We start from the raw sequence: 56,623 nt of genomic DNA, 5'->3' as shown, positions 1-56,623 counted from the left end.
CGCCGCCGGTGTCGGCGATGCGGATCTCGAAGCCGGCCGCGGCCCGCCCGCAGGTGTGCGCCACCGTCGGCACGTCGTCGCCGGGCCGGCACATGGTGGCCACCACCGCCTCGGTCAGCCCGTACGCGGTCAGCACCGTGGTCACCCCCAGCTCCTGCCGGATGCGTTCGACGAGCGCGGGCGCAACGCTCGCCGCGCCGGTCACCGCCAGGCGCAGCGTCGACAGGTCGTGACGCGGCCGTTCGGGGTGGTCGAGCAGGCTGGTGTAGAGGGTGGGCGGGCCGGGCAGCACGGTGATCCGCTCGCCGGCGATCAGCGCCATGGCCCGCTCCGGGTCGAAGACCGCCTGCGGCACCAGCGTGGCCCCGCTGACCAGGCAGGCGAGGATGCCGGCCTTGAGCCCGAAGCTGTGGAAGAACGGGTTGACCACCAGGTACCGGTCGTCGGGGGTCAGGCCGCCGATCCCGGCCCATGCGGCGGCCACTGCCAGGGACTGCCGGTGTGCGCTCATCGCGCCCTTGCTGCGACCGGTGGTGCCGGAGGTGAACAGGATGTCGCTCACGTCGTCGGGCGCCACCGCCGCGGCGCGCGCGTCGGCCTCGCGGGCCGGCACGTCGCCGGCCCGGCGCGCCAGGTCGGACCACTCCAGGACGCCGGGGTCCGCGCGTTGCGGCGCACCGGTCGGCGTCCGCAGCACGATGCGGGGGAGCGGCACGCCGTCCTTCCCGGCGGCGGTGCGCAGCGCGGCGAGGCGGTCGACGCCCAGGAACTCCCCGGCCACGACGAGCGCGCGGGCGTGGCTGCGACGGACCACGTCGAGCGCCTCCGGCCCGGTGAACCGGGTGTTGATCGGCACCAGGGTGGCGCCCGCGTAGCTCGCGCCGAGCGCCGCGAGCACCCAGTGCCGGGTGTTCGGCGCCCAGACCGCCAGCCGGTCTCCGGGGCGCAGGCCCTCGGCGATCAGCGCGCGGGCGACCGTGCGGACCTGCTCGTGAAGCTCCCCATAGGTCAGCCGGACGCCGTCCGGCTCGACCAGCGCGGGAGCCGTCGCGTGGTCCCGGGCCGCGCCCGCCACGACCGCCGGGATGGTCGATCCCACCGCGGCCTCCCGATAGTCAGCCAAGCAAGTGCTTGGTAGGGTGAGCGTACGCGCGGAGCGGGAGGTGGCGCCAGTGGACGGCGACGGGAAGTTCCGCATCGAGGTGCGCGACTGGCTGGCGGCGAACGTGACCGACGAGCTGCGCGGCGTCGGCGGTGCGGGCCGGGAGAACGAGGCCTATCCGCAGCGCCTCGCCTTCACCCGCAGGCTCGCCGCCGCGGGGTGGACCTGCCTCGCCTGGCCCGCCGAGCACGGCGGCCGGGGTGCGTCGCTCGCCCGCCAGGTGATCTTCCACGAGGAGTACGCGCGCTCCGGCGCGCCCGCCCGGGTCGACCACATCGGAACCACGATGGTCGGCCCGACCCTGATCGCGCTGGGCACGGCGCGGCAGCGCGAGCGCTTCCTGCCGCGCATCGCGTCGGTGGACGAGCTGTGGTGCCAGGGCTACTCCGAGCCGGGCGCCGGCTCGGACCTCGCCGCCGTATCGACCCGGGCCCGGCTGGACGGCGGCCGCTGGGTGCTCAACGGGCAGAAGGTGTGGACCTCGCTGGCGCACGTGGCGGACTGGTGTTTCGTGCTGGCCCGCACCGAGCCGGTGCCCGACGGCGGCTCCCGCCACGCCGGACTGTCCTACCTGCTGGTGCCGATGCGGCAGCCGGGCGTGACCGTGCGCCCGATCCGCCAGCTCACCGGCGACAGCGAGTTCAACGAGGTCTTCTTCGACGACGCGTACACCGACCGGGACCTGGTCGTCGGGGAGCCCGGACAGGGCTGGCGGGTGGCGATGGCCACCCTCGGCTTCGAGCGGGGCGCGGCGACCGTCGGCCAGCAGATCGGCTTCCAGCGCGACCTCGACGAGCTCGTGGCGCTGGCCCGGCGCACCGGCGCGGCGGACGATCCGGTCATCCGGCAGCGGCTGACCCGCGCCTGGATCGACCTGTCCGTGCTGCGCTCGCACACCCTGCGGACGCTCGCCGGCGCGGGCCAGGCGTCGGCGCCGTCCGTGGTCAAGCTGATGTGGTCGCGGTGGCGCCAGGGCCTCGGCGAGCTGGCCATGGAGGTGCTCGGCGCGGCCGGTGCCGCCGCCGACGCGGGCGACGAGGAGGTCGACCGCTGGCGGCGGCTGTTCCTGTTCAGCCGGGCCGACACGATCTACGGCGGATCCAACGAGATACAGCGGAGCATCGTCGCCGAGCGGGTGCTCGGGCTGCCCCGCGGGGACCGCCGGTGACCGCGGTCGACGGCGTGCCGGTCGGCGCCGCGGAACCGCTGCCGCCGCCCGGACGCGGCCTGCTCGACGGCAAGGCCGTCGTGGTCACCGCGGCCGCCGGCGCGGGCATCGGCTCCGCGGTGGCGCAGCGGTGCCTGGCGGAGGGCGCCCGGGTGGTGCTCAGCGACAGCCATCCGCGCCGCCTCGGCGAGACCCGGGAGCGGCTCGCCGATGCGTACCCGGAGCGGGTCTGGTCCCTGCCGTGCGACGTGACCGACGGCGCGGCCGTCGAGGCCCTGATCGCCGGCGCCGCCGACCGCTGCGGGCGGATCGACGTCGTGGTGAACAACGCGGGGCTGGGCGGGACCCGGCCGGTGACCGAGATGACCGACGACGAGTGGCTGCGCGTCCTCGACGTCACGCTGACCGGCACCTTCCGCTGCACCCGGGCGGCGCTGCGCCGGATGATCGCGCAGGGCGGCGGCGGCGCCGTGGTCAACAACGCCTCGGTGCTGGGCTGGCGGGCGCAGGCGGGTCAGGCGCACTACGCCGCGGCCAAGGCCGGGGTCATGGCGTTCACCCGGTGCGCCGCGCTGGACGTCGCGGCGCACGGCATCCGGGTGAACGCGGTCGCGCCCAGCCTCGCCGCGCATCCCTTCCTCGCCAAGGTCGTCGGCGAGCGGACCCTCGCCGACCTCACCGCGCGCGAGGTCTTCGGCCGGGCCGCGCAGCCCTGGGAGGTGGCCACGGTGGTGGCGTTCCTCGCCAGCGACTACGCCTCGTACCTGACCGGCGAGGTGATCTCCGTCAGCAGCCAGCACCCGTGAACCGAAGACATCGCGCTCCCGGGCTTTCGCGAAACGTTACAGGGCTGTAAATTGTAACGCGTTCTACTCATCAGGAGGACGCGATGAAGCGGCGGATCGCGGGTGCTGCACTCTTCGGTTTCGGTTGCCTCTGCCTGCTCGTCGCCGCGGCCCTCGTCTGGGTCATCGTGCCGACGCAGCGCATGGTGCCCTACGGCGTCCAGCCGCCCGATGTCGTGGTCGAGGCGCCGAATGCGACCTTCGTGGAGGCCGGGACGCTGCCCGGCGGAGGCCCGCGGCTGGCCGTCCAGCAGGCCGGGCTGCGCTCGCGGACCGGGATCCAGCCGGACGCCGCGGCGGCCGCGGCGCTGACCGGCGACCTACAGGAAAAGGCCTTGATCTGGAACGTGTATCAGGCCACCGACCGGGCCGACACCGGCGCGCCGGTCAACCGGGCCGAGAGCCGCATCGCGCTCGACCGGGTCTCCGGCGCCGCGCTGCCGTGGAGCGGCCAGTGCTACACCGACGTGCCGCCGGACCCGAGCCGCAACGTCGGCTGCGTCCCGGGCAACATCGCCTTCGCCGGCCAGCTCTATCTCTTCCCGTTCAGCACCCAGAAGCAGACGTATCAGTACTACGACTTCACCCTGCGCCAGGCGCTGCCGATCGAGTACCGCGGCGAGGGGACCTACAACGGCCTGCCGGCATACCGCTTCGAGCAGGTCATTCCGCGCCAGCAGGTGGCGACGGACGCCGAGACCCTGGACGGGATGCTCGGCCTCCTCGCGCCCGGCGCCACCACCGGCACGGTGTACTACCAGGCCAGCCGCACGCTGTGGGTGGAGCCGCTCACCGGCGCGATCGTGGGCTACGGCGATCAGCAGAGACGCGAGCTGGTGCCGGACGTCGGGTCGCCGGTCCCGCTGATCGACGCGACGTTCCGGTACGACCAGGCCACCCTGGAGACGGTGGGTGACGAGGCGTCACACGGCCGGTTCCTGCTGCTGCTCCTCGGCCGCTACCTGCCGATCGGCCTGGCGCTCGCCGGCCTCGTTGCCGTCGTGCTCGGACTGCTGGTCTCCCGCCGCCGCGCCGCGGCACGCGGAGCGCACGCCGCCGACGACGCCCCGGAGCGCGAGCCGATCGCCGCGCCGCGGGCCTGACCGCGCAGAGCCGTGCCCGCCGAGCCAGCTCGCCACATCCTCTTCCTCAACTGGCGGGACACCGCGAACCCGGAGGGCGGCGGCTCCGAGGTGTACACCGAGCGGATCGCGGCCGAGCTGGTCGCCGGCGGACACCGGGTGACGCTGCTCTGCGCGGCGCACGGCGGCGCGCCCGCCGAACAGACCCTGGTCACCGGCGTCCGGGTGCTGCGCCGGGGCGGACGCCACACGGTCTACCTGCGCGCCGCGCTGGCCTACCTGGCCGGCGGGGTGCGCCTCGGCCCGCTCGCGGCCGGCGCCCGCGGCCGCCCGGACGTCATCGTGGACGTCTGCAACGGCGTGCCGTTCCTCTCCCCGATCTACGCCCGGTGCCCCACCGTCGTGGTGGTGCACCACGTGCACCGCGAGCAGTGGCCGGTGGTCCTCGGCGGCTGGCGCGGCCGGCTCGGCTGGTGGCTGGAGTCCCGCCTCGCGCCGCGGGTCTACCGCCGCTGCCGGTACGTCACGGTGTCCGCGTCAACCCGGGACGAGCTGGCCACCCTCGGCGTGCCGGGCAGCCGGGTCACGATCATCCACAACGGCCTGGCCGGGGCCGGCGCCGGACACCTCGCCCGGGCCGCGCACCCGTGCCTGGTCGTCCTGGGCCGCCTGGTGCCGCACAAGCGGGTGGAGTACGCCCTGCACGCCCTGGCCGCGCTCGCCGCGGAGCTGCCCGGGCTGCGGCTGGTAGTCGCCGGGAGGGGGTGGTGGGAGCCGCGGCTGCGGGAGCACGCCGAGCGGCTCGGCGTCGCCGACCGGACGGACTTCGCGGGGCACGTCAGCGAGCGGGGCAAGCACGAGCTGCTCGCCGCCGGATGGGTCGCGCTGGTCCCCTCGCTGAAGGAGGGCTGGGGGCTGACCATCGTGGAGGCCGGTGCGCACGGCACGCCGGCGATCGCGTTCCGGGCCGCCGGCGGCGTGTGCGACGCGGTGCGCGACGGGCGCACCGGGCTGCTCGCCGAGGACCTCGACGACTTCGTCGCGAAGACGCGGTGGCTGCTCACCGACGACCTCACTCGGGCGCGGATGGGCGAGGCCGCGCGGGCGTACGCCGCCGGCTTCACCTGGGCGGCCGCCGGACGGCAGCTGGCCGCCCTGGTGGCCGAGGTGCTGGGCGCCGGGTCGCCGATCCGGCCGCCTCAGCGGCTGCCGTAGAACTCCGGCGGCGCGAGCGGATCCGCACCCGGCTCGGTCCCGCCGACGACCGCCGTCGCCACCTCTTCGGCGCTCAGGTCGAGCGCCCGCATCGTCACCGCGACGCCGGCGACGGCGAGCAGTACGCCGACGGCGGCGCCGACCAGCAGGGTCTTGATCGGGGTCATGGTGCATCCTCCTTCTCGGATGGACCGGTCGCCGGTCCGTTTCGCAGGCGCCATCCGGCGGCGCCGGCCACCACCAGCGCGGCGAGCAGGTGTCCGGCCTGCGGCCAGCGGCGTGCCGGGCCGGCCGGATCGTCCGCCCGGTACCGCGGGTTGCGGTACAGCGCCAGCGCCGGACCGCGGTGTACCTCCTCGAGGCCGGCCAGCGCCGTCGGCGGCACGGCCGGGCCGGCGGCGCGTTCCACCAGCACCCAGCGCACCCGCCCGTCGGCGGCCGGGCGGCCCGCGGCGATCCGGGCGCGTACCCGGGCGGCGGCCCGGCTCTCGCCGGCGATCACGGCAGGGCCCACCCGAAGCCGGTCGTCGGTCAGCACCGGCGACGCCAGGTAGCGGGGCGCCGGGTCGAGCACCACCGCCCGGTCGTTCCACGCGAAGGCCCGGTATGCCGACATCGGCAGCGCCACCACCGGTCCCGGCGCGGCGGCGACCGCACGGGCCACCGCGTCCCAGTCGGCCGGGTACGCGACCGGTTGCAGCCGCCCGCCGGCGCCCCAGGCCAGGTCGGGCATGGCCGCGACGGGCAGCAGCGCGAAGCCGAGCAGCACCAGGCGGCCTGAGCCGGCCGAGACCCGCGCCGACAGCCGATCGGCGAGCCGCTCCGCGCCGAGCGCCACGCAGAGGGCGAGCCCGAGCGCGTACGGGATGAGGAACTTCTGCCCGTCGCGGAGCAGGCCGGCGCCGGGCAGGTGCACGACGGCGACGCGCAGCGCGCCGGCCCCACCGGGCAGCGTGCCGGCGGCCGCCACCAGCACGCCACCGCCGGCGAGCACGGCCAGGCGGGTCGCGGCGCCCGCGGGCCAGCGCCGCCGCAGCCGGCCGCAGCCGAAGGCCGCGGCGGCGAGCAGGCCGAGGGTGAGCACCGGCACCAGCGGCGCGGCGCGGGTGGCCGGCACGGCCTGCGCATTCCAGATGCCGCCCGTGCCGGCCAGTGCCGCGAGGGTGCCGCCCCAGTTCTCCGAACGGGCCGCGAACGCGGCGACGCCGGCCGGGTCCGACCGAGCCGCCGCGGACGTGCCGGCGGCCGCCAGCAGCCACGGCGCGTTCAGCGCGGCGACGGCGGCCAGCAGGGCCGGTGTGCGGATGCGGTCGCGGGCCGAACCGGCCAGCATCGCGACGGCGGTGGCGAGCGCGATGATCCCGCCGGTCGGTGTCACCGACGCGCACGCCGCGGCCAGGATCAGCCGTGCCCCGGCGGCCGGCCGGTGCCGCCGGACGTCGAGGGCCGCCCGGACCAGCCACGGCAGTGCGGCGTAGCCGAGCAGCAGGCCCCACTGGCCGAGCAGCAGGCGTTCGGCCAGGAACGGCGTCCAGGCGTATGCGAGCGCCGCCACCAGCCGGGTCCCGGTGCGGCCGGCCGGCACCAGCCGGGCGGCACCCAGCGCCGCCCCGGCGAGGACGGCGGCCAGGGCGATCCGCTGCAGGAGCCAGCCCGGCGCGGCGAGGCCGGCCAGGCCCACCAGGGCGTCCAGCGGCACGGCCCGGGGCGGCGCGTCGCCCGGCGCGAGCAGGTCCCAGCGCAGCGGCTGCTGCGGTACGAAGACCATGTCGTACCGCAACACGTATCCGGCGCGGGCCAGCGGGGCCAGCACGGCGGCCACGACCAGCGCGGCGCAGCCGTAGAGCAGCAGGCGTTCCCGCCCGGAGCCGGCGCCGGTCACCACCACCACCGGCGGCGTCGCGGTGCCGTCCGGGGTCACAGCCGCTCGATGACGCTCGCGGTGGACATCGCGCCGCCCGCGCACATCGTGATCAGCGCGGTGGTCTGGCCCGAGCGCTCCAGCTCGTGCAAGGCGGTGGCGATGAGCCGGGATCCGGTGCTGCCGACCGGGTGACCGAGGGCGATCGCGCCGCCGTTGACGTTGACCCGGTCCGGGTCCGCGCCGTGCGCGGCCTGCCAGGAGAGCACCACGCTGGCGAAGGCCTCGTTCACCTCGAACAGGTCGATGTCGGTGATCTTCATGCCGGCCCGGGCCAGCACCCGCCCGGTGGCCGCGATCGGCCCGTCCAGGTGGTAGTAGGGCTCCGCGCCGACCAGGCACTGCGCGCGGATCCGGGCCCGCGGCCGCAGTCCGAGCTCGCGGGCCCGGTCGGCGCTGGTCAGCAGCACCGCCGCGGCGCCGTCGGAGATCTGCGACGCGGTGCCGGCGGTGTGCCGCCCGCCGTCCATGATCGGCCGCAGCCGGGCCAGCCCGTCCATCGTGGTGTCCCGCAGGCCCTGGTCGCGGGCGACGGCCCGGACCTCGCCGGTGTGCCGGCCGTCCGCGTCAAGCACCGGCGCGTCGACCGGCGCCACCTCCCGGGCGAAGCGCTCCTCGGCCCAGGCGCGGGCGGCGTTGCCCTGCGACCGCACGCCGAACCGGTCCAGGTCGGACCGGGTCAGGCCGCGCAGCTCGGCGATGCGCTCGGCGGCCACGTACTGGTTGGGCAGGTCGATGCTCCACGACGCCGGCCTCGGCAGGCCGGCGTCGGTGCCCAGGTTGGCCCGCAGCGGCACCCGGCTCATCGACTCGACGCCGCAGGCGATGCCGGCATCGATGCCGTCGGCCGCGATGAGCCCGGCGACGAGGTGCGCGGCGTGCTGCGCCGAGCCGCACTGTGCGTCGATCGTCAGGCAGCCGGTGGTGTACGGCAGCCCGGCGTGCAGCCACGCGGTGCGGGTGATGTTGTTGGACTGTTCGCCACCCTGCGTCACGCAGCCGCCGATGACCTGTTCCACGCACGCCGGGTCGAGGCCGGAGCGGCGGATCAGGGCGAGCTGGGCCGCGCCGAGCAGCTCGGCGGCGTGCAGCCCGGCCAGCCACCCGCCACGGCGGCCGATCGGGGTGCGGACGGCATCGACGATCACCGGAACGCCCACCGGGACCTCCTCGGTCGAACAGCCCTGCGGCAAAGTTAGAACGTGTTCCTATATCAAAGCACAAGAGGCATACCGCGGGGGATGCGGTACGTGCTTGAATCAGTAGAACCTGTTGCTGTAGGAGGAGCTGTGGCCGAGCCTCGCATCCCCAAGGGTTTCGACTTCACCGACCCCGAGATCTACGTGCACGGCATCCCGCACGCGGAGTTCGCCGAGCTGCGGCGCTCCGCACCGGTGTGGTGGGTGCCGCAGGAGCGCGGCAGCGCGGGGTTCGACGACGACGGCTACTGGGCGGTGACCCGCCACGCCGACGTGATGGCCGTGTCGCGGGACAGCGACACGTTCTCGAGCTGGGAGAACACCGCGATCGTCCGGTTCCAGCCGGACATGCCGCGGGACCGGATCGAGATGCAGCGCTACGTGCTGCTCAACATGGACCCGCCGCAGCACACCAAGCAGCGGGCCATCGTCTCCCGGGGCTTCACCCCGCGGGCGATCAACAGCCTGCGCGCGGCGCTGGCCGCCCGGGCGGAGCGGATCGTCGCCGGGGTGACCGACGACCCGTCCGGCGACTTCGTCACCCAGATCGCCTGCGAGCTGCCCCTTCAGGCGATCGCCGAGCTGCTCGGCGTGCCGCAGGACGACCGGCGCAACGTCTTCGACTGGTCGAACGCGATGATCGGCTACGACGACCCGGACTACGGCGGCGGCGGCGTCGACCCGCTGGCGCCCGCGATGGAGCTGCTCGCGTACGCGATGAAGATGGCCGAGGACCGGCAGACCTGCCCGATGAACGACATCGTCACCCAGCTGGTCAACGCGCAGATCGACGGGGAGAGCCTGTCCACCGACGAGTTCGGCTTCTTCGTGCTGATCCTGGCCGTCGCCGGCAACGAGACGACCCGCAACGCGATCTCACACGGCATGCTCGCGTTCCTCGAGCGGCCCGACCAGTGGGAACTGTTCAAGGCCGAGCGCCCGCGGACCGCGGTCGACGAGATCGTCCGGTGGGCTACGCCGGTGAACGTCTTCCAGCGCACCGCGCAGCACGACACGGTCCTCGGCGGCCGGCGCATCGAGGCCGGGCAGCGGGTGGCGCTGTTCTACGGCTCGGCGAACTTCGACGAGGAGGTCTTCGACGACCCGCAACGGTTCGACATCACCCGCAGCCCTAACCCGCACCTCGGGTTCGGCGGCAGCGGCGCGCACTTCTGCCTCGGCGCCAACCTGGCCCGGCTGGAGATCGACCTGATCTTCAACGCCATCGCCGACCACATGCCCGACATCAGCCTGGCCGGCCCGGCGCAGCGGCTGCGCTCCGGCTGGCTGAACAGCATCAAGCGCCTGCCGGTGCAGTACCGCTGAGCACGCCTCAGGCGTGCTCGGCGATGAACCGGTCCATGCAGCGCTCCGCGTTGGCGGCGATGGTCAGCGACGGGTTGGCCAGGCAGGTCGAGCCCGGCAGCAGCGAACCGTCCACGCAGAACAGGTTGGCGTAGCCGGCGACCCTGCCGCCGAAGTCGGTCGCCCGGCCCATCACCATGCCGCCCAGCGGGTGGTAGGTGTTGGCCGAACCCAGGCCCATGCCGGTGCCGCGGTCATAGGTGGGCAGGCCGTTGAACAGGTGGCCGGACCTGCCCTCGGTCTGCCACCACAGCCGGGTCACCAGGTCGCGGCCCGCCTTGTCCGCCGAGGTGTCCATCGCGCCGTACGGCCAGTAAACCTTCCCGGCGTCGGTCGCCGGGTCGTAGCGGATCTCGCCCCGCTCGGGTGCCAGGCTGGTCACCAGGTGTGCCGTGGTGGGCCCCAGCCAGCGGGGGATAGGCGCGGCCTCCCAGGCCATGGCGGCCGGTGCGTACGGGTTGGCGTCGTCGTAGAACTTCACGTTGCCCGGGCCGCCCTGGGCGTACCCGACGGCCTTGCGCAGGTTGAGGCGGGCGACCAGGAAGTCGCCGTTGTTCGCCCAGCCCTTGCCCACCTCGGTGCTCACCAGCCGGGGCAGCCTGCCGTGCGCCCGGGAGGTCAGCAGCAGCGACGTCGAGCCCAGCGAGCCCGCCGCCAGGAACAGGTAGTCGCAGCTGAGCACCTTGCCGGCCAGCACCGTCCCGTACTCGTCGATCTGCCGGCAGGCGACCTCGAACCGCTCCTGCCCGGACACCTCGCGGATCTCGGTCACCTCGTGCAGCGGCAGGGTCTGCACGTTGCCGGTCGCCTCGGCCCACTTCAGGTAGTTGTGGTCGACGCTGTTCTTCGCGCCGGAGTTGCTGCCGAACGGGCCCTCGCCGATCGTGTGGCAGGCCGTCACCCGCCCGGCCAGCTCGTTGCGGATCACGTCCCAGTTCACGCCGAACGGCACCGCAACGGGCGTCTTGCCGAACTCGGCGATGTACTGCAGCCAGGCCCGCGCGCCGGCGTACCCGGGTGCGCTCTGCACGTCGCCCGGTATGGTCGCCGCGCCGAGGTTCTGCCGGGCGCGCGGCCAGTAGACGTTGTTCATCTCGTCGTACGGGATGTCGGTCGGGTAGACCTTCTCCCAGTCGGCGCGGCGCGGCTGCGGCATGAACATCCCGATGACCAGCGAGCCCCCGCCCACCCCGACGCCGGACAGGACCGTGATGCCGTCGCCGGCGTGCTTGGCGATCAGGCCGGCCCGGCGCTCGATCGTCTTGCTCACGTCGAGTCCCAGCGGCGGATGGTTGCTGAACCAGGCGCAGCGCCAGTCCGGATTGCCGATCGTGCAGAACGTGGTGCCCGAGCCGTCCAGCACCCACCGCCGGCCCCGTTCCAGCACCGTGGTGACCACGCCGGCCTGTGCGAGGCGGTACGCGGCGACCGCGCCGCCGAAGCCGCTGCCCACCACCACGGCGGTCTTGCCGGCCAGGGCGGGCACCGCGCCGTACGCCGCCAGCGCGCCTTCGGCGCCCAGGACGCCCTGCGCCACCGCCGCTCCCGCGCCCAGCGCGCTGATCCGCAGCACCTGCCGCCGGCTGATCGTGCTGTCTGCCATGGCCTTCCTCATTTCGCCCGGTGGTCCGGCTCGGACCCGACCACCCACATGGAGAAGAACTGGGATCCCCCGCCGTACGCGTGGCCGACGGCCGTCCCGGCGCCGGGCACCTGGTGCTCGCCGGCGCGGCCCATCACCTGCATGGCCGACTCGGCGAAGCGGAGCAGTCCGGAGGCGCCGATCGGGTTGGAGCAGAGCACGCCGCCGGACGGGTTGACCGGCAGCCGCCCGCCGATGCGGGTCTCGCCGGACTCGGTGAGCTTCCAGCCGTGCCCGGGCTCGGCGAACCCGAGGTTCTCCAGCCACATCGGCTCGAACCAGGAGAACGGCACGTACAACTCGGCGACGTCGATCTCGTCGAGGGGGTCGGTGATGCCTGCCGCCCGCCACAGCGCCGCGGCGGCCTCCGCGCCGGCGCGCGGGTTGACGTGGTCCTTGCCGGCGAACGAGGTCGGCTCGGTGCGCATCGCCGTCGCGCGGATCCAGGCCACCGGGCGGTCGCTCGCCTCGGCCGCGGCCTGGTCCGCGATGACGACGGCGCAGGCGCCGTCGGACGACGGGCAGGTCTCGTCGTAGCGGACGGGGTCCCACAGCATCGGCGACTCGCGCACCGACTCCACGGTGATGCCGCTCTGGCGCAGGTGTGCGTACGGGTTGAGCGCCCCGTTGCGCCGGTCCTTGACCGCGACCAGCGCGCCGACGTGTGCGGGCACGTCGAAGCGGCGGATGTAGGCGCGGATGTGCGGCGCGAAGTATCCGCCGGCCCCGGCGCCGAGCTGCGCGGTGAACGGCGGCTGGATCGACAGCGCCCACATGGCGTTCGACTCGGACTGCTTCTCGAAGGCGACCGCCAGCACCCGCCGGTGCACGCCGGCGCGGACCAGGCTGGTCGCCACGATCGCGGTCGCGCCGCCCACCGAGCCGGCCGTGTGCACGCGCAGCAGCGGGCGGCCGGCGGCGCCGATCGACTGGGCGAGGAACAGCTCGGGCATCATCACGCCCTCGAACAGGTCGGGCGCCTTGCCCAGCACGACCGCGTCGATCTGCGACCAGTCGGTGGCCGCGTCGGCCAGCGCCCGGTCGATCGCCTCCCGGCACAACCCGGCCATCGACACGTCCGTGCGCCGCGTCCGGTGGTGTGTCTGCCCGGTACCCAGCACGGCTGCCCGTTTCACCGCTACGCCTCCATCACGCAAACCAGGTTCTGCTGCAGCGCCGGCCCGCTGGTGGCGTGTCCGGCCACCCGCCGCGCCCGGCCGGACATGACCCGCTCGGCCGCCGCCCCGATCCGGGACAGGCCCGCGGAGAACATCGGATTGCCGCACAGCACGCCGCCGGACGGGTTGATCCGGACCCCGCCGGGCAGCTCGAGGGCCGCGCGCAGCAGCAACTCCTGGTGGGTGAAGGGCGCGTGCAGCTCGACCGCGTCGAGGTCGCCGGCGAGGCCGGCCGCGGCGGCCGCGGCGGCCGCCGACGCGACCGCGGTCAGGTCGCGCTCGCCCAGGCCCGGCGGGTCGACCCGGTGTGCGATCCCGGTGATCCAGGCCGGCCGCTCGCGGTGCCGGCGGGCGCGGTCACCGGCGGCCAGGACGACCGCTGCGGCGCCGTCGGAGACCGGCGCGCAGTCGTGTACGCGCAGCGGGTCGGCGAGGTACGGCGCGGTCAGCAACTCGTCGGCGGTGGTCTCGCCGGAGAGCTGCGCGTACGGGTTGCCGGCCGCGTCGCGCCGGCTGCGCGCCGCCACCTCGGCCATGTCCCGCTCGCTGAACATGCCGGCCTCGACGCCGAGGCGGGCCTGCAGGGCGGCGACGCTCACCGAGTCGGGCCAGAGCGGCGCCGCAACGTACGGGTCGAGCTGAAGCGCCAGCACCCGGCGCAGCTCGCCGGCCGAGGACTTGCCGAAGCCGTACACCAGGGCGGTCTCCGCCTCGCCGGCCAGGATCTTGACGTATGCCTCGTAGAGCGCCCACGCCGCGTCCATCTCCACGTGCGACTCGCAGATGGGCGGGTACGCGCCGATCGCGTCGACCGCGTTGACGAACGAGAAGGCCCGCCCGGCCAGGTAGTCCGACGAGCCGGAGCACCAGAAGTCGACCTCCCGGCGGCTCAGGCCGGCGTCGGAGAGCGCCTGGGCGAAGACCGGCACCAGCGTCTCCACCCCGCTGGTGGTGCCCGCCTCGGGCCGTGACCGGGACTGCGCGAATCCGATGATCGCCACGTCGGTCATAGCTGGTCCGCATAGGACTCGTACGGCGCGTCCGGCTCGCCGGTCGGCCGGAAGTGCGCGATGTTGTCGGGCGTGGTGGACCACTGCTCGCGCGGGCGCCAGACCGCGGCCACCCGCATGCCCATCCGGACCTCGTCGGCGGGGCAACCGAGGATCAGGCTCTGCAGCGCGATGTCGGCCCCGTCCAGCAGGACCTGGCCGACGACGTAGGGCGGGTCCAGCCGCTGTCCGGCGAACGGCACGTTGACCACGCAGAACGTGGTGATCGTCCCCCGGTCGGCGAGCACCACCACCTCGTCGGTCGGCGGAACACCGTCGGCCGGGCACACCCGCGGCGGGACGTAGACCTTGCGGCAGACCGGGCAGCGCTGCCCGAGCAGCCGGCCCTCGGCCAGCGCCCGCAGGTAGCGGCTCTCCTCGGTCGAGGCGGTGTGCCGGTAGTTCAGCCGGATCGGGGTGGTCATCATGGTGACCTCACCGTCCGCCGTGGCCGGCGGGCCGGCCGCCGGTGCGGCGGACGCATCGCCGGACGGTTCGAAGCACTCGATGTCCCGGATGTGGCCGACCCGGTCGGCGGCCCACCGGACCCGCACCCGCAGCCCGGTGCGCATCCGCTCGGGGCCGCCGGCGTCCACCGCGTGCAGCAGGGTGGTGTCCGCCCCGTCGAGCCGGATCAGCGCCCACCCGAACGGGCGGCTCAGCGGCTGCCCGTCCAGCGGCCGGTACGACCAGGTCCAGCTGACGACCGTGCCGACCGGCCGGACCTCGACAAGCGTGGTCACCGGCGCGTGGGTCAGCGGGTCGTACTCCAGCGGTGGGACGTGGATCCGGCCGTCCGAGGACCGGCTGCCCAGGACGCGGCCGTCGCGCAGGCCGGACATGAACCGGCCCAGGACCGGACCCAGGGAGCGGGTGTAGTCGAAGCCGACGACCAGCGGGGCGCTCAGTGGGGTCGTGGCGGGCTCGGTGTGCACGCCTACAAGTGAAACACGTTACATATATTACGGACAAGGGGCGGGATAGATGCGGGCTGCTGCGCCTTCTCGGTCGATGGAACGCGTTATAGAATGATGCGATGACCGACATCGGACTGTGGACCATCGCGCGGGCGACACCGGACCGCGCCGCCGTCGTGGACGCGGACGGCCGGACGGTCACCTACGGCGAGCTGGCCGCCGAGGCCGACCGGATCGGGCGCGGACTCTCGGCGCTCGGCCTGCGCCGCGGAGACACCGTGGCGCTGATGCTGCCGAACGGCGCCGACATGATCACGGTCTACTTCGCGGCCCTGCAGACCGGGCTGTACGTCGTGCCCCTGAACTGGCACCTGGTGGCCCACGAGATCGGCTACATCCTGCGCGACTGCGGCGCGCGGGCGTTCGTCGCGCACGAGCGGTTCGCGGAAACGGCGGCCGCCGCGGCGCGGGAGGCCAAGGTGCCGGCCGACGGCCGCCTCGCCGTCGGGGACGTGCCCGGGTTCCGCCCGCTCGCCGGGCTCGGTGCCGGCGGGTCCGGGCGGCCGGAGCCGCGCACATGCGGCGCCCTGATGGTCTACACCTCGGGCACCTCGGGCCGCCCCAAGGGCGTGCGCCGCCCGCTGACCGGCGCCGACCCGGACGAGGTCCCGCCGGTCACGACGTGGTTCTTCGGCCTGTTCGGGCTCAAGCCTTTCGACGAGCACGTGCATCTGTGCTGCTCGCCGCTCTACCACACCGCGGTGATGAACTTCGCCGGCATCTCGATCCAGCTCGGGCACGCCGTCGTCGTGATGCGGCAGTGGGACGCGCAGGAGATGCTCCGGCTCGTGGAGCGCCACCGGGTCACGCACAGCCACATGGTGCCGACCCAGTTCGGGCGGCTGCTCGCCCTGCCCGAGGAGGTGCGCACGGCCTACGACCTGTCCTCGATGCGGGTGATGATCCACGGCGCCGCGCCCTGCCCGCCGCACGTGAAGCGCCGGATGCTGGACTGGTGGGGGCCGGTGGTGGTGGAGTACTACGCGGCCTCCGAGGGCGGCGGCACCCTGATCACCGCCGAGGAGTGGCTGCGCCGGCCGAGCTCGGTGGGCCGCGCGTGGCCCGGGTCGCGGGTGCGCGTGCTCGACGCCGCCGGCGACGAGGCGCCGGCGGGCCGGCCGGGCCAGGTCTACCTGCAGATGGGCGACGCGACCTTCGAGTATCACGGTGACGCGGAGAAGACCCGGAGATCCTGGCGCGGCCGCATGTTCACGGTCGGCGACATCGGATTCCTCGACGACGACGGCTATCTCCACCTGTGCGACCGGAAGAGCGACGTGATCATCACCGGCGGGGTCAACGTCTATCCGGCCGAGGTCGAGGGCGAGCTCGCCGCCCATCCGGCCGTCGCCGACGTCGCGGTCTTCGGCATACCGCACGACGAGTGGGGCGAGCAGATCAAGGCCGTGGTGCAGCCGGAGGCGGGCGTCGGCACCGGGCCGGAGCTCACCGCGGAGCTGCTGGAGTTCCTGGCCGGCCGGGTGGCGAGGTTCAAGCTGCCGCGCAGCGTCGACTACGTCGACGAGCTCCCGCGTGACCCGAACGGCAAGCTCTACAAGCGACTGCTGCGCGATCCCTACTGGGCGGGGCGCGAGCGGGCGATCTGAGCTCATCGGCCCTCGAACGTCGGCTTCCGTTTCTGCACGAAGGCCCGGGGACCCTCCTTGGCGTCCGCGCTCGCGAACACGGCCATGCCGATGCGGGACTCCACGGCGAACGCGTCGTTCTCGGCCATCCCCTCGGTCTCGCGCATGGTGCGCAGGATGGCCTGCACGGCGAGGGGGCCGTTCGCGGCGATCACGCCGGCGAGCTCCAGGGCCTTGCCGAGGGCCTGCCCGTCCGGCACCACGTGACCGATCAGCCCGATCCGCTGCGCCTCGGCGGCGGTCAGGTGGCGGCCGGTCAGCAGCAGCTCGGCGGCGAGCGTGTAGGGGAGCTGGCGCGGCAGCCGGACGGCGGACCCGCCCAGCGGGAAGAGCCCCCAGCAGGCCTCGGAGACGCCGAACCGCGCGCTCTCACCGGCCACCCGCACGTCGGTGGCCTGGAGGATCTCGGTGCCGCCGGCAACGGCCGGCCCCTCGACGGCGGCCACCAGCGGCTTGGTCAGCCGGCGCCCCTTGAGCAGCGGCTCGATCCGGGACAGGTCGGCACCCGCGAACCGGTCGCCGGGGTGTGCCCGGGTCATCGCCTTGAGGTCGGCGCCGGCGCAGAAGGCGCCGCCGGCCCCGGTCAGGACGGCCACCCGGATCTCCGGGTCGCCGTCCACCCGGTCCCACGCGTCGCGCAGGATGCCGAGCATCTCGGTGGAGAGTGCGTTGCGCACCCGCGGCCGGTTCATCGTCACGACCAGGATCGGCCCGCGCCGCTCCACGAGGGCGTGCGGTGCCTCCACTTCGGTCTCCACGAAGTCTCCTCTCCACAAGGGCTTGCGACTAACAATAACAGGTTCTACTTTCTGAGGATGGCGGCCAATATTGCGGACCTGTTCGAACACGCGGTCGACGCCTTCCCCGACCGTGTCGCGGTGGCCTGCGGGGAGCGCGCGGTCCGCTTCGCCGAGCTGGACGAGACGGCCAACCGGCTGGCCCATTTCCTGCGGAGTCGCGGAGTGGGCAAGGGCGACCACGTCGGCCTCTACGCGGGCAACTCGATCGAGGCGATGGTGGCCATGATCGCCGTGTACAAGCTGCGTGCGGTGGTCGTCAACGTCAACTACCGCTATGTCGAGAACGAGTTACAGTATCTCTTCGCCGACGCCGGGATCACCGCGCTGGTGCACGACCGCCGCTACGCGCCCCGGGTCGCCGCCGTGCTACCGGCCGCACCGGGCCTGCACACCGCGGTGGCGCTGCCGGACGACTCGGGCGCCGAGCTCGGCGGCTTCGGCGGCGTGCCGCTGGCGGACGCGCTCGCCGCCGGAGAACCCGGCCGCGACTTCGGGGACCGCTCGGGCGACGACGTCTACCTGCTGTACACCGGCGGCACCACCGGCTTCCCGAAGGGCGTCATCTGGCGCCACGAGGACGTGTGGCGGGTGCTCGGCGGCGGCATCGACTTCATGACCGGCATCCCGCTCGCCGACGAGTGGGAACAGACCAGGCGCGGCGCCGAGACGGGCGGCATGGTGCGGCTCTGCCTGGCTCCGCTGATACACGGCAACGCGCAGTGGGCGGCGCTCGCCGCCCTGTTCGCCGGCGACACCGTGGTGGTGCTGCCGCACTTCGACGCCGACGAGGTGTGGCGGACGATCGACCGGCGCGCGGTGAACGTCGTGGTGCTCGTCGGCGACGCGATGGCCCGCCCGATCATCGAGGCGTATCTGGCCGGCGGGTACGACGGCTCGTCGCTGGTGGCCGTCTCCAGCAGCGCGGCGCTGTTCTCGCCGGTGGTCAAGCGGCAGTACCTGGAGGCGCTGCCGAACGTGCTGATCACCGACTCGATCGGCTCCTCGGAGACCGGCTTCGCCGGCCTCGGCGTGGTGGCCGACACCCAGGGCGGCGCGATCGATTGCCCGCGGGTCATGCCCGGGCCCGGCACCATCGTGATCGACGAGAAGGACCGCCCGGCGCCGCCCGGCGTGATCGGCCGCCTGGCCCGGGCCGGGCATCTGCCGCTCGGCTACCACAACGACCCGGTGAAGACCGCCACGCTGCTGACCGAGGTGGACGGCGTGCGCTACGCCGTGCCGGGCGACTTCGCCCGGCTCGAACCCGACGGCACCATCACCCTGCTCGGCCGCGGCAACACCTGCGTCAACACCGGCGGCGAGAAGGTCTTTCCCGAGGAGGTCGAGGGCGCGCTCAAGGCGCACCCCGACGTCTTCGACGCGCTGGTCATCGGCGTGCCCGACGAGTTGCTCGGGCAGCGGGTGGCGGCGCTGGTCCAGCAACGGCCCGGCAGCCGGCTCGACCTCGCGGAGCTGGAGGAGCACCTGCGCCGGCGGATCGCCGGCTACAAGGTCCCCCGCCGGATCTGGGTGGTGGACGAGATCGCCCGCACCCTGAGCGGCAAGGCGGACTACCGCTGGGCGCACGGGTACGCCGAGGATCACCGGGCGGAGGTGGCCGGGCGTGCGGACCGATCTGTGTGAGCGGCTCGGCATCGAACACCCGGTGCTCGGCTTCAGCCCGTCCGAGCACGTGGTCGCGGCGATCAGCCGGGCCGGTGGCCTCGGCGTGCTGGGCTGCGTGCGCTTCAACGACGCGGACGAACTGGACGCCACGCTGTCCTGGCTGGACGAGCGGACCGCCGGCCGCCCGTACGGGGTGGACGTGGTGATGCCCAGCCAGGGCCCGGCCGAGGGCGCCCCCGCCGACCTGGACCGGCTGATCCCGCCGGGGCACCGGGACTTCGTCGAGCGGACGCTGCTGCACCTCGGCGTGCCACCGCTCTCCGGCGACGGGCCGGCCCGGGCCGGCGTGCTCGGCTGGCTGCACTCGGTGGCGCGCTCGCACGTCGAGGTGGCGCTTACCCACCCGGTCCGCCTCATCGCCAACGCGCTCGGCCCGCCGCCCGCCGACGTGATCGACCAGGCGCACGGCCACGGCCTCGCGGTGGCCGCCCTGGCCGGGCGCGCCGAGCACGCCCGCAGCCACGTGGCGAGCGGCGTCGACCTGGTCGTGGCGCAGGGGTACGAGGCCGGCGGGCACACCGGCGAGATCGCCAGCATGGTGCTCGTCCCGGAGGTCGTCGACGCGGTCGGCGATCGGGTGCCGGTGCTCGCGGCGGGCGGCATCGGCAGCGGCCGGCAGATCGCGGCGGCGCTGGCGCTCGGTGCGCGCGGGGTGTGGATGGGCTCGGTCTGGCTCGGCACCGCGGAGTACCGCAGCGCGCCCGCACTGCGCCAGGCGCTGCTGCGGGCCGGCTCCGCGGACACGGTCCGCAGCCGGATCTACTCCGGAAAGCCGGCGCGCCTGCTGCGCAACCGCTGGACCGACGCGTGGACCGGGCCGGACGCGCCCGGCCCGCTGCCGATGCCGCTGCAGAACCTGCTGGTTGCCGACGCGCACGCCCGGCTGATGGAGTCCGGAGATCCCACCGTCGTGCCGATGCCGGTCGGTCAGATCGTCGGCCGGATGAACCAGGTCCGCCCGGTCGCCGACGTGATGGCCGACCTCGTTGCGGAGGCGGACGAGACCCTGGCCCGCCTGGCCAAGCTCGTCTAACACCGCAACGGCAGTGAGGTGAGGGTGTAGCCGTGACTGTTGTGGCGGCTGAGGCGGGCTTGATGTCGGCGTCCGCGGCGCCGGCGTGACCCGTCCAGTTATGTGAGACACAGCGGCGCAGGCCTCAACACCGAGCCTCGCGCGGCCGATGGACAGGGCATGACTCACAGCCAAGCCATCGCTGCGGGACGACGCAGTCCGCTGGAGGATCGGTCCGTCTCCGGTAGGTTGCTGCCCCGACTGTTCCTGCCCGCCGGTCTGGCCGGGCTGGTCATCGCGCTGTCCAATGTCGAGGGCCACCGGGGGCTCCTGCTGATCCGGGCGCTGGCGGCCTTGGCGGTCGCGGCGGCCACCTGGCGGGTGAACTGGGACCGGGTACCGCCCCTGGCGTTGCGGACCATGGCCTACCTCGGCGTGGCGATGATCGGTATCGGAGCCGTCACCGTCCCCGAGACCTACTACGTGGGCCTGCTGTCCTCGGCCATCGGCCTGGTCTGGGCCGGGTTCGCCCTCGAGCGGCGTGATCTGGTGGCGCTGTCCGTTCTCATGGCCGTGCTGACCATGGCGGCGCAGTGGCAGTTGGCCCCACCGTCGGTCGCGGTCTGGCGTGCGTTGGCGATCTCGCTGATGCTGACCGGGATGGGCACCGCGACGCACTGGCTGCGCGGACTGCTCGACGACAAGTCCGCCCAGGTCGCCCGGGCTCAGGCTGAGGTCAGTGAGCTGCAGGTGCGTACGCTGACCGAGCAGCAGCAGGCCGAGGCGCACCGGGCCGAGCTGGCCGCCGCGCAGGTGGCCGAGCAGACCCGCCTGCAGCAGCAGGTCGCCGAGCAGGCGGCCGTGCTGGCCCAGTCCGCCGCCGAGGTCAGCCAGAACACGACCGTCGCGGCCACCGCGACCGAGCAGATGTCCTCCGCGCTCCAGGACCTCTCGCGCACGGCACAGTCCACCGAGCAGGTCACGGTCGCGGTGGTGCGGCAGGCGGACGACGCCGCCACGGTGATCAAGGCGCTGGCCGTGTCGAGCGAGCAGATCATGGCCGCCAGCGACATCATCCAGTCGATCGCCGAGCAGACGAACCTGCTGGCGCTGAACGCCACCATCGAGTCGGCCCGCGCCGGCGAGAGCGGCAAGGGCTTCGCGGTCGTCGCCAACGAGGTCAAGGAACTGGCCCGCCAGTCCGGCGCGAACGCCGACTCCATCAACCGGACCCTGACCGAGGTGCGGGCCCAGGTCGACGCCGCGGTCACCCAGGTGACGGAGATCGCCGGGAGCATGAACTCCCTGTCGGCGCACCACAGCACGCTAGCCGCCGCGATCGAGGAGCAGACCGCCGCCGTCGCGGAGGTGACCCGAACGGTCACCCAGACCGCCGGCGAGACGCAGACGATGGCCAGCGGTATCCGGACCCTGGAGCAGATCTCCCGAACCGGCGGGCGGTAGCGAGACCCTACCGTTCCAGGACCACGACGGCGCGGCCGGTGAGACCGCCGGCCGCGAGTCGGGTGTATGCCTCGTCGACGCCGTCGAAGCCGAACTCCTCGACCTCGTTGCGGATCAGCCCGGCCGCGGCCAGCGCGATCACCTCCTGGGCGTCCGCGATCGTGGAGCCCTGGAAGGTGTACACCTCGCCGTCCTTCGGCAGGGTGCCGAACCAGGGCGCCGTGAGCCGCCCGCCGGCCGAGCCGACCAGCCCGTACGCCCCGGCGGGCCGGACCGACGCGAGGCCGGCGGCGATTGTCGCGTCGGTGCCGACGAAGTCCAGCACCGCGTCCGCGCCCAGTCCGCCGGTGAGCGCCCGGAGCCGGTCGGCGGTGTTCTCGTCCACACCGGACAGCGCGTGGTGCGCGCCGACGGACTCCGCATACGCGCGGCGGTCCTGGCTGGGGTCGACGGCGACCACCCGGGCCGCGGTCAGCAGCCGCAGGAACTGCACCGCGAACGCGCCGAGCCCGCCCGCGCCGAGCACCACGGCGGTGCCGCCGGGCACGATCCGCGGCAGCGAGCGCCGCACCGCGTGGTATGCCGTCGCGCCCGCGTCGGTCAGCGGGCCGGCGTGCCGCGGATCGAGCCCGCCCAGCGGCAGCAGGCCCCGCCGCCCGGCCAGCACGTAGTCGGCGAGGCCGCCGTCGAGCCCGTACCCGCGCCCGGCGGACCCCCGCGGGCAGCTGTTGTCCAGGCCGCGGACGCAGAACCGGCAGGTGCCGCAGGAGCCGGTGGCGACCAGCGCCACCGGGTCGCCCTCGGCGAGGCCGTCGACGCCGGCGCCGAGCGCGGCGATCCGGCCCGCCGTCTCGTGGCCCAGGGTGAACGGCATCGCCCAGCCGAGCCTCTCGCCGATCGCCCGCGGCATCCGCCGCATGGTCAGATCGGAGCGGCACAGCCCGCAGCCGGCGACGCGCACCAGCACCTGCCCGGGCCCGGGGCGGGGCACCGGGACCGCCGTCGCACCCGGCGCGTCGCCCCAACCGCTCATCCGGTACGCCCGCATCGTCTCGGCCATGAGGTCAAGAGTGGAACAGGTTCTCGTTGATAGTCAACCGACGGGACAGTGGACGTTGACGCTGTATTAGAACCCGTTCTAGCATGAGTCGTGCTCACCCAGTCGTTCGCGGACGCGATCACCGAAGCCGAGAAGGTCATCACCGGGGCCCCGCACATCCGCGGCGAGCAGGACCTGGTCGAGGGCTACGACTACCTCGCCGGCAGCATCCGGGCGTCGGTGCAGATGGCCTGGGCGTACGAGCGTGACTTCCCGTACTTCGTCCGCTCGACCGGCCCGTACACCAAGATGGGCCTCGACAACCCGGACACCCTCTACTTCCACGCCTGGCTGCGCGACGACGCCGAATATGTGGTCACCGGCCGCCGCGGCACCACCGCCGACCTGAGCTTCCAGCTGCTCGACGGCGAGTACTCGCCGGTCAACGTGCCCGGCAGCCTGGCGGCCTTCGACGACCGTGAGATCGACATCGACGACGACGGCTCGTTCGAGGTCAGGTTCTCCCCGGGCGCGACAGGCCGCAACGCCTTCGCGCTCGGGCCGGGCTCGGCGATGCTTGTCGTCCGCGAGGTCTTCAACGACTGGGCCGCCGAGGAGCCCGGGATGCTGCGCATCCAGCGGGCCGACCGGATCGGCGCGGCACCCGCGCCGCCGGACCGGGCCACCATGGCCAAGCGGTACGGGGTGGCCGGCAAGATCCTGGTCAGCCGGCTGCGCACCTTCCTCGCCTTCGCCGAGCGGTTCTACCTCGGGCTGCCGGTGAACACCCTCACCCCGCCCCGCCCGACGCCCGGCGGCCTGGCCACGCAGTACTCGTCGGTCGGCCACTACGACCTCGACGACGACCAGGCCATGGTGGTCACCGTGCCCGCCGCGGGCGTGCCGTACCAGGGCATCCAGCTGGGCAGCATGTGGTACGTGTCGCTCGACTACATCCACCACCAGACCAGCCTCACCGCCGCACAGGCGCGGACCGACCCGGACGGCATGATCCGGTACGTGATCAGTGAGCGCGATCCGGGCGTGCCGAACTGGCTGGAGCGCACCGGCCACCGCCGCGGCTACGTGCAGCTGCGCTGGCAGCGGCTGTCCCGTCCGCTCGACGCGCGCGACGGGCCGCGGGTGGACGTCGTCGCCGTCGACGAACTGCCCAAGTGGCTGCCCTTCCACGAGCCGTCCGGCCCGAGTGCGTACCGGGACCGGATCGCCGCGCGGCAGGCCGCGGTCGCGGCCCGGATGCTGGGGTGAGACATGCTGCTGGCGGACAAGGTCGTGCTGGTCTCCGGGGTCGGGCCCGGGCTGGGCCAGGCCGTCGCCGTGCGGGCCGCGTCGGCCGGCGCCGACGTCGTGCTCGCCGCCCGCACCGGGTCCTATCTGGCCGAGGTGGCCGGGAAGGTGACCGCCGCGGGCCGGCGCGCCCTGGCCGTGCCGACCGACATCACCGACGACGCGGCCGTGCAACGGCTGGTCGGCGCGGCGCTGGACACCTTCGGCCGGGTTGACGCGTTGGTGAACAACGCGTTCGCCATGCCGCCCATGCGCAGCCTCGGCAAGGTCGACCTGGACGACCTGCGGAGCAGCTTCGACATCAACGTCCTCGCCGCGCTGCGGCTGACCCGGCTGCTGACGCCGGCGCTGGTTGCCTCCGGCGGCGCGGTCGTGATGGTCAATTCGGCGGTGCTGCGCCATTCGCGGCGCCCGTTCGGGCCGTACAAGCTGGCCAAAGCGGGCCTGCTTGCGCTGGCGCAGAATCTGGCGAGCGAACTCGGCCCCAAGGGCGTACGGGTCAACTCGGTGGCGCCGGGCTGGATCTGGGCGGACACCCTGCGCGCCTGGTTCGACTACCAGGCCGCCGAGCGGGGCGTGCCGGCACAGCAGATCTACGACGAGACCGCGGCCACCACCGACCTGCGCCGGCTGCCCGAGCCGGACGAGATCGCCGACGCCGTCCTGTTCCTCGCCTCCGATCTGGCCCGCGGCATCACCGGCCAGTGCCTCGACGTCAACTGCGGGGAGTTCCACCACTAGGGCGTGTCCTCCCGGACCGCGCCGCGAGGCGGAAGCTGGGCCCGGCGCAGGCCGGCAAGATCGGCAGGTCACGCCCTAGAGGAGGCAGGCATGCAGAGTCCGCGCACGGACGTCGGCACGGTGGAGGACCTGCACGCCTCGGCCGCCCGGCTCACCGGCCTGGACGACTTCGGCGCCGACGACTACCTCGACGGGATGCGGGTGCTGCTGTCCGCGTACGCGAAGGAGAGCGCGCTGACCCCGGCCGGCAGCAAGGTGACCCGCGGGCTGCTGCGCGCGGGTCTGGTCTCCCGGCTGCTCAGCGAGGCGTCCTGGCGGCAGTACCCGGAGCATGCGGCGGTCGCCGTGCCGCGGCCGGTGTTCGTGACCGGCCTGCCCCGCACGGGCACCACCGCGCTGCACCGGCTGCTCGCCGCCGACCCGGCGCACCAGGGCCTCGAGCTGTGGCTCACCGAGGCGCCGCAGCCCCGGCCGCCCCGCGAGGACTGGCCGGGCCATCCGGTCTTCGCCGCGCTGCAGGACGGCTACCGGCGGCACCACGAGACCGATCGCGGGTTCATGGGCGTGCACTACCTCGGCGCCGAACAGGTGGAGGAGTGCTGGCGCCTGCTGCGCCAGTCGATGATGTCGGTGTCCTTCGAGTGCCTGGCCTACCTGCCGACCTACTCGCGCTGGCTGTCCGGGCGCGACTGGACCGATGCGTACCGGCGGCACCGGCGCAACCTGCAGCTGATCGGCCTGCCGGACGCCGGGCGCCGGTGGGTGTTGAAGAACCCGAGCCACCTGTTCGCGCTGAACGCGTTGCTGACGGCCTACCCCGACGCGGTGGTGATACAGACGCACCGGGCGCCGCGCACCGCGATCGCCTCGGTGTGCAGCCTCAACGCGCAGGCCGCGCGGGGCTGGTCGGAGCTGTTCCGGGGCGAGGTCGTCGGCCGCACCCAGCTCGAGCTCTGGGCCCGCGGGGTGCGGCGGTTCATGACCGACCGGGCCGGGCACGACCCGGCGCGCTTCATCGACGTCCACTACGACGACTTCGTCGCCGATCCGATCGCGACGGTCGAGGCGATCTACGACCGGCTCGGCTCCCCGCTCACCGCGCCGGCCCGGTCGGCGATGACGGCGCTGCACGCGCGGAGCGTCGCCGGCGCGCGCCGCCCGGCGCACTCCTACGAGCTCGCCGACTTCGGGCTCACCGGTGCCGCCGTCGACGCGGCGTTCGACTCCTACCTGGCCGCGCACCGCCGGGCGGTCAGGTCATCCGGGCGATGACGTCGTCGGCGAACCGCCGGATGCCGTCCTGCTTGGTCGCCAGGTCGGCGTCGAACCCGGCGCCGTACGACAGCCAGGGCACCACGATCGCGTCGGTCACCCCGGCATCGGCCTGCTCCCGGTAGCCGTCCAGGCCGAACCGGTCGACGCACACCGCCTGGATCTCGAACGGCACATCCTCTCTGCCGTACTCCCGGCGCAGCACGGCCAGGCGCTCGATGACGGCCCGCAGCCGGTCGAAGCGCATCATCGCCGAGGTCCAGCCGTCGCCGGTGCGGGCTGCCCGGCGCAGCGCCGGCTCGGCGTGTCCGCCGACGTAGACCGGAACCGGCTCGGTGGGCGCCGGGCTCATCTGCACGCGGCCGAACTCGAAGTGCTTGCCGTGGTATTCGACCATCCCGCCGCCGAGGATCAGCCGGAGCACCTCGACCGCCTCGTCGGCGCGTGCGCCCCGGTCGGCGAACGGCGCGCCGCACCACAGCGACTCGTCGGGTGTCCAGCCGAGCCCGACACCGAGCCCGAACCGGTTGCCGGTCAGGTTGGCGACGCTGCCGACCTGGCGGGCCAGCAGCACCGGGTTGCGCGGGCCGAGCTTGAGCACCTGGGTGTAGAACCGGATCCGGCTGGTGACCGCGCCCATCGCGGCGGCGGCGATCAGCGGGTCCACCCACGGGGTGTCGGCGTTCCAGAACCGGCGGCCGTCGTGGGTGTACGGGTACGCGGCGGCGGCCTGTTCGGCGAAGAAGATGGAGTCGGGCAGCGCGATGGACGAGAAGCCGCACTCCTCGGCCGTACGCGCCAGCTCGGTCAGTTGGTCCAGCGGGTTGAGCACGACGCCAAGGGAGAACTTCATCAGAAAACTGTAACGTGTTCTACCTAGGATCGGAAGGTGTCGCCGAGCGTCAGCAGCTGCGCGGTGGCGCCACCGAGGAGGAACTCGTGGTACTTCGCGGCGAGGAAGTACCGGTGCAGCGGGTACTCCAGGTCGAGGCCGACGCCGCCGTGTACGTGCACCGTGGTGTGCAGCACCCGGTGGCCCGCCTCGGCGGCCCAGAAGCCCGCGGTGGCCACCTCGGCCGCGGCTGGCAGGTCCTCGGCCAGCCGCCAGGCCGCCTGCCACAGCGCGAGCCGCAGGCCCTCGACGTCGAGGTACGCGTCGGCGAGCCGCTGGGTGACGGCCTGGAACGCGCCGATCGGGCGGCCGAACTGTATCCGTGTGCGTGCATAGCCGGCGGTCATCTCCAGCGCCCGCTCCACCACGCCGAGCTGGGCCGCCGCGGTGCCGACCGTGGCGCACGCGGTCAGCCACGGCGCGACCGCCGGGTCGCCGATCAGGCGGTCGCCGGGCACGACGGCCTCGGCGAGCCGCAGCAGGCCCGCGCCGGGGCCGCCGGCGACCTGCTGCGGCTCGACGGTCACGCCGGGATCGTCCGGGCGCACGAGGAAGACGCCGGCCTCGGCCGGCACCAGGATCAGCCCGGCGCCGACGGCTCCCGGCACGGCCGTGACCGCGCCGACCAGCCGCCAGCCGCCGCCCGCGACCGGCTCCGCGCGGACCGTGCCGGGCGCCGCGGTGAGCACCACGTCGCCCCGGCCCGCCGGCACGGCCCAGCCGGCCACCTGCTCGTCGGTGCCGAACCGGGCCAGCGCGGCGGCCGCCACGACGATCGACGGCAGGTACGGCACGCCGGCCGCGTGCCGGCCCAGCTCGACCAGGACCGCGCACTGTTCCAGCAGGCCGTACCCCTCGCCGCCGGCCCGCTTGGGCAGCGCGGCGGCGAGCACGCCGGCGGCGGCCAGCGCCGGCCACAGCGGACGGCCGGAGTCGGCCAGGTCCCGGGTCATGGTGGCCAGGTCGCGTGCCTCGCCGCTCGACGAGAAGTCCATCTCAGCCTCCTAGCGCCGGACCGGTAGGCCGAGTGCGCCGGCCGCGATGATGTCCCGCTGCACCTCGTTCGTGCCGCCGCCGAAGGTCAGGATCAGCGACGCGCGGTGCATGCGCTCGATCCGGCCGTGCAGCAGCGCGCCCGGGGAACCGGAGCGGACCGTTGCGGCGGTGCCGAACACCTCCATCAGCAGGCGGTACGCCTCGACCGCCAGTTCCGTGCCGTACACCTTGCTCAGCGAGGCCCGCGCCGGCGCCGGCCCGCCGCCCTCCGCGGTCGCCACCTGCCAGTTGAGCAGCTTCAGCACCTCGGTCTTGGCGTGCACCCGGGCCAGGTGCAGGCGGACCCACTCCTGGTCGATGACCCGCCGGCCGTCGGGCAGGCGGGTGACCGCGGCCCACTCGAGCACCTCGTCCAGCGACCGGCGGATCGGCGCGGCCGAGGTGAGCGCCACCCGCTCGGAGTTGAGCTGGTCGGTGATCAGGGCCCAGCCCTGGTTCTCCGCGCCGACCAGCGCGGACGAGGGCACCCGGACGTCGGCGTAGTAGGTCGCGCTGGTGGTCGGCCCGGCCACCGTGTGCACCGGCGTCCAGGAGAAGCCGGCGGCGTCGGTCGGCACGATCAGGATCGACAGGCCCTTGTGCCGCGGCGCGTCCGGGTCGGTCCGGCAGGCCAGCCAGACGTAGTCGGCGTACTGGATGAGGCTGGTCCACATCTTCTGGCCGGAGATGACGTAGTCGTCGCCGGACCGGACCGCCCTGGTGCGCAGGGCCGCGAGATCGGTGCCGGCGTCCGGCTCGGAGTAGCCGATCGAGAAGTGGAGCTCACCGGCGGCGATGCGCGGCAGGAGCTCGGCCCGCTGCCGCGGCGTGCCGTGGCGCATGATGGTCGGCCCGACGGTGTAGATGGTCAGGAACGGCACCGGTACCCCGGCGAGCGCGGCCTCGTCGGCGAAGATGAGCTGGTCCAGGCGGGACCGGCCGCCGCCGCCGTGCTCGGCCGGCCAGCCGAGCGCGAGCCAGCCGTCGCGGCCGAGCCGGCGGACCACGTCGCGGTACGCGGTGCCGTCCCCGTACTCCCCGGCGTCGTCGGTGAGCCCGGCGCGCAGCGCCGGGGTCATCAACTCGGCGAAGTACTCCCGCAGCTCGCGGCGCAGCCGTTCCTGTTCCGGCGGGTATCCGACGTGCATGGGGCGCTCCGATGCCATAGATTAGAACATGTTCTAGTAGTAGACCGTCGAGCGGAGGGCGTCAACCGTGGAGTCGGCGTTTCTGGTGGGTGCGGTACGCACCCCGGTCGGGCGGCGCGGCGGCGCCCTGTCCCGCGTGCACCCGGCGGACCTCGGCGGGCACGCCATCGCCGCGTTGCTCGATCGCACCGGTGTCGACCCGGCCGCGGTGGACGACGTCGTCCTCGGCTGCGTGGACACGGTCGGCCCGCAGTCCGGCGACATCGCCCGCACCAGCTGGCTGGCCGCGGGGCTGCCCGAGCACGTGCCCGGCGTGACCGTCGACCGGCAGTGCGGCTCCTCCCAGCAGGCGGTCCACTTCGCCGCCCAGGCGGTGATGAGCGGCACGGCCGACCTCGTGGTGGCCGGCGGCGTGCAGAGCATGAGCCGGGTGCCGATCGGCAGCGCGATGGCGCCGGCCGGACCCTACGACGGATCGTCCGGCTGGGCGGCCCGCTACGGCACCCAGGAGGTCTCCCAGTTCCGCAGCGCCGACGCCATCGCCGGCAAGTGGGGCCTGAGCCGCGCCGAACTGGAGGAGTACGCGCTGGCCAGCCACCGGCGGGCGGCGCGCGCGATCGACGAGGGCCGGTTCCGGGAGGAGATCGCCCCGTACGGCGACTGCGACACCGACGGGTGCCCGCGCCGGGACACATCGGCGCAGCGGATGGCCGCGCTCGAACCGCTGCGCCCCGGCGGCGTCACCACGGCGGCCACGTCCAGCCAGCTCGCCGACGCCGCCGCCGCGCTGCTCGTCGCCTCGGGCCGGGCGCTGCGCACGCACGGGCTGCGCCCCCGCGCCCGGATCCATCACCTGTCCGCGCGCGGCGACGACCCGGTGCTGATGCTTACCGCGCCGATCGCGGCGACCGGCCACGCGCTGCGCCGCACCGGGCTGCGGCCGGCCGACATCGACCGGTTCGAGGTCAACGAGGCGTTCGCCAGCGTGGTGCTCGCCTGGCTGCGGGAGACCGGGGCCGAGCCGGACCGGGTCAACGTCGACGGCGGCGCGATCGCGCTCGGCCACCCGCTCGGTGCCACCGGTGCCCGGCTGCTCACCTCGCTGCTGCACGGGCTCGAGCGCGACGGTGGCCGGTACGGCCTGCTGACCATGTGCGAGGGCGGGGGACAGGCCAACGTCACCGTCATCGAGCGGCTGTGAGCGCGGCCAGGCGGGCATCCGCGTCCTTCATGATCCGGTCGATGAGCTCGGCGCAGGACGGCAGGTCGTCGATCAGGCCGACCACCTGCCCGGCCGACATCACGCCCGACTCCGGTCGACCCTCCACCATGGAGGCCCGCAGCAACATCGGGGTGTTGGCCGCCATCAGGGTCTGCGCCCAGGTGAGCTCGCGGTCGTGCCGGGCGGCCCGGCCGGCACGGAGCAGCGCCGGCCAGGACAGGCCGGAGAGGCGGCGGAAGGCCGCCGCGTGGCGCAGCGCCCGCAGCGCGGCGCCGGCCCGGCCGGAGCGCTCGAGGCCGTCGACGAGAGCGGTACGCAGCACCCGGTGCGGAACCCCGTCGACGCGGGTGGTGACCACCGTGCCGGTGACCGTCGCGTCCAGATAGCGCCGCTTGACCTCGGCACCGACCGGGCTGTCGGAGGTGAGCAGGAACCGGGTGCCCATCGCCACGCCCGCGGCGCCGTACGCCAGGGCGGCGACCAGCCCCCGGCCGTCGAAGAAGCCGCCGGCGGCCACCACCGGAATGCCGACCGCGTCGACTACCTGCGGCAGCAGCAGCGTCGTCGGCACCCCTCCGGTGTGCCCGCCGCCCTCGGCGCCCTGCACCAGCACGGCGTCCACGCCCCATTCGGCCACCTTCTCGGCGTGCCGCCGGGCACCGACCGAGGGCATCGTGAGGACCCCGCCGTCGGCGCAGCGCCGGATCAGGTCGCGGCTGGGCGCCAGCGCGAACGAGGCCAGCCGTACCCGCTCCGCGACGAGCAGGTCGACGCGCTCGGCGGCGTCCGGGGCGTCGGCGCGCAGGTTCACCCCGAACGGCGCGGCGGTGCGCCGGCGTACCTCCGCGACGGCGTACCGCAGCTCGTCCAGGCTCATCGTGGCGGAGGCGATGATGCCGAACCCGCCCGCGCCCGAGGTCGCCGCGACCAGCCCGGCCCCGGCCACATACCCCATGCCGGTCTGCACGATCGGGTGGCGGCAGCCGAGCAGCTCGGTCAGGCGGGTCCGCACGGGACCTCCTTCTCCCGGCGGCCCTCGGGGTCCAGGTCGCGGATCAGCGCCAGCTCGTCCGCGGTCGGCAGCCGGGTCGCCGGCACCTCGTCCGCGACGGACAGCCGGAAGCCGGTGGCCGCGACGACGTCGCCGACGCGTACGCCCGGGTGCAGCGACCGCAGCCGCATGGAACGGTCCGGCGTGCCGAAGTCGAGCACCGCGAGATCGGTGACCACCGCGCGGATCTCGTGGAACCGGTTGGCCGGCGGCGCGAGCGTGCCGGCCCGGTCGTAGCCGACGCCGCACACCATGTCGACACGCTCGACGAAGACCCGGCGCGAGTGCCGCGGCACCCAGTAGCTGGTGGGGTGGTTGACCGTGTTGCCCGGTGCGCCGCGCACGCCGAGCAGCTGCCTGGACGGCCGGGCCCAGTCGCCGACGCAGGAGATGTTCTGGTTGCCGTACCGGTCGAGCTGGCTGGCGCCCATCATCACGTGCCGCGCGCCCGCGGCGACCACGCCGAAGACCGCGCGGTACGGCAGCCACCCCTCGGCGACGTCACCGGAGACGAGGGTGGCCTCGCCGTCGGTGAGCAGCAGGTCGGGGGAGAAGGTGAGTTGCGCCAGCCGGGCGCCGAGGCGGGGGATGAGCCCGGTGGGGCCGGCCAGGACCGCGCCGTCGCCGCGCCACACCTCGGCGCAGGCCACCACACAAACCTCGGCCCGGGTCACCGCGGTCATGCCGTCACCTCCGCTGGCGCTCCGGCGACGACATGACCCTCGAACTGAGCTGATGATTCGCTCGCAAGCTCGCTCATGCCGTCACCCGCCGGGACTGCACGGTCGCCTGGTAGTGGGCCTCGTCGCCGTCGAGGTAGGTGGCCCGGAACCGTTCCCAGCCGTCCGCGTCGGCGGCCGCGGTCGCGTACTCCCGCTGGAACGCCTCGTCGCGGTCGTAGTCGGGCACGCAGCTGGTGAAGTGCGCGCCGTTGGGCGTCTCCGCCACGCCGTCGATCATCGTGCGGTTCACCAGCAGGCCCTGCGGCGGGCCGCCCGCGGCCAGCTCGGCGGTGTCGACGAGCCGCTCGCAGGACATGAAGCTGCGCCGCGCGGCCAGGCAGAACAGGTCGTCGAAGTACGGGTCCGGGCCGAGGTAGCGGCCGTTGCCCCGGCGGTCGGCCCGGTTCAGGTGGATCAGGGCGGCGTCCAGCCGCAGGGCCGGCATCGCGACCAGCTCCTCACCGTCGGGGTACGGCGAGCGGACCGTGCGCAGGTGCGGGTTGACGCGCATCACGTCGGAGCCGAGCCCGGCCCGGATCGGCAGGAACGGCAGCCGGTTGGCCGCGGCGAGCAGGCCCCAGTAGACCATCCCCTCGTCCAGCTCGGTCAGCCGCACGGCGCCGCGCTGGCGGGCCAGCCGGAAGTGCGGTTCGAGGGCGATGCTGTCCAGCGACACGAAGCCGGTGACCACCCGCCGCACGCAGCCGGCGGCGATCAGCAGCCCGACGTCGGGCCCGCCGAAGGAGACCACCGTCAGGTCGGTCAGGCCGGCCCGCGCGACGGCCCGGACCAGCGCCATTGGCTTGCGGCGCGAGCCCCAGCCGCCGATGCCGACCGTCATGCCGGAGCGCAGCTCGCCGACCACGTCGGCGACCGTCATCACCTCTACCACGACGCCCCACCGCCCTCGACGAAGCGCTGCCGGGCGCGGTCGCCGGCGCCGTTGAGGTTCAGCTCGAACGTGAAGCCCTGCTCGAACCGGTAGGAGCGCTTCACGTCGACCGGGTCGATGCCGTTGAGCGACTCCTTGGCCCGCCGGATCACCAGCGGGTCCTTCGCCGCGATCTCCCGACCCACCGCCCGCGCGGCGTCGCGCAGCAGGTGGGCGGGCACCACCTCGAGGACCGTGCCGAAGCGGTAAAGGTCCTGCGCGGAGACGGTGCGGCAGGTGTAGACCATCGTCCGCATCAGCTGGTGCGGCACGAGGCGGGCCAGGTGGGTGGCCGCACCGAGCGCGCCGCGGTCCACCTCCGGCAGCCCGACCGTGGCGTCGTCGGCGGCGACGATCAGGTCCGCGTTGCCGATCAGGCCGACGCCGCCGCCGAGACAGAAGCCGTGCACCGCGGCGATCACCGGCACCGGGCAGTCGTAGACGGCCGCGAACGCCGCCGCGCAGCCGCGGTTGGCGGCCAGCAGCGCGTCGTGCCCCGCCGTGGCCTGCATCTCCTTGATGTCCACCCCGGCGCAGAAGCCGCGGCCCAGCGCGGCCAGGACGACCACCCGGGTGTCCGGATCGGCGCCGGCCGCGTTCAGCGCGTCGGCCAGCGCCAGCCAGCCGGCCGCCGGAACCGCGTTGACCGGCGGGAAATCGATGACCACCTCGGCTATGGCTCCGCGATGCAGCTGCACGCCCACCGATCGACCATAACCTAGCGCTTGCTTGGTTAGCTACCATCGGCGGATGGATCCATTGGACTTCACCGATCGCGCCGTCGTCGTCACCGGGGGGACCCGGGGGATCGGCGTCGGCATCGCCCGCGCCTTCCTCGCCGCGGGTGCCCGGGTGCTGGTGTGTGCGCGCAACGACCCGGCCGGGCCGCCGCGGGTGGACGGCGCCGCCGCCGAGTTCGTCCGGGCCGACGTGCGCGACCCGGAGCAGGCGGCCCGGCTCGTCGCCGAGGCCGTGCGGCGGTTCGGGCGCCTCGACGTGCTGGTGAACAACGCCGGCGGCGCCCCGCCGACGGCGGCCGGCACCGCCTCGCCCCGGCTGCACGCGAAGATCATCGAGCTCAACCTGATCGCGCCGCTGCACGTGTCCCAGGCGGCCAACGCGGTCATGCAGGAACAGCCGGACGGCGGGGTCCTGCTCATGGTGGGCAGCGTGAGCGGCGTCCGGCCGTCGCCCGGTACCGCCGCGTACGGCGCGGCCAAGGCCGGCCTGCACCACCTGGCCGTCAGCCTCGCCATGGAGTGGGCCCCGAAGGTGCGGGTGAACAGCCTCGTCGTCGGGCCCGTGGCGACCGAGCTGGCGGACACGCACGCGGATCCCGCGGTGGTGGCCCGCACCGTGCCGATGGGTCGGGCCGCGACGCCGGCGGATGTGGCACAGGCGTGCCTGCTGCTCGCGTCGCCGCTGGCCGGCTACGTGACCGGTGCGGCCCTGGCCGTGCACGGTGGCGGCGAATGGCCGGGGTACCTGGCGGACGTCCGGGCCGAGGCGTACTCTCCGCAGAAGTAGAACACGTTCCATTATCGAGCCGCCGGAGGTTCACATGGTTCTCTCGATCAAGGCGCACCGGGACGCGACGGGCCTGACCACCGGCGAGCTGCTCATCGACGGCGCATGGCGCCCGGCCGCGGACGGTCGGACGTGGACGCACCGGCATCCGGCGACCGGCGAGGAGGTCGGCGAGTTCGCGACGGCGGACGCCGCCGATGTGGACGCGGCCGTGCGCGCCGCGCGCCGCGCCTTCGACGAGGGGCCGTGGCCGCGCGCCCGGGCCACGGAACGCATCCGGGTGCTGCGCCGGCTCTGCGACCTGATCCGTGCGCACGGCGACGAGCTGCTGGCCCTGCAGGCGCTCGACAACGGCGTGCCGATCAGCTTCGGCGCCACGTACGCGTTCTCGGTCGACTGCGTGTGCGACGTCTTCGACCACCACGCCGGCTGGGTCGACAAGCTCGGCGGCGAGACGCTGCCCGCGTACCAGGGCGGCGATCACCTGGTGATGACCCTGCGCGAGCCGGTCGGCGTGGTGGCCGCGGTCATCCCGTGGAACGGCCCGCTGCTGCTGGCCGCGCAGAAGCTCGCGCCGGCGCTGGCCGCCGGCTGCACCGTCGTGCTCAAACCCTCGGAGTACGCGACCTTCTCCGTGCTGCGGCTGGCCCGTCTCGTCGAGGAGGCCGGGCTGCCGCCGGGCGTGCTCAACGTCGTGACCGGGCCCGGCGAGCCGACCGGCGACGCGCTGATCAATCACCCGCTGGTCGACAAGATCACCTTCACCGGCAGTCGGGCGGTGGGCCGGCGGGTGCTGACCGCCGCGGCGAGCGGGATGAAGCGGGTCGGCCTGGAGCTGGGCGGCAAGAGCCCGTCGATCGTCTTCGCCGATGCCGAGGTCTACGCGGCCGCCGCCACCACGATGGGCACGGTGACGCTGGGCCTGTCCGGCCAGGCGTGCGTGGCGCAGTCCCGGGCGCTGGTGCACCGGGACGTCTACGACGAGTTCCTCGCCGTCGCCGAGGGCATGGCGGCCCTGGTCAACTACGGCGACCCCTTCCACCCGGAGACCACCGCCTCGCCGCTGATCAACGAGCGCCAGCTGGATCGGGTGCTCGGCTACATCGAGCGCGGTAGCGCCGAGGGCGCCCGGCTGGTCTGCGGCGGCGCCCGGGTCGACGGCGAGCTCTCCGCCGGGAACTTCGTCGCACCGACGGTCTTCGCCGACGTCTCCAACGACGCGACAATCGCCCGGGAGGAGATCTTCGGCCCGGTGCTCGCGGTGGTGCCGTTCACCGACGAGGACGAGGCGATCCGGATGGCCAACGACACCTCGTACGGCCTGTCCGCGACGGTGTGGACCACGGACGTCAAGCGGGCGGTGCGGGCGGCGCGCGCGGTGCGGGCCGGCACCGTCGGCATCAACGGCTATCAGCTGGAGCCGCACGTGGCCTTCGGCGGGTACGGCCAGTCCGGCATCGGCCGCGAGGGCGGGCGCAGCTCGATCGAGGCCTACACCGAGCTGAAGACCGTCCTGTTGCCCACCACCGACGAGCTCATGTGAGCAGCTTGCGGTGGTCCCAGCTGACCACCCGGGCGGGCTCGACCAGATAGGCCGCCCGCTTCGGCGCCGCCCGCGCCACGTAGTCGTCGAGCGCCTCCGCGGGCATGCCGGGCATCCGGGCGGCGATCAGGTGCCCGACCGCGGCCACCCCGGCCGGGTCGTCGACCCGCCGGGCCACCCCGGCCACCTGTACGCCGCGCAGCTCGAAGTAGTCCTCGCCGTCCTCGACCAGGCAGGTCACCCGCGGGTCGCGGGCCAGGTTGCGCGCCTTCTGCGCGGCGCGGTAGGTCCAGAAGGCGATCCGGCCGCCGGACAGCCCGTAGAACATCGTGACCAGGTGCGGCGTGCCGTCCGGGTTGATGGTCGCGAGGTGCACCTTGCGCGCCTGCGCGAGCAGCGCCGCGACCTCGTCGGCGCTCATCGCGACGGCCGCCCGCTGTTTCACCGGGCCGTCCGCTCGCGGTCCTCGCCGAACGTGGTGTCGGCCAGCGGCAGCGTCTCCTCGCACACGAAGCCGGGGCGCGGCGGGTCGTCGGTGAACACGGGGCCGAGCGTAGCGTCCAGTTCGGACACCGACCATTCGCCGCCGGCGGCGTGGAACGCCGCGCGGACCGTCGGCGGGCCGAGCAGCGCCACCACGTCGCCGTGCACCACGAACACCTCGCCGGTGACGCGCGCGCCGGCCGGGCCGGCCAGGTAGGTCACCAGCGGCGCCACCCGGGCCGGCGACAGCGGGTCCGGTCCGTCCGGCGCGGGGCCCATGAGCTCCCCGGTCATCGCCGTGCGGGCGCGCGGGCAGATGGCGTTGGCGCGGACGCCGTAGCGGGCGCAGCCACGTGCGGTCGCGAGGGTCAGCGCGACGATGCCGCCCTTGGCGGCGGCGTAGTTGGGTTGCCCGGCCGAGCCGAGCAGGAACGCCTCCGAGGAGGTGTTGACGATCCGGGCGTACACCGGGCCGCCGGTGGCCTTGCCGCGTTCGCGCCAGTACGCGGTGGCGAACCGCGTGGTGACGAAGTGCCCGCGCAGGTGCACCCGGACGACCGCGTCCCACTCCTGTTCCGACATCGAGAAGATCATCCGGTCGCGCAGCACGCCGGCGTTGTTGACCAGGATGTCCAGCCCGCCGAACGCCGTGACCGCCCGGTCGAGCAGGGCCTGCCCGGTCGAGAACTCGGCGACGTCGCCGGGGCAGACGACCGCCTCGCCGCCGGCCGCCCGGATCCGGTCGGCGACGGCGTCCAGCGCGTCGCCGGGCAGGTCGTTGAGGACCAGCCGGGCGCCGGCCGCGGCCAGGGCCAGCGCCTCGGCCGCGCCGAGACCGTTGCCCGCGCCGGTGACGGCCGCGACCCGGCCGCAGAGCAGTAGCTCGCCGCCCATCTCAGTAGCCCGGGCCGCTGAGCAGGCCGCCGTCGGCGAGGAACTCGGCGCCCGTGGTGTACGAGGACTCGTCCGAGGCGAGGAACGCGACCAGGCGGGAGATCTCCACCGGCTCGGCGAACCGGGCGATCGGCAGCGACTTGAGGAACCCGGCCGGATCCACGTCGACAAACGACTGCGCCGCGGTGACCGCCATCGACGTCATCACCCCGCCGGGGTGCACCGAGTTGACCCGGATGCCGAACCGCCCCAGCTCCTGCGCCGCCGACTTGGTGATGCCGCGGACGCCGAACTTGCTGGCGCTGTACGCCGACAGCCCGGCCGCGCCGACGAAGCCCTCGATCGACGAGACGTTGACGATCGAGCCGCCGCCGGCCGCGGTCATCGGTTTCACCGCCTGCCGGATGCCGAGCCAGCAGCCCACCAGGTTGACGTCGAGCACCTGGCGGAAGTCGGCCGGCGCCATGTCGGCGATCGGCGCGTGCCGCAGGATGCCGGCGTTGTTGACCAGCACGTCGAGCCGGCCGAAGGCCTCCAGCGCGGTGTCGACGGCGACGGCCCAGTCTGCCTCGCTGGTCACGTCGTGGTGCACGAAGCGGCTCCGCTGCTCGCCGATGCCGTCGGCGACCGCGCGCCCCCGGTCGTCGAGCACATCGCCGATGACCACCCGCGCGCCCTCGGCGACGAAGTGCCGGGCGTGTGACTTGCCCATGCCGCGGGCACCGCCGGTGATGAGCGCTACCTTGCCGTCCAGCCGCCCCATCGTGCCTCCCGACTCGTCACAACCAAACGCTTGCTTGGTAGCGTAGCCAGGGCGGCCCGCCCTGTCATCCTGTCGGCGCGCTGATCCCGTCGAAGAGCAGCCGCAGGAAACCCTCGACGATCTGTTCCGTGCTCCAGGCGGGGCCCCGGCTCTGCCGCCACGAGGTGGGTATCCACAGGACGTCGCGCAGCAACCGGTAGATCAGCCGCGCGTCGACGTCGGCCCGGAACTGCCCGGTCTGCTTGCCCCGCTCCAGCTGGTCCACCCAGATCTGCTCGATCTCCTTCATCGCCTTGCGCAGGTACGCGAAGCGCGGCTGGGCGCTGAAGTAGGTCCAGTCGTTCTGCAGCATGGTGAGGGCGGCCCGATGCCGGCTGAGCGTGGCGGTGCTCGAGCGCACGATCTGCTCGATCGCGGCGCGCGGGTCCTCGGTGTCGTGCACCGCCTGCCGGTAGCCGGCGAGCACGTCGTCCAGGAACCCGCTGAGGATCTCGTCGCCGATCGACTCCTTGGAGTCGAAGTGGTGGTAGAGGCTGCCGGAGAGGATGCCGGCCGCGTCCGCGATCTCGCGTACGGTCGTGGCCCGGAAACCCTTCTCGGCGAAGAGCTCCCCGGCCAGCTCGACCAGGTGCGTGCGGCGCTCCGACGGCAGCGCGGCGGCGCCGGACCGGGCCGGCTTCTTAGTGGTGGTCACCTGGTCGATTATTGCTGGCCGGTGGCCCACTTGCCCAATCGCTTGCTCGGTTTCCCCGCCCGGTCTAACCTAGAACAGGTTCTAATTGTGAGGGGGTGGCGAGGTGCGGGCGGCAGTTCTCCAGGCGATCGGCGACGAGAAGTTCGAGATCCGCGACGACGTGAGCGTCATCGGGCCGGGCCCGGGTGAGGTCCGGATCCGGGTCCGGGCGGCCGGCGTCTGCCACTCCGACCTGTCCGCCTGCCACGGCGGGCTGCCGCAGCCGGTGCCGGCGGTGCTCGGCCACGAGGCGGCCGGCGATGTGCTCGAGGTCGGCGAGGGGGTCGACGACCTCGCCGTCGGCGACCGGGTCACCGTGAACTGGCTGCCGACCTGTGGATCCTGCGCCTACTGCCGGCGCGGCGAGCCGTACCTGTGCATGGCACACGTGATGACCGGCTACGTCATGCCGCGCTTCATGGTCGGCGACACCCCGACGTTCGGAATGGCCGGCTGCGGCGCCTTCGCCGAGGAGATCGTCGTGGCCCGGCCCGGCGCCGTGAAGATCGACTCCGATGTCCCCTACGAGGTCGCCGCGCTCATCGGGTGCGGCGTGATGACCGGCGTCGGCGCGGTGGTCAACACCGCCGCGGTGCGGCCGGGTGAGAGCGTCGTGGTGATCGGCTGCGGCGGCGTCGGCATCGCCGCGATACAGGGTGCGCGGCTGGCCGGCGCGGCCGTCATCGTCGCGGTCGACACCGTGGCGGCAAAGCACGACGTGGCCCGCCGGTTCGGCGCGACGCACGCGGTCACCCCCGAGGGGCTCAGCGACCTGTCCACCGAGGTCACCGGCGGCGAGGGATTCGACTACGCGTTCGACGTCGTCGCGGTGCCACAGACGCTGCGCACCGCCTGGAGCGCCGCCCGCCGCGGCGGCACGGTGGTGGTGGTCGGCGCCGGGCGCGACGAGCACAAGGTGGAGTTCAGCCCGTTCGAGCTGCTCTTCGAGGGCAAACGGATCATCCCCTCGCTGTACGGCTCGGCGAACGCGGAGCGCGACTTCGGCCGGCTGATCGCGCTCTGGCGTGCCGGCCGGCTCGACCTGGCCGGCATGATCAGCCACCGGCTCCGGCTCGACCAGATCGACGACGCGCTGGCCGCGCTCGGCCGCGGCGACGTCATCCGCCAGGTGATCATCCACGACACGGCCGAATGAGCGGGCCGACCGTGTGCCTGCGCCTGGGCATTCAGCTCGGCTACAGCGGCGACGGCTTCGCGCACGCCGTCGAGGAGCTCGTCGAGTACGAGGCGGCCGGCGCCGAGCTGGTCGTGGTGCCGGAGGCGTACAGCTTCGATGCGGTCAGCCAGCTCGGTTACATCGCGGCCCGCACCGATCGCCTGCGGATCGCCTCCGGCGTGATGCAGCTCTACACCCGCACCCCGACGCTGACCGCGATGACCGCGGCCGGCCTCGACTACGTCTCCGGCGGCCGCTTCTCGCTCGGCCTCGGCGCCTCCGGCCCGCAGGTGATCGAGGGATTCCACGGTGTCGCCTACGACGCGCCGCTCGCCCGCACCCGTGAGGTCGTGGAGATCTGCCGGCGGGTCTGGCGCCGCGAGACCCTGGAGTTCGAGGGCGAGCACTACCGCATTCCGCTGCCGGCGGGCCGGGGAACCGGTCTCGGCAAACCCCTGAAGATCATCAATCGGCCCGTGCGCACGCGGATCCCGATCCTGATCGCCGCGATGGGACCGCGCAACGTCGCGCTCGCCGCCGAGATCGCCGAGGGCTGGCAGGCGCTCTTCCTCGACCCGGGCGCGGCGGCCCGGGTGTGGGCCGAGCCGCTCGCCGAGGGCCTGTCCCGGCGCAAGCCGGAACTGGGTCCGCTGGACGTGATGGTGCCCGTCCCGTTCGCGATCGCCGCCCCGACCCCGGCGCTGCTGGACCGGCACCGCGCGCAGCTCGCCCTCTACCTCGGCGGCATGGGTGCCCGCGGCCGCAACTTCTCCAACGATCTGCTCCGGCGCTACGGCTACCGGAGGCAGGCCGAACTCATCCAGGAGCTCTACCTGAGCGGTCGCCGGGCCGAGGCCGCCGCCGCGGTCCCCGACGACCTGGTGCGCGCGACGTCGCTGGTGGGCCGGCCCGACGAGGTACGGCGCCGACTGGCCGAGTTCGCCGCCGCCGGAGTCACCACGTTGCTGGTGTCCCCGCTGGCCGCCACCCGCGCCGGCCGGGTCGAAGACGTCGGCAGGCTGCGGGAGCTCATCGACGGTTCCTGAACCCGGAACGCGTTACTTGATCTCCCAATCGAGTCCGCCCTCCGCGTCGGGATGGGGGCGGTAGCGGCCCGCGAAAGGCCGGCCGGTCTCCAGTGAGGTGGCGGTCAGCTCCAGCAACTCGGCGATGGACCCGGGCCACGTCGCGAAGCTGGTGCCGTCCTCCGGATAGAACTCGCCGACCCGCCCGTGCCCGCCCGGCCGCTGGTCGGCGACGAGGGTCCCGCCGTCGCCGGCGGCCGCGAACGGCACGAAGGCCCGGTCCCACCAGGGATCCGTCCAGGTGCTGCCCGCACCGGCCAGCACGCCGCAGGTCACCTGCCAGTCTTCGAGGATGCCGTCGAGCGTCTCGGGCGCGAAGAACGGCGGCAGCGTGAATCGGCCCCCGGCGGACACGCCGTCGTGCCGGCGTAGCGAGGCGACCAGGTCCGCCGGGAAGGCCACGGACATCCGGCGTTGGAGCTCGTCGATCCGCGCCGCGGGCGCCGGCGCCCGCAGCGCGCGACGGCCTGCCGGAGCGTGGGCGGCGAGCCACTTCTCGATCCGGCGCCAGGCCGCGTTCACCCGCTCGGTGGCCGCCGCGTCCGGGTGGGTGACGGCGACGGGGCCGGCGTGCTGCGGGCAGACGTCGGCTGCCGTCCGCCGCCGCAGCGGTAGCGACGGGCCGGGCACCGGTGCGCCGTTCCTCGACAGTCCCGGTGCCGGCCCGCCGGTGACACTGACCCGGGACTCCACCTCGGCGGGGCTGCGGTCCCACCACGCCAGGCCGCAGACCACCACGACCATGACGACGAACACCGCGAACACCGCCAGCAGCGCCAGCACGAACCTCTTGCCGCTGACCGGCGGCCGGCGGGGAGCGGCGGCGGGATCGGGCGGCGGCGGGCCGGCCGTCACGCGGAGCATCGGGTCGAGCCAGTCGGCGGCCTCGGCGAAGTCGGTCGGCGGGCCGGCCGGGATGCGGCCGGCCGGCCTGACCGGCAGCGCCGCCTCGTCGACCTCGCCGATCGTCACGACGGCGGCGGCGATGCCATGCCCGGCGAGGGCGCCGAGCGCGAGGGTGGTGTGGTTCACCGCGTCCGGGCCGGGCCCCGTCACGACCACGGCCGGCGCTCCCACCGCCGCGGCGAGGTCGGCCGGCGTCCAGCCGTCCCGGCCCACCGGCACGAGCAGGCCGGCGCCGGCGGCGACCAGCACCAGGTCATGCGTCCGGCTCAGCGCCCTGACCAGGTCGCGTGCCTGTTCCAGGGTCAGCCGGTCGGCCACCGGTAGTTCGAGCAGCCCGGCCAGGTGCGGCCGGAGCGGATCGTCGCCGGCTACGGCATCCCCGACGACGACGGCCGCCACCGGCACCGCGGCGGTCGCCGCGAGCGCGGTCGCCGCGATCCGCCAGTCGACGTCGGCAGAGGTCGCCGCGATCACCCACGGCCCCCGGTCCGGCCAGCGTTGATCCACGCCGACACTCTAACGAGCGGTGCTTCGGACCCCGTCCCGCTCATCGGCGGTTACTGAGCGGATCGCGCTTGCCTGGGGTACGCGGGCGGGTCGCGCAGCCAGGCGTAGACCAGGTCGACGGCCTCCTCGATGCTGTCGGTGGCGCGCCTGACCGTGTGGTCCCAGTCGGGGTCCAGCAGGAACAGCACGAATTCGTCCCGATACCAGCCCAGGTCGAGGTGGAGTCAGATGTCGAGGTCCTCGATGGTCGGCTGATCCACTATGTCGGCGACCAGGTCGTAGAGCTCGGCGGGCAGCAGGTCGCGCAGCTCCTCGAGGGTCTCGGCGACGTGCAGGCTGGAGTCGGCGGGCGTCCGCGTCCAGGTCTGGTTGGCGCTCCAGTCGCCCACCCAGGCGCGCCATCCGGTGTTCCACTTCTCCGCGTTCGGGCCGACGTTGGTGTGTGCCTCGGAGCGTTCGAGGTGGACCACGAACTTCTTGCTGCGCGACCGGTAGACGTGGTAGCTCTCCGTCCGCTCGTTGGTGGAGCACTCCCACTGCGCGAGGAGCACGCCGGAGAACCGCTGCTTGCGGCCCAGGCCGGGACCGACGCGCACGATGATCTCGTCGTACCCCTGCTTGCGGCCCTCCTCGACCTCGACGAAGCGGCGCAGCGCCGTCGTGATGGCCGCCGACAGCGTGCCTCCGGCCAGCTCCTGCGCCCGCTGGTACAGCGGCAGGTCGTCCTCGGCTACGTAGATCGTCTTGTTCGGCATCGCTCCTCCTTCGCGTCCTTGCCCTGAGGGTACGCATACTTGTACGTACACACAATCGGGTGTTTGCCGTATCAGGCCGGCCGGCATGGTCTCTGCTTGGGTGGGAGGTGTCAGAGATGGCAGGTGGCTACGGAGTGCTGCGCGCAGACCTGGATCGCTGGGTACGGGAGGACGACCAGTCGACGCCGCACCTGCAGATCCGGGCGCTGGACCGAACCGGCCAGCCCTGGCGCATCGCGGTGAACGTGCAGTCCGACACCGGCTCGGAGGTCGTCTACTGGCTGGTCGACCCGCTGCTCGGCCACCCGGTGCTGGCCGGGCTGGCGGCCCTGCCCACCGGCTTCAGCACGGCGCACCGTTCACCGGCGAGCGCGCTGGACTACGTGCGTGCCCCGCTCTTCGACTGGCGGGCGGGTACCGCCCTGCCGGCCAGCGGCAGCGCCTCCGCCGACGACCTGCAGGACCTGCTGGCCCTGCACCTGCAGCAGTGCCGGAACGCGGGCGGCGAGCTGTTCGCGTTCGGCAGCCGGTTCGACCGCAACCTGCACAAGCCGATCGACGCGCAGTTCGGCAACACCGACGGCCTGCACGGCATCCACAACATCCACCTCAACCAGGGCAACACCGGCCGGCACGCCGACGACAACGGCACCCTGCAGGACGGCGGCCTGATCCTCGCCCACCCGGACCGCCACGTCGGCCTCTTCCTCGCCTTCCAGACCCAGCGGGTACCGACCGACGACGACGGGGGACCGGCGGCGCAGTCGCGGCTCATCGGGGAGCTGATCGCCGGCCGCACGCCGCCGGCCGGGCCGCCCGCGGCCGACGGGCCGGTCTACCTGGAGCGGGCGCTGCTCAACCCCTCCGGCGACGACGCGGGCAAGGAGGTCGTGGTGGTCGGCAACCTCGCCAACGCCTCGGTCCGGCTCGACGGCTGGCAACTGGTGGACAGGAACCGCCGGGTGACCACGATCGGCGGTCTCACCGTGTCGCCCGGCGGTTCGGCGCTGATCGCGCTCGACGGCACCGGGGTCCAGCTGAGCAACGCCGGCGGCAACCTCGTGCTCCTCGACCACGCCGGCCGGCAGATCGACGCCGTCGTCTTCACCGCGGCGGACACCGCCGCCGCCGACCGGTTCATCCGCTTCGCCCGCTGACCCGCCCGGGACGCCGGCCTGTCAGCCATGGCCGCAGGCCGGTGTGATCAGAATTTCTTGACATAGCAGAATTCATGAATAATGCTGCATAAGTTCGATTCCCCCCGTTATGCCCGGTGCGCACAGCTCATCCCCGCTGGCACCGCCAAGGAGCCCCCCAACATGTCCTATGCCCTCGACGACGCCACCCTCAGCGACCTCTGCGCCGCGGCGCTCAGCGAACACGCGTCGGATAACCGTTTCGTCGCCCTGGCCCTCGCCGCGCACGACCCGCTGGCCGACATCGCGCGGACCGTCGAGCGGATCGTGTTCGAGGAGTCGTTCGGGCTGGACGAGGCCGCGATGGTCGCCGAGTACACCGCGTACGAGGAGCAGAGCTACTTCTTCCTGGTCCTCGACCGGGAGACCGGGCTGCCGGCGGGCGCCGCACGGGCGATCGAGGGTGGCGGCAAGACCCTGGACGATGCGCCCGACCTGATCGGTGTGTCGTTGTCCGCGATCGTCGAAGCGCACGGCATGCATGACGGCGGCAAGATCTGGGACTACGCCACGCTCGCGGTGCTTCCCCGCTACCGCTCCGATCGCAACGGCCTGACGGTCAGCAGCATGCTCTACCGTTCGTTCATCAACGCCGGTCACCGCTGGGACGTCCGGCACGTCGTCTGCATGCTCGACTCGGCCGCCTTCCGTAACCTGGACATGCTGGGCGTCCGGTTCGTCGCGATGGCCGGCTCCGAGCCCTTCGACTACCTCGGCTCGCCCGCGAACCGCGCCCTGTACATCCCGTTCGAGGAGATCGCCCGCTCGATGGGCGATATGGCCGAGCTGCTCAGCCAGCCCGAGGTCCCGGACGCCAACGGCCGCCGCAGGCCCGGGGCCCGCCGCATCACCCAGCGCCTGGCAGCCCAGGTGTCGTCCGGCGACGACCTCGACCCGCACATCGACATGCCGGGCTTCGAGCGGCGCGCCCACCCGCGCTCCTGACCGGCCGGCCCGGCTACGAGGCGAGCAGGCAGGCGACCGTACGGTGATTGCCGGTGCCCTCGTCGGCGACGCCGTGGGTGATGCCGGTGAAGCCGGGCCAGCGCTGGGCCAGGGCCTGTTCGTGCCGGAGGAAACGCACGATCGTCGCGCCGATCCGCTCGCCGGGGACCAGCAGCGGAATCCCCGGCGGGTACGGGGTGAGGAGCACCGCGGTCGTACGGCCGGCCAGCTCCTCCACCGGCACGTGTTCGACGTGCCCGGCGGCCATGGCGGTCCACGCGTCGGCCGGGAGCGTCACCTGCTCGACGGGCTCGGTGTAGATCGTCGTGGTCAGTTCGGCGAGGTCGGCGTCGCGGTAGGTGGTGTGCAGGGCATCGCAGAGGTCCCGTAGTCCGAGCCGGGCGTAACCGGGGTACGCGGCGGCGAAGGCCGGCATGAGCCGCTCGATCGCGGCGTTGCCGTCGTAGGCGCTCTTGAAGCGGTGCAGTTCGGCGACCAGGGAGTTCCAGCGGCCCTTGGTGATACCGATGGTGAAGAGGACGAGCAGCGAGTACAGGCCGGACTTCTCCACCACGACCCCGTGTTCGGCGAGATAGCGCGCCAGCACCACACCCGGGATGCTCGGTGAGCCGGGTTCGCTGAACTCGCCGTGCACGGTGAGGCCCGGCATCGTGAGGGTGACCTTGATCGGGTCGAGCATGGTGAAACCGTCGTCGACCTGGTCGAAGCCGTGCCAGGGTGCGTCGGCGGTCAGCTCCCATTCGGAGCGTTCGGGCAGTCCGGTCCGGGGTGGGGTGTCCGGTCCCCAGACGCCGAACCACCAGTCGTCGCGTTCCTCGCCGACGCGGATGATGGTGCGGCGGAACTCCATCGCCTCGGTGATGCTCTCCTCGACCAGGGCGCGGCCGCGTTTGCCGGCCATCATCTCAGCGGACACGTCGCAGCTGGCGATGATGGCGTACTGCGGGCTGGTCGAGGTGTGCATGCGGTACGCCTGTGCCAGGACCCGGCTGTCGTAGTGGCCGCCGGCGGTGTCCTGGACGAGGATCTGGGACGCCTGGGAGAGCCCGGCGAGGAGCTTGTGGGTGGACTGGGTGGAGTAGACCACGGTCCGGTTGGTGCGGTCGCGGTCGTTGGCGACGCCGTGCATCCCTTCGTACAGCTTGTGGAAGCCGGCGTGCGGCAGCCAGGCCTCGTCGAAGTGGAGTGCGTCGACGACGCCGTCGAGGCTTTCCTTCAGTTCGTCGGCGCGGTAGATGATGCCGTCGTAGGTGGATTGGGTCAGGGCCAGCAGGCGGATCCGTTTGCTCTTGTCGGTGACCAGAGGGCTGGCGTCGATCTTGGCCTGGAGTGCGGCGGCGGTGAATTCGCTGCGCGGGATGGGCCCGATGGTGCCGGCCTTGTTGCGGGTCGGCATCAGATAGATCGGTACGGCCCCGGTGAGCATGATGGCGTGCAGGACCGACTTGTGGCAGTTGCGGTCCACCGCGACGATGTCGCCCGGCCCGACCAGCGAGTTCCACACGATCTTGTTGGAGGTGGAGGTGCCGTTGGTGACGAAGTAGAGGTGGTCGGCGCGGAACGTCCTGGCGGCGAGGCGTTCGCTGTCGGCGATGGGGCCGGTGTGATCGAGCAACTGCCCCAGTTCCTCGACGGCGTTGCACACGTCGGCACGCAGCAGGTTCTCGCCGAAGAACCCGTGGAAGAGGATGCCGATGGGGCTCTTCAGGAACGCGGTGCCGCCGGAGTGGCCGGGGCAGTGCCAGGAGTAGGCGCCGTCGTCGGCGTAACGCATCAGCGCCGCGAAGAACGGCGGTGCCAACTGGCCGACATAGTGGCTGACCTCCCGCTGGATCTTGCGGGCCAGAAAGTCCGGGGTGTCCTCGTAGGCGTTGATGACGCCGTCGATCTGGGCGAGCACCGACTGCGGAATTCGACGCGCCGTCAACTGCTCGCCGAACAGCAGGATCGGGACCCGGTCATTGTGTGCGCGGACGGCCTGCACGAACTCGGCTGCCGCGCGGACGGCGGCCACGTCGGAGGGTTCCTCGGGCCTGTCGGTTGACCGGCGGACGGTGAGCTGCAGCGTGTAGAGAACGGCCGAGCTAGACCGGGCGACGTGTGCCAGCGTTCCCAACCGCTCGGTGCCCCGCCCGTCGTCGCCGATCCGCCCGAGCTCCAGACCGGCCCGGACCAGGGCGGCTTCGAGAAGTTCCAGTGGCCTTTGCGCCCCGGCGGGGCCTTCCGCGGGCGTGACGATCGTGACCGGGAACGACAAGGTGAACGCCCTCTCGGCGGTAGCTGGCGCAGCGGGGCAGGTGCATCGCCGTGAACCTAGCCAGGACGAGAGCGATCCGGGCGCGAACCCCGCGCGGTTCCCCGAGCCGGGTGACATCCACCGACCGGTTCATCCGCTTCGCTGCCGCGTCTACGACCCCGGGGGCGGGTCCGCCGGGGGCTGCGGCGGGTGCGGGTACTGAGGGTGTTGCTGGTAGGGAGGCTGCTGCGGGTACGGGGGCATCGGTGGCCGGAAGGCCCGCTGCCGCCGCCGCAGGATGGAGCTGCGCACCAGCAGGAAGATCAGCCACGCCGCCCCGCCGACGATCGCGAGGCAGAAGACGCCCCTGATGGCCACAGTGGTGAGCGAGTAGCTGAGCTGGTATGCCTCGTCCTCGGACAAGCGCCGCCCCCTTGGAAGATCATCGATGGCCGGGTGAGACTACCGGGGCGGCGGGGGAGGTGTGTGCCCGGCTCGGACGCAGCACCAGGGGTAGGCCGTCGGCCGGGGCCGGTAGCGAGGTGAAGCGCCACGGTGCCTCGTAGGAGGGCGGCAGCGTCCAGTCGAATCGGCGCAGCATCGCGTCGAGCGTCGTCTTGATCTTCAGCATGCCGAACCGCATCGATGGGTCGGTGTGGGTATCGAACAAGACAGCGGTCCGACGGCCCGTTCGGCCAAGCCGGCAAGGAATGCTCCTGCTCCCCACAGATCCTCCAGTGCGGGTCGCAGCGAGCCGTCATCCCATCGTTCACCGGCCGCGATGACCGCGACCACAGGCTCCGAGGCCTTGTGGAGCTGGGTTGCCGTCCAACCCGCCGCGGCGGCGATGTTCCGCAGCGAACCCCCGATCACGCGCGAGCCGCCGGCGGCGAGGTCTTACGAGATGGCGTCTTGGCCGCGGCGGAATCCCCGGTGGTCAGTGTCCTGCGCCCACCCGCACGCCGAACCGAACCACGAACGTCCCCTCTTCCACCTCTTCCGAATGATCGAACACCGTCTTGGTCAAGGCCTCCGGCCACCGGGTGGCGCCCCGCGCCGCGCCGGCTGTCGACCAGAGAACGCCGTCCAGATCGGAGAGCTCGAGCTCGGGATTCACTTCGCGTAGGTCTGCGCCGCAGAAGTCGGACAACGCCGTCAGGATCTGCCGCACGGCAATGGTCAACCGGTCGACCCACTCCAGGCACTCCCGTCGCAGCCCCTCGTCGATACCGGCACCGAGCCGCAGCCGGTCCGAAGTCTCGTCGAGGCCGGCAACCACGTCCCGGACCAGCGACTCGAAATGTCGCAGCCCGGTCCGGTCCGGGCCCAATCTCGGATCCACTGAAGCCGGTCGTGAGGAGGCGGCGATGGCGGCGATCCAATCGGCGAATTCCGCGTCGTCGGCGTCGACGGGAACGCGCGACTCGACGCGGTCACGGTCGGCGAACAGGTGGGCCGACCGGTCGTCGGCGTCGATCCGGGTGCGCAGCTTCGCCAGTAGCCGGCTACGGGTCGGTCCGATGCTGCCGATCGGCATGCCCAAGCGGCGGCTGATCTCCGCGTACGAAATCGGCGGCTCGGTGACCAGCAGCGCCAGCAGCTCCCGCTGGCGCGGTGACAACACGGCCAGCGCGTCCCGTAGCGCCTGGTTCCGATCCGCCGCCTCCGTCAGCACCCTGTCCGTGCCGACCGCCGCCGACCGGTCCGGTACCCGGCCCTGCTGCGGGTCGGACGGCCCGGTGCTCCCGCCGGAGCGCTGCACCCTCATGCACTCCCGCCTGGTCGTGGTGGTGATCCACGCGGCCAGTGCCGCCGGCTCGCGGATCTTGGCAAGGTTCTCGACCAGCCGCAGCCAGACCGTCTGGCTGACATCCCGCGCGTCCGACGGCGCCAACCGGTACTGCCGGATCACCGCGGTCACGAGGTGCGCATGCCGCCGCACGAGCTGGTTCCAGGCTTCTTCGTCGCCGTCGATACTTGCCTGGACCAACGCGGGTATGTCGGATGTATCCGCCACAGGCACGCTGTCCGCGAGTGCGGCGGCGGCCGCGGCGAGGCGGCGATGTTGCCGGTCGAACGCGGCGGGCAGCGTCTGGAGGTCCACGTCGTTCCGGTGCCGGCGGATGTCCGCGTCCGCCAGCAGCTCCCGGATGCGATCGAGCCGGTCCATCGCGTCCTCGAGGTAGCGGTGCCGTTGTCCGCGGCGCAGTTCGAGGCGGTGATGGCCGGATCCGCCACGGATCCTGTCGATGCTCATGGCGACCGGCGGCGCTGGTTCGCGTTGGTCGGCCGGTGGCGCGCCGGGAGCGGGGTCCGCGGGGCCGAGGATGGCGGCGAGCCCACGGTCGGTGCGGAGGCGAGCCGAGATGTCGGAGACGAGGCCGGCGTGTCCGCGCTCGGTGTCGAGGATGGCGGTCAGACCCTGTGCCACGGGAAGCCTCGCCGCGAGGTCGGCGACGAGGTCGGCGTGATCGTCCTGGTGCGGTTCGTCCGCGGCCCCCGGGGCGGCCGGCGTACCGGCGTACCCGAGGATAGCGGCGAGGCCGGTCCGGAGGGGGAGCGCCGAGGCGAGGTCGTTGACCAGCCGCGCGTGCTCCGGGCCGAACGGCAGGGCTGCGGGGTCCACCGGCGGTGTGCTGTTCACTGCTCCTCCGCCCGGGGTCGCGCCTCCCGCAGGACGTTCCGCCCGGCCCGCAACAGGGACCGCACGGTGGCCGGCTCCTTGTGGATGAGGTCGGCTATCTCGGTCGGCTGGTAGTCGTCGTAGGTCCAGGCCATCACCTCCCGCTGGGCGTCGGTCAGCATCGCCAACGCGGCGAGGAAGGCGTGCTGGTTCACGATCTCGTCGGCCGCGTCGCGGCTGAGCAGGTGCTCGTACGACGTCTCGGCGTCGAGCGGTTCGGTGTGCAGATCCTCCCGGTGCCGCCACCAGGAGCGCTGCGCGACGCTGCGAACCCACGCCCGGGGCGTGGCGATGCTGTCCCATTGCCGGTACGCCTCGATCATGGCGTCCTGTGCCGCGTCGGCCGCCGCGTGCGGGTGGGCACCCCGCACGATCAGGAAGCCGACCAGCCGCGGCATGTCCTGCTGGTAGAACAGGCTGAACTCGAGATCTCGGGCCCTCCGGTCCTCCAGCGACCCGGCCGGTGCGGCCTCCGGTTGCTGGACACCCGATGGGCTGCCGACCGGATCGGAGGTGCCACTCTCCGTGGCTGGGTTGTCCATCTACGCTCCCGGGTCAGCGGCCGAGTATCCGATGCAGCGCCGGGACGGCTGGGCCGGCCCCGACCAGCGCCGCCAGAATCGCCGCCGGCCAGCCCGCGGTCTGCGCGAGGGTGAAGCCACCCACGATCACCCCGAACAGCGCTGCGCATAAGAAGATAACCGCCCACCGGATCGGCAGGGGCTCTGGAGACGACGACGCGGTCATGATCGACGTCCTTTCTGGATCGAGGAATCCGGATCTGAGCGGTGCCCGGCGACGGGCGACTGTCAAGAGGTAGTGCGGCCGGCCCGTTCGAGCGTGCACGACGATCGGGCACCTTGGCCGACGTAACCGGGGCCGAACCGCCGGTGCCTACGGTCGCCGCAGATCACAGAACCCGTCGACGCGGCGCCGCATGCCGTGGTCGCACTCCCGCGAGCGGAGGTCGAGACCGACATGACCGAGGCGTACGAGCAGACCAGCACCGCCCGGCGACCCGGGGCACGTCCCGACCGGGTCCCGGTGTCCGCCGCGCAGGGACGGCTCTGGCTGCTGAGCCAGCTCGAGGAGGAACGCAGCGCGTACAACGTGCTGCTTCCGCTGCGGTTCGTCGGCGACCTCGACGTTCCCGCGCTGCGCTCGGCGCTCTCCGGGCTCGTCGAGCGGCACGAGATCCTGCGCACCCGGTACGCGGCCGAGGACGGCGAACCGGTACAGGTGATCGAGGCGCCGGCCCCGGTCGAGCTCGCGGAGACCGATCTGTCCACCACGGACGACGACGCTCGGGAGGACGCTCTCGACGCCGCGTTCGCCGACGCCGAGACGCGACCGTTCGATCTCGGCACCGGCCCGGTCCTGCGCGCCGCGCTGCTCCGGCTGGCCGCGGACCGGCACGTCCTGCTGCTGAGCGTGCACCACATCGCCATCGACGCCGGCTCGACGCCGGTGCTCTACCGCGACCTCGCCGCGGGCTACCGCGCACACCTCGCCGGCACCGCGGCCGACCTGCCCCCGCTGCCGCTGCAGTACGCCGATCACGCCGTACGGGAGCGCGCCGAGATGACCGGTGAGCTCACCGGCCGGCGGCTGTCGTACTGGCGTGAGCGGCTGCGTGACCTGCCGGAGCTGGACCTGCCGACCGACCGGCCGGCGGGCCGGGTGCCGTCCGGCGAGGGCGGCTTCGTCCGCTCCGCCGTCGATCCGGGCCTGATCCGCCGGCTCGAGGAGCTGGCCGGTTCCTGCGGCGGCACCCTCTTCGACGCGGTGGTCGCCGGGACCGCCCTGCTCCTGCAGCGCTACAGCGGACAGGACGACGTGCCGCTGGGCACCGTCTGGTCGGCCCGCGACCGGGCCGGGCTGGCCGACCTGATCGGCTTCTTCCCCAACACCGTCGTGCTGCGCGCCGACGTGTCCGGCACACCGTCCTTCCGGGAGCTGCTGCGCCGGACCGCGGCGACCACCCGCGACGCCTTCGCCAACGCCGACCTCCCGTTCGACGTGCTGGTTCAGGAGCTCGCGCCGGCCCGGGAGCCGGGCCGCACGCCGTTCTTCCGGGTGTATGTGAACACCGACGAGGCCGCCGGGGGGCTGCCCGAGTTCACCGGCCTGACCGCGGAGGCGATCGCGCCGGACTTCTCCACCGCCCGCTTCGAGCTCGGCTTCGTCCTGCGCCCGGGCGCGGCGGAGCCGGAGGTGGACAGCGTCTTCAGCACGGCCCTGTTCGAACCCGCCACCGTCGAGCGGATGCTCGCCCACCTGGTGCGGCTCTGGCAGGGGGCCACCGACGCGCCGGACCGGCCGGTGAGCGAGCTGACCATGCTGACCGACGCCGAGGTCACCGACGCCGTGTGGACCTGGAACGACACCGGCGCCGACCTGCCGGCCGACCGGTGCCTGCACCGGCTCTTCGAGGACCAGGCGGACGCCGGACCGGACCGCACCGCCCTGGTGCACGGCGACACCACCCTCAGCTACGGCGAGCTGGACCGGCGGGCCAACCGCCTGGCGCACCGGCTCCGGGACTCCGGCGTCGGTGCCGGGACCCTGGTCGGCGTCTGCCTGCAACGCTCCCTCGCCCAACCGGTCGCCGTGCTGGCGGTGCTCAAGGCCGGCGGTGCGTTCGTACCGCTGGACCCGGACTATCCGGCGGAACGGCTCGAGTTCATGTGCCGCGACGCCGGGTTGTGGGGCGTGCTCACCGAACCGGCCCTCGCCGGGCGGGTCGGTGCGGACGTCCGGACGCTCGACGTCAGCGAACCGGACCGGGACCGGCCGGACGGGCGCCCCGACGGGACCGCCGGCCCCGACGACCTGGCCTACGTCATCTACACCTCCGGGTCCACCGGCACGCCCAAGGGGATCGGCCTGCGGCACGCCGGCGCGGTCAACAACTTCACCGACTTCAACACCCGCTTCGCGCTCGGCGCCGGCGACGCGGCGCTGGCGGTCTCCTCGCCGAGCTTCGACATGTCCGTCTACGACCTGCTCGGCACCGTCGGCTGCGGCGGCACCGTGGTGCTGCCGACCCCGGACGAGCTCCGCGACCCCGGCGCCTGGGCGCGGCTGATCCGCGCACACGCGGTGACCGTCTGGCACTCCGCGCCGGCGCTGCTCGACCTGCTGCTGGAGCACGCCGAGCGACACGGGGTCGAGCTGCCGGGCCTGCGGCTGGCCCTGCTCGGCGGCGACTGGATCCCGGTCGCCCAGCCCGACCGGCTGCGCGCCGTCGCGCCGCGGGTCCGGTTCATCGCGCTGGGCGGCGCCACGGAGGCGTCCATGGACTCGATCATCTTCGAGGTGCTGGACGTCGACGAGGGCTGGGCCAGCATCCCGTACGGGCGGCCGATGGCCAACCAGCGCGCCTACGTCCTCGACCGCTTCGACAACCCGCAGCCGGTCGGCGTGCCGGGGGAGCTGAACCTCGCCGGCGCCGGGCTGGCCCGCGGCTACCTGGGCCGCCCGGAGCTGACCGCGGAGAAGTTCGTCGAGCGCACCCTGCCCGGCGGCCGGCCCGAGCGGCTGTACCGCACCGGCGACCTGGCCCGCTACCGCCGCGACGGGGTGATCGAGCTGCTCGGCCGGCTGGACTTCCAGGTGAAGATCCACGGCATGCGGATCGAGACCGGCGAGATCGAGGCCGTGCTGCGCGGGCACGCGAGCGTCGCCGACGCGGTCGTCGTGGCGCACGGCGAGCCCGGGCACGCCACCCTGGCCGGCTACGTCCGCGCCGCGGGCGAGCCGGTCGACGGCGCGGGCCTGCGCGACTGGCTCGGCGAGCGGCTGCCCCGGCACATGGTCCCGGCGGTCATCGAGACGCTCGACGCGTTCCCCACCACCCCCAACGGCAAGGTGGACCGCAAGGCCCTCGCGGCCCGCGACGTCTCCCGCACCGGCGGCGGCGAGGCGCCCCGCGACGAGCTGGAACGCCGGGTCGCGGCGGCCTGGCGGGAGGTCCTCGGCCTGGACGCGATAGCCATCGACGACAGCTTCTTCCAGCTCGGCGGCGACTCGTTCGCGGCGGTCCGCGCCATGGTCGCCCTCGACAACCCGGTGCCGGTGGTGGAGCTGTTCAAGCACCCGACCGTCCGGGGCCTGGCCGGGCGGCTCCGCGCCGCGCGCGCCGGTGAGACCGAGCTGCTGCACGAGCTGACCCCGGCCGGCCGGGCGGCCGGCACCACCGTCGTCTGCCTGCCTTACGGCGGCGGCAACGCGATCGCGTACCGGCCGCTGGCCGAGGCGCTGCCGGAGCGGTTCCGCCTGCTGGCGCTGAACCAGCCGGGCTACGACCCCGGCGGCGACCCGGCCGACTTCCAGCCGTTCGACCGCGTGGTCGAGGCCGCGGCCGACGAGGTCGTACGCCGGGTCGACGGCCCGGTCGTGGTCTACGGCCACTGCGCCGGCACCTACATGGCGGCGGCCCTGGCCCGGCTGCTCGAGGAGCGCGGCGCCGACGTGCGCGGGCTGTACCTGGCCGCGGCGCTGCCGGCCGACGACCCGGCGGGCGCGCTCGCCGCCGAGCGCGCCACCTCCGACGAGGAGTGGGCCGGCTACCTCACCACCATCGGCGGCTTCGACGGCGCGCTGGACTGGTCCACGGTGGAGCACATGATGACCGTCGGCCGGCACGACCACGTCGGCGCGATGTCCTTCCTGCAGCGCCGCGCCGGCGGGCCGCCGACGTCCGTGCGGGCGCACACGGTCGGGATCTTCGGCGACGCCGACCCGGCGACCGGGCACTTCGCCGAGCGCTACGGCGACTGGAGGCACCTCGTCGGCGACCTCGACCTGGCGGTGGTGCCGGGCGGCGGGCACTACTTCGTCCGGGACCGGGCCGACGTGGTGGCCGAGCGAATCGATCGAGACCATCCCGCCGCGGCGGGTGCGGAGGAGGCATCAGCATGAGCATCACCGATCCGATGGGCGAACTGCTCACCACCGGCGCGCACGAGCTCGCTAGCGCCGATCCGCGGCTGCACCGGGTGCTGGTGCATGAGCAGGAACGCCAGGCCGCGACCCTGTCCCTGGTCGCCTCGTGCAGCCCGGTCGACCCGTCGGTGCTGGTCAGCCAGGCGTCCGCCGCGGTGAACGTGACCGCCGAGGGTTACCCGGGCCGGCGGTACCACGCCGGATGCGAGGTCATCGACGGCATCGAGCAGCTCGCCATCGACCGGGCCAAGGCGGCGTTCGGCGCCCGCTACGCCAACGTCCAGCCGCACTCGGCGACGACCGCCAACTACGCGGTGCTGTCCAGCCTGCTCGAGCCCGGCGACACCATGCTCGGCATGGCGCTGGACTCCGGCGGGCACCTGACGCACGGCAGCCCCGCCGCGTACGCCGGCCGGTACTTCACCGCGGTCGGGTACGGGCTGGACGACGCCGGGCTCATCGACTACGACGAGGTGGCCGCGCTCGCCCGCGAGCACCGGCCGAAGATGATCGTCTGCGGGGCGACCGCGTACCCGCGGCTGATCGACTTCGCCCGGTTCCGGCGCATCGCCGACGAGGTCGGTGCGTACCTGCTGGCGGACGTGTCGCACACCGCCGGACTGGTGATCACCGGCCGGCACCCGAGCCCGATCGACCACGCGCACCTGACCACCACGTGCACGCACAAGCAGCTGTACGGCCCGCGCGGCGGGCTGATCCTCAGCGGCCGGGACGCGGACTCGCCGGCGCCGCGCGGTAAGGGCACGCTCGCCCAGTTCGTGCAGCGCACGATCTTCCCGTACTTCCAGGGCGCACCCGTGCTCAACGCGATCGCGGCCAAGGCCCGGGCGCTGGACATCGCGACCGGGCCGGAGTTCGACGACACCGTCGGCCGCATCGTGACGACCGCCCGGTCCATGGCGGCGACCCTGGCCGAGCTCGGCCACGACGTGGTGTCCGGCGGCACCGACAACCACATCGTCCTGGTCGACCTGACCCGGTGGGGGATGACCGGGCTCGTGGCGGAGCTGGCCCTCGAGGAGTGCCACATCGTGGTCAACAAGAACCGGGTTCCGCGCGACACCACCCCGGCCCTGGTCACGGCGGGGCTGCGGATCGGCACCAACAGCATCGCCCGGCGCGGCATGGGCGAGGACGCCGCGGCCGAGTGCGCCGAGCTCGTCGACCTGGTCCTGGCCTCCGTGCAGCCGCTCGGCGACCGGGAGTACCGGCTGCCGGGCGCGGTGCGCGACCTGGCGCGCGAGCGGGTGGCGCGGCTGTGCCGGCAGCACCCGCTGCCGGGCTACCCCCTCGACCGCGTCGCGGTCACCGCCTGAGACTGGAGAAGCAGATGAACAACAGGATGAGGTTCGTCGCCGTCAACGGCTCGGAGCGGGCCGACGGCAACACCAGCGAGCTGCTGGCGCACGCCGCCGAGGTCCTGGACGCG

General features: G+C 73.5%; 52 protein-coding genes (2 of these 52 only partly in view). 22 read left to right on the top strand and 30 right to left on the bottom strand.

The annotated features are described in order from the left end of the window. Positions 1–1,099 carry the 5' portion of a FadD3 family acyl-CoA ligase gene (locus AB0B58_RS30485; RefSeq protein ID WP_360230607.1) on the bottom strand. 458 nt of this gene lie to the left of the window's left edge, so only the first 1,099 of its 1,557 coding nucleotides appear in the window; it begins with the start codon at positions 1,097–1,099; its stop codon lies beyond the left edge, outside the window. Positions 1,100–1,139: 40 nt separating this feature from the next. On the opposite strand from AB0B58_RS30485, the gene AB0B58_RS30480 reads away from it, so the two are divergent. The 4 genes from AB0B58_RS30480 (at position 1,140) to AB0B58_RS30465 (ending at position 5,472) form a co-directional block, all read left to right on the top strand. Further along, a complete protein-coding gene (locus AB0B58_RS30480) occupies positions 1,140–2,330 on the top strand; it encodes an acyl-CoA dehydrogenase family protein (protein WP_360230517.1) in 1,191 nt (396 codons plus the stop codon). A gap of 14 nt (positions 2,331–2,344) precedes the next feature. After that, complete coding sequence (locus AB0B58_RS30475; protein ID WP_360230605.1) at positions 2,345–3,136, top strand: SDR family oxidoreductase; 792 nt, start codon at positions 2,345–2,347, stop codon at positions 3,134–3,136. Between the two features lie 83 nt (positions 3,137–3,219). After that, positions 3,220–4,278, top strand: coding sequence for a DUF3068 domain-containing protein (locus tag AB0B58_RS30470; RefSeq protein WP_360230515.1), 1,059 nt, complete (start codon positions 3,220–3,222; stop codon positions 4,276–4,278). 12 nt (positions 4,279–4,290) lie between these two features. Next, positions 4,291–5,472 carry a glycosyltransferase family 4 protein gene (locus AB0B58_RS30465; protein ID WP_360230513.1) on the top strand — a complete coding sequence of 394 codons (1,182 nt, stop codon included), beginning with the start codon at positions 4,291–4,293 and terminating at the stop codon, positions 5,470–5,472. On the opposite strand, the gene AB0B58_RS30460 is transcribed toward AB0B58_RS30465, so the two are convergent. From AB0B58_RS30460 to AB0B58_RS30450, 3 genes are read right to left on the bottom strand one after another with little or no spacing between them, the layout of a single operon-like run. Further along, on the bottom strand, positions 5,457–5,639 hold the full coding sequence (locus AB0B58_RS30460; RefSeq protein ID WP_360230511.1) for a hypothetical protein: 183 nt from the start codon (positions 5,637–5,639) through the stop codon (positions 5,457–5,459). The genes AB0B58_RS30465 and AB0B58_RS30460 overlap by 16 nt on opposite strands. After that, complete coding sequence (locus tag AB0B58_RS30455) at positions 5,636–7,363, bottom strand: hypothetical protein (RefSeq protein ID WP_360230603.1); 1,728 nt, start codon at positions 7,361–7,363, stop codon at positions 5,636–5,638. Before AB0B58_RS30455 ends, AB0B58_RS30460 begins: the two co-directional genes overlap by 4 nt. 26 nt (positions 7,364–7,389) lie before the next feature. Beyond that, positions 7,390–8,553: a steroid 3-ketoacyl-CoA thiolase gene (locus tag AB0B58_RS30450; RefSeq protein ID WP_360230509.1), complete on the bottom strand. Its 1,164-nt coding sequence runs from the start codon at positions 8,551–8,553 to the stop codon at positions 7,390–7,392. Between the two features lie 129 nt (positions 8,554–8,682). Here AB0B58_RS30450 and AB0B58_RS30445 point away from each other — a divergent pair, with 129 nt between their 5' ends. Beyond that, the gene (locus AB0B58_RS30445) at positions 8,683–9,918 is read left to right on the top strand and encodes a cytochrome P450 (protein WP_360230507.1); all 1,236 of its coding nucleotides are present in this window, start codon (positions 8,683–8,685) and stop codon (positions 9,916–9,918) included. 7 nt (positions 9,919–9,925) lie between these two features. On the opposite strand, the gene AB0B58_RS30440 is transcribed toward AB0B58_RS30445, so the two are convergent. From AB0B58_RS30440 to AB0B58_RS30425, 4 genes are read right to left on the bottom strand one after another with little or no spacing between them, the layout of a single operon-like run. Then, positions 9,926–11,560 carry a GMC oxidoreductase gene (locus AB0B58_RS30440; RefSeq protein ID WP_360230505.1) on the bottom strand — a complete coding sequence of 545 codons (1,635 nt, stop codon included), beginning with the start codon at positions 11,558–11,560 and terminating at the stop codon, positions 9,926–9,928. 8 nt (positions 11,561–11,568) lie between these two features. Continuing rightward, on the bottom strand, positions 11,569–12,735 hold the full coding sequence (locus tag AB0B58_RS30435) for a thiolase domain-containing protein (protein WP_360230503.1): 1,167 nt from the start codon (positions 12,733–12,735) through the stop codon (positions 11,569–11,571). 2 nt (positions 12,736–12,737) lie between these two features. Next, positions 12,738–13,787: a thiolase domain-containing protein gene (locus AB0B58_RS30430; RefSeq protein ID WP_360230501.1), complete on the bottom strand. Its 1,050-nt coding sequence runs from the start codon at positions 13,785–13,787 to the stop codon at positions 12,738–12,740. Further along, positions 13,784–14,761, bottom strand: a complete 978-nt coding sequence (locus tag AB0B58_RS30425) for an OB-fold domain-containing protein (RefSeq protein WP_360230499.1) — start codon at positions 14,759–14,761, stop codon at positions 13,784–13,786. The genes AB0B58_RS30430 and AB0B58_RS30425 overlap by 4 nt, the downstream gene beginning before the upstream one ends. A gap of 101 nt (positions 14,762–14,862) precedes the next feature. On the opposite strand from AB0B58_RS30425, the gene AB0B58_RS30420 reads away from it, so the two are divergent. Next, positions 14,863–16,410: an acyl-CoA synthetase gene (locus tag AB0B58_RS30420; protein WP_360230496.1), complete on the top strand. Its 1,548-nt coding sequence runs from the start codon at positions 14,863–14,865 to the stop codon at positions 16,408–16,410. A gap of 2 nt (positions 16,411–16,412) precedes the next feature. Here the strand turns inward: AB0B58_RS30420 and AB0B58_RS30415 are convergent, their stop codons facing one another. Continuing rightward, positions 16,413–17,207 (bottom strand): crotonase/enoyl-CoA hydratase family protein, encoded by a 795-nt coding sequence (locus AB0B58_RS30415; RefSeq protein WP_360230494.1) that lies wholly within the window; start codon positions 17,205–17,207, stop codon positions 16,413–16,415. Between the two features lie 57 nt (positions 17,208–17,264). On the opposite strand from AB0B58_RS30415, the gene AB0B58_RS30410 reads away from it, so the two are divergent. The 3 genes from AB0B58_RS30410 to AB0B58_RS30400 all read left to right on the top strand — a co-directional run bounded on the left by AB0B58_RS30410 (position 17,265) and on the right by AB0B58_RS30400 (position 21,411). Further along, positions 17,265–18,893, top strand: a complete 1,629-nt coding sequence (locus AB0B58_RS30410; protein ID WP_360230492.1) for an acyl-CoA synthetase — start codon at positions 17,265–17,267, stop codon at positions 18,891–18,893. Further along, positions 18,874–19,968 (top strand): nitronate monooxygenase family protein, encoded by a 1,095-nt coding sequence (locus AB0B58_RS30405; protein ID WP_360230490.1) that lies wholly within the window; start codon positions 18,874–18,876, stop codon positions 19,966–19,968. The genes AB0B58_RS30410 and AB0B58_RS30405 overlap by 20 nt, the downstream gene beginning before the upstream one ends. A 159-nt stretch (positions 19,969–20,127) precedes the next feature. Next, on the top strand, positions 20,128–21,411 hold the full coding sequence (locus tag AB0B58_RS30400) for a methyl-accepting chemotaxis protein (protein ID WP_360230488.1): 1,284 nt from the start codon (positions 20,128–20,130) through the stop codon (positions 21,409–21,411). Positions 21,412–21,418: 7 nt separating this feature from the next. On the opposite strand, the gene AB0B58_RS30395 is transcribed toward AB0B58_RS30400, so the two are convergent. Then, a complete protein-coding gene (locus AB0B58_RS30395) occupies positions 21,419–22,471 on the bottom strand; it encodes an NAD(P)-dependent alcohol dehydrogenase (protein WP_360230486.1) in 1,053 nt (350 codons plus the stop codon). A 90-nt stretch (positions 22,472–22,561) separates the two neighbouring features. Here AB0B58_RS30395 and AB0B58_RS30390 point away from each other — a divergent pair, with 90 nt between their 5' ends. The 3 genes from AB0B58_RS30390 to AB0B58_RS30380 all read left to right on the top strand — a co-directional run bounded on the left by AB0B58_RS30390 (position 22,562) and on the right by AB0B58_RS30380 (position 25,771). Beyond that, positions 22,562–23,719 carry a hypothetical protein gene (locus AB0B58_RS30390; protein WP_360230484.1) on the top strand — a complete coding sequence of 386 codons (1,158 nt, stop codon included), beginning with the start codon at positions 22,562–22,564 and terminating at the stop codon, positions 23,717–23,719. 3 nt (positions 23,720–23,722) lie between these two features. Next, complete coding sequence (locus AB0B58_RS30385; protein ID WP_360230482.1) at positions 23,723–24,499, top strand: SDR family oxidoreductase; 777 nt, start codon at positions 23,723–23,725, stop codon at positions 24,497–24,499. Positions 24,500–24,589: 90 nt separating this feature from the next. Then, complete coding sequence (locus AB0B58_RS30380) at positions 24,590–25,771, top strand: sulfotransferase (RefSeq protein WP_360230480.1); 1,182 nt, start codon at positions 24,590–24,592, stop codon at positions 25,769–25,771. On the opposite strand, the gene AB0B58_RS30375 is transcribed toward AB0B58_RS30380, so the two are convergent. The 3 genes from AB0B58_RS30375 to AB0B58_RS30365 are packed head-to-tail and all read right to left on the bottom strand — an operon-like array spanning position 25,752 to position 28,846. Beyond that, positions 25,752–26,624 carry a TIGR03619 family F420-dependent LLM class oxidoreductase gene (locus AB0B58_RS30375; protein WP_360230478.1) on the bottom strand — a complete coding sequence of 291 codons (873 nt, stop codon included), beginning with the start codon at positions 26,622–26,624 and terminating at the stop codon, positions 25,752–25,754. The two genes, AB0B58_RS30380 and AB0B58_RS30375, sit on opposite strands and share 20 nt — an antisense overlap. Positions 26,625–26,647: 23 nt before the next feature. Continuing rightward, positions 26,648–27,658 (bottom strand): acyl-CoA dehydrogenase family protein, encoded by a 1,011-nt coding sequence (locus AB0B58_RS30370; protein ID WP_360230476.1) that lies wholly within the window; start codon positions 27,656–27,658, stop codon positions 26,648–26,650. Between the two features lie 9 nt (positions 27,659–27,667). Further along, positions 27,668–28,846, bottom strand: coding sequence for an acyl-CoA dehydrogenase family protein (locus AB0B58_RS30365; RefSeq protein WP_360230474.1), 1,179 nt, complete (start codon positions 28,844–28,846; stop codon positions 27,668–27,670). Positions 28,847–28,913: 67 nt separating this feature from the next. On the opposite strand from AB0B58_RS30365, the gene AB0B58_RS30360 reads away from it, so the two are divergent. Then, on the top strand, positions 28,914–30,047 hold the full coding sequence (locus AB0B58_RS30360) for an acetyl-CoA C-acetyltransferase (protein ID WP_360230472.1): 1,134 nt from the start codon (positions 28,914–28,916) through the stop codon (positions 30,045–30,047). Here the strand turns inward: AB0B58_RS30360 and AB0B58_RS30355 are convergent. From AB0B58_RS30355 to AB0B58_RS30340, 4 genes are all read right to left on the bottom strand, one after another. Further along, on the bottom strand, positions 30,031–31,023 hold the full coding sequence (locus AB0B58_RS30355; protein WP_360230601.1) for a nitronate monooxygenase: 993 nt from the start codon (positions 31,021–31,023) through the stop codon (positions 30,031–30,033). The genes AB0B58_RS30360 and AB0B58_RS30355 overlap by 17 nt on opposite strands. Before the next feature lie 41 nt (positions 31,024–31,064). Then, positions 31,065–31,802, bottom strand: a complete 738-nt coding sequence (locus AB0B58_RS30350) for a CoA-transferase (protein ID WP_360230470.1) — start codon at positions 31,800–31,802, stop codon at positions 31,065–31,067. Between the two features lie 73 nt (positions 31,803–31,875). Further along, positions 31,876–32,721: a CoA-transferase gene (locus tag AB0B58_RS30345; protein WP_360230599.1), complete on the bottom strand. Its 846-nt coding sequence runs from the start codon at positions 32,719–32,721 to the stop codon at positions 31,876–31,878. A 5-nt stretch (positions 32,722–32,726) separates the two neighbouring features. Then, positions 32,727–33,476, bottom strand: a complete 750-nt coding sequence (locus AB0B58_RS30340) for an enoyl-CoA hydratase family protein (RefSeq protein ID WP_360230468.1) — start codon at positions 33,474–33,476, stop codon at positions 32,727–32,729. Positions 33,477–33,522: 46 nt separating this feature from the next. Between AB0B58_RS30340 and AB0B58_RS30335 the strand changes: the two genes are divergently transcribed. Beyond that, positions 33,523–34,299 (top strand): SDR family oxidoreductase, encoded by a 777-nt coding sequence (locus AB0B58_RS30335; RefSeq protein ID WP_360230466.1) that lies wholly within the window; start codon positions 33,523–33,525, stop codon positions 34,297–34,299. A 34-nt stretch (positions 34,300–34,333) separates the two neighbouring features. Next, a complete protein-coding gene (locus AB0B58_RS30330; RefSeq protein ID WP_360230464.1) occupies positions 34,334–35,842 on the top strand; it encodes an aldehyde dehydrogenase family protein in 1,509 nt (502 codons plus the stop codon). On the opposite strand, the gene AB0B58_RS30325 is transcribed toward AB0B58_RS30330, so the two are convergent. From AB0B58_RS30325 to AB0B58_RS30310, 4 genes are all read right to left on the bottom strand, one after another. Then, entirely contained in the window at positions 35,835–36,287 is a 453-nt protein-coding gene (locus AB0B58_RS30325; protein ID WP_360230462.1) for a TIGR03618 family F420-dependent PPOX class oxidoreductase, read from the bottom strand. The genes AB0B58_RS30330 and AB0B58_RS30325 overlap by 8 nt on opposite strands. Continuing rightward, positions 36,284–37,219: an SDR family NAD(P)-dependent oxidoreductase gene (locus tag AB0B58_RS30320; RefSeq protein WP_360230460.1), complete on the bottom strand. Its 936-nt coding sequence runs from the start codon at positions 37,217–37,219 to the stop codon at positions 36,284–36,286. Before AB0B58_RS30320 ends, AB0B58_RS30325 begins: the two co-directional genes overlap by 4 nt. 1 nt (position 37,220) lies before the next feature. Next, positions 37,221–37,982 carry a glucose 1-dehydrogenase gene (locus tag AB0B58_RS30315; protein ID WP_360230458.1) on the bottom strand — a complete coding sequence of 254 codons (762 nt, stop codon included), beginning with the start codon at positions 37,980–37,982 and terminating at the stop codon, positions 37,221–37,223. Between the two features lie 64 nt (positions 37,983–38,046). Next, entirely contained in the window at positions 38,047–38,676 is a 630-nt protein-coding gene (locus tag AB0B58_RS30310; RefSeq protein WP_360230456.1) for a TetR/AcrR family transcriptional regulator, read from the bottom strand. A 103-nt stretch (positions 38,677–38,779) separates the two neighbouring features. Between AB0B58_RS30310 and AB0B58_RS30305 the strand changes: the two genes are divergently transcribed. Together AB0B58_RS30305 and AB0B58_RS30300 are read left to right on the top strand one after the other, a co-directional pair. After that, positions 38,780–39,871 (top strand): alcohol dehydrogenase catalytic domain-containing protein, encoded by a 1,092-nt coding sequence (locus AB0B58_RS30305; RefSeq protein ID WP_360230454.1) that lies wholly within the window; start codon positions 38,780–38,782, stop codon positions 39,869–39,871. Between the two features lie 17 nt (positions 39,872–39,888). Next, positions 39,889–40,938 carry an LLM class F420-dependent oxidoreductase gene (locus AB0B58_RS30300; protein ID WP_360230597.1) on the top strand — a complete coding sequence of 350 codons (1,050 nt, stop codon included), beginning with the start codon at positions 39,889–39,891 and terminating at the stop codon, positions 40,936–40,938. A gap of 12 nt (positions 40,939–40,950) precedes the next feature. On the opposite strand, the gene AB0B58_RS30295 is transcribed toward AB0B58_RS30300, so the two are convergent. The 3 genes from AB0B58_RS30295 to AB0B58_RS30285 are packed head-to-tail and all read right to left on the bottom strand — an operon-like array spanning position 40,951 to position 43,145. Continuing rightward, positions 40,951–42,390, bottom strand: coding sequence for an SMI1/KNR4 family protein (locus AB0B58_RS30295; protein ID WP_360230452.1), 1,440 nt, complete (start codon positions 42,388–42,390; stop codon positions 40,951–40,953). A gap of 50 nt (positions 42,391–42,440) precedes the next feature. Beyond that, complete coding sequence (locus AB0B58_RS30290; RefSeq protein ID WP_360230450.1) at positions 42,441–42,578, bottom strand: hypothetical protein; 138 nt, start codon at positions 42,576–42,578, stop codon at positions 42,441–42,443. 36 nt (positions 42,579–42,614) lie between these two features. Continuing rightward, positions 42,615–43,145 carry an EXLDI protein gene (locus tag AB0B58_RS30285; RefSeq protein ID WP_360230448.1) on the bottom strand — a complete coding sequence of 177 codons (531 nt, stop codon included), beginning with the start codon at positions 43,143–43,145 and terminating at the stop codon, positions 42,615–42,617. A gap of 116 nt (positions 43,146–43,261) precedes the next feature. On the opposite strand from AB0B58_RS30285, the gene AB0B58_RS30280 reads away from it, so the two are divergent. Together AB0B58_RS30280 and AB0B58_RS30275 are read left to right on the top strand one after the other, a co-directional pair. Further along, the gene (locus AB0B58_RS30280) at positions 43,262–44,302 is read left to right on the top strand and encodes a DUF2278 family protein (protein WP_360230446.1); all 1,041 of its coding nucleotides are present in this window, start codon (positions 43,262–43,264) and stop codon (positions 44,300–44,302) included. 162 nt (positions 44,303–44,464) lie between these two features. Beyond that, on the top strand, positions 44,465–45,286 hold the full coding sequence (locus tag AB0B58_RS30275) for a hypothetical protein (RefSeq protein WP_360230444.1): 822 nt from the start codon (positions 44,465–44,467) through the stop codon (positions 45,284–45,286). A gap of 13 nt (positions 45,287–45,299) precedes the next feature. Here the strand turns inward: AB0B58_RS30275 and AB0B58_RS30270 are convergent, their stop codons facing one another. The 6 genes from AB0B58_RS30270 to AB0B58_RS30245 form a co-directional block, all read right to left on the bottom strand. Further along, complete coding sequence (locus AB0B58_RS30270) at positions 45,300–47,564, bottom strand: arginine/lysine/ornithine decarboxylase (protein WP_360230442.1); 2,265 nt, start codon at positions 47,562–47,564, stop codon at positions 45,300–45,302. Positions 47,565–47,714: 150 nt separating this feature from the next. Further along, the gene (locus AB0B58_RS30265; RefSeq protein WP_360230440.1) at positions 47,715–47,966 is read right to left on the bottom strand and encodes a hypothetical protein; all 252 of its coding nucleotides are present in this window, start codon (positions 47,964–47,966) and stop codon (positions 47,715–47,717) included. 19 nt (positions 47,967–47,985) lie between these two features. After that, entirely contained in the window at positions 47,986–48,186 is a 201-nt protein-coding gene (locus AB0B58_RS30260) for a hypothetical protein (RefSeq protein ID WP_360230438.1), read from the bottom strand. Between the two features lie 294 nt (positions 48,187–48,480). Beyond that, positions 48,481–50,187 (bottom strand): sigma-70 family RNA polymerase sigma factor, encoded by a 1,707-nt coding sequence (locus AB0B58_RS30255; protein WP_360230436.1) that lies wholly within the window; start codon positions 50,185–50,187, stop codon positions 48,481–48,483. Next, entirely contained in the window at positions 50,184–50,768 is a 585-nt protein-coding gene (locus tag AB0B58_RS30250) for a sigma factor (protein WP_360230434.1), read from the bottom strand. Before AB0B58_RS30250 ends, AB0B58_RS30255 begins: the two co-directional genes overlap by 4 nt. 13 nt (positions 50,769–50,781) lie before the next feature. Continuing rightward, the gene (locus AB0B58_RS30245; RefSeq protein WP_360230432.1) at positions 50,782–50,973 is read right to left on the bottom strand and encodes a hypothetical protein; all 192 of its coding nucleotides are present in this window, start codon (positions 50,971–50,973) and stop codon (positions 50,782–50,784) included. Positions 50,974–51,204: 231 nt separating this feature from the next. On the opposite strand from AB0B58_RS30245, the gene AB0B58_RS30240 reads away from it, so the two are divergent. The 3 genes in view from AB0B58_RS30240 to AB0B58_RS30230 are tightly spaced (at most 14 nt apart) and all read left to right on the top strand, a layout consistent with a single transcriptional unit that may run on beyond the window. After that, positions 51,205–55,149 (top strand): amino acid adenylation domain-containing protein, encoded by a 3,945-nt coding sequence (locus tag AB0B58_RS30240; protein ID WP_360230430.1) that lies wholly within the window; start codon positions 51,205–51,207, stop codon positions 55,147–55,149. After that, positions 55,146–56,510 carry a serine hydroxymethyltransferase gene (glyA, locus tag AB0B58_RS30235; RefSeq protein WP_360230428.1) on the top strand — a complete coding sequence of 455 codons (1,365 nt, stop codon included), beginning with the start codon at positions 55,146–55,148 and terminating at the stop codon, positions 56,508–56,510. The genes AB0B58_RS30240 and glyA overlap by 4 nt, the downstream gene beginning before the upstream one ends. Positions 56,511–56,524: 14 nt before the next feature. Next, a protein-coding gene (locus AB0B58_RS30230; protein WP_360230426.1) for a flavodoxin family protein crosses the window boundary here: on the top strand, positions 56,525–56,623 show its 5' portion. It continues 588 nt past the right edge of the window; 99 of the gene's 687 nt are visible here — the first part of the coding sequence; it begins with the start codon at positions 56,525–56,527; its stop codon lies off the right edge, out of view.

Origin of the sequence: Actinoplanes sp. NPDC049118 (assembly GCF_040648555.1) — a bacterium.
Classification (GTDB): Bacteria; Actinomycetota; Actinomycetes; order Mycobacteriales; family Micromonosporaceae; genus Actinoplanes.
The sequence above is the reverse complement of the archived record's forward strand: the minus strand, read 5'-3'. Positions and strand labels throughout refer to the sequence as shown.

Excerpts from the sequence above, each read along its gene's own strand:
- AB0B58_RS30315 (WP_360230458.1), bottom strand. The coding sequence starts at position 37,982 with ATGGGGCGGCTGGACGGCAAGGTAGCGCTCATCACCGGCGGTGCCCGC.
- AB0B58_RS30430 (WP_360230501.1), bottom strand. The coding sequence starts at position 13,787 with ATGACCGACGTGGCGATCATCGGATTCGCGCAGTCCCGGTCACGGCCC.
- AB0B58_RS30320 (WP_360230460.1), bottom strand. The coding sequence starts at position 37,219 with ATGGGCGGCGAGCTACTGCTCTGCGGCCGGGTCGCGGCCGTCACCGGC.
- AB0B58_RS30350 (WP_360230470.1), bottom strand. The coding sequence starts at position 31,802 with ATGACCGCGGTGACCCGGGCCGAGGTTTGTGTGGTGGCCTGCGCCGAG.
- AB0B58_RS30410 (WP_360230492.1), top strand. The coding sequence starts at position 17,265 with ATGGCGGCCAATATTGCGGACCTGTTCGAACACGCGGTCGACGCCTTC.
- AB0B58_RS30375 (WP_360230478.1), bottom strand. The coding sequence starts at position 26,624 with ATGAAGTTCTCCCTTGGCGTCGTGCTCAACCCGCTGGACCAACTGACC.
- AB0B58_RS30380 (WP_360230480.1), top strand. The coding sequence starts at position 24,590 with ATGCAGAGTCCGCGCACGGACGTCGGCACGGTGGAGGACCTGCACGCC.
- AB0B58_RS30355 (WP_360230601.1), bottom strand. The coding sequence starts at position 31,023 with ATGGGGTATGTGGCCGGGGCCGGGCTGGTCGCGGCGACCTCGGGCGCG.
- AB0B58_RS30365 (WP_360230474.1), bottom strand. The coding sequence starts at position 28,846 with ATGCACGTCGGATACCCGCCGGAACAGGAACGGCTGCGCCGCGAGCTG.
- AB0B58_RS30395 (WP_360230486.1), bottom strand. The coding sequence starts at position 22,471 with ATGGCCGAGACGATGCGGGCGTACCGGATGAGCGGTTGGGGCGACGCG.
- AB0B58_RS30370 (WP_360230476.1), bottom strand. The coding sequence starts at position 27,658 with ATGGACTTCTCGTCGAGCGGCGAGGCACGCGACCTGGCCACCATGACC.
- AB0B58_RS30345 (WP_360230599.1), bottom strand. The coding sequence starts at position 32,721 with ATGACGGTCGCCGACGTGGTCGGCGAGCTGCGCTCCGGCATGACGGTC.
- AB0B58_RS30460 (WP_360230511.1), bottom strand. The coding sequence starts at position 5,639 with ATGACCCCGATCAAGACCCTGCTGGTCGGCGCCGCCGTCGGCGTACTG.
- AB0B58_RS30240 (WP_360230430.1), top strand. The coding sequence starts at position 51,205 with ATGACCGAGGCGTACGAGCAGACCAGCACCGCCCGGCGACCCGGGGCA.
- AB0B58_RS30245 (WP_360230432.1), bottom strand. The coding sequence starts at position 50,973 with ATGACCGCGTCGTCGTCTCCAGAGCCCCTGCCGATCCGGTGGGCGGTT.
- AB0B58_RS30275 (WP_360230444.1), top strand. The coding sequence starts at position 44,465 with ATGTCCTATGCCCTCGACGACGCCACCCTCAGCGACCTCTGCGCCGCG.
- AB0B58_RS30400 (WP_360230488.1), top strand. The coding sequence starts at position 20,128 with ATGACTCACAGCCAAGCCATCGCTGCGGGACGACGCAGTCCGCTGGAG.
- AB0B58_RS30385 (WP_360230482.1), top strand. The coding sequence starts at position 23,723 with ATGCTGCTGGCGGACAAGGTCGTGCTGGTCTCCGGGGTCGGGCCCGGG.
- AB0B58_RS30470 (WP_360230515.1), top strand. The coding sequence starts at position 3,220 with ATGAAGCGGCGGATCGCGGGTGCTGCACTCTTCGGTTTCGGTTGCCTC.
- glyA (WP_360230428.1), top strand. The coding sequence starts at position 55,146 with ATGAGCATCACCGATCCGATGGGCGAACTGCTCACCACCGGCGCGCAC.
- AB0B58_RS30335 (WP_360230466.1), top strand. The coding sequence starts at position 33,523 with ATGGATCCATTGGACTTCACCGATCGCGCCGTCGTCGTCACCGGGGGG.
- AB0B58_RS30420 (WP_360230496.1), top strand. The coding sequence starts at position 14,863 with ATGACCGACATCGGACTGTGGACCATCGCGCGGGCGACACCGGACCGC.
- AB0B58_RS30440 (WP_360230505.1), bottom strand. The coding sequence starts at position 11,560 with ATGGCAGACAGCACGATCAGCCGGCGGCAGGTGCTGCGGATCAGCGCG.
- AB0B58_RS30250 (WP_360230434.1), bottom strand. The coding sequence starts at position 50,768 with ATGGACAACCCAGCCACGGAGAGTGGCACCTCCGATCCGGTCGGCAGC.
- AB0B58_RS30330 (WP_360230464.1), top strand. The coding sequence starts at position 34,334 with ATGGTTCTCTCGATCAAGGCGCACCGGGACGCGACGGGCCTGACCACC.
- AB0B58_RS30285 (WP_360230448.1), bottom strand. The coding sequence starts at position 43,145 with ATGCCGAACAAGACGATCTACGTAGCCGAGGACGACCTGCCGCTGTAC.
- AB0B58_RS30260 (WP_360230438.1), bottom strand. The coding sequence starts at position 48,186 with ATGCGGTTCGGCATGCTGAAGATCAAGACGACGCTCGACGCGATGCTG.
- AB0B58_RS30280 (WP_360230446.1), top strand. The coding sequence starts at position 43,262 with ATGGCAGGTGGCTACGGAGTGCTGCGCGCAGACCTGGATCGCTGGGTA.